This window comes from Alloscardovia macacae (genome assembly GCF_002259705.1).
In the GTDB taxonomy this organism is placed as follows: Bacteria; Actinomycetota; Actinomycetes; order Actinomycetales; family Bifidobacteriaceae; genus Alloscardovia; species Alloscardovia macacae.
Genome location: NZ_MWWT01000001.1, coordinates 173,015 through 230,685 on the forward strand (window position 1 = coordinate 173,015; position 57,671 = coordinate 230,685).

The window sequence follows — 57,671 nt, forward strand, 5'->3', positions numbered from 1 at the left end:
CCCTATGGCCGCGGATATATGCCGTGCGGGCGAGCCGCAGATGGAAGAGATAGGGGAGCTGGGCGTGGGCTCCGAGACCGCACAGGCGCATCGCGTCGCGTGCTATCGCGCGGGCGAAATCCTCGCCCAGCACATGACCTTCCGCGACGTCTATGGCATGGAAGAATCCATCCCATCCATCTTCGCGGATGTGCCGCGCGAGCAGCGTCAGATGGTGCTGAACGTGGAACACCTCACCAAGACCTTCAGCGTCAGTGGCGGCGGATTCCTGCGCAGGCGCGTGGGTACGGTGTATGCCGTAAATGACGTGAGCCTGGATATCCGTGAAGGCGAGACTGTGGCCCTCGTGGGCGAGTCGGGCTCGGGTAAGTCCACCACGCTGCTGCAGGTTATGAATCTGGCCGCACCGGAGCAGGGGAGCATCGAGCTTTTCGGCACAGACGTGGCGGCGAAAATGAGTCGTAAAGAGCGCCAGATGCTCCACGAGAAGGTGCAGTATGTCTTCCAAGACCCTATGAGCTCGCTGGATCCACGCTTGCCTATCTATGACATTCTCGCCGAACCGCTGAAAGTGCTCGGCATGAGCAAGCAGGAGATTAACACGCGCATCGGCGAGCTCATGGAGCTCGTGGGGCTCAAGCCGGACCAGGTGGACCGCTTCCCGAACCAGTTCTCGGGCGGGCAGCGCCAGCGCATAGCCATAGCGCGTGCGCTCGCAGTAAACCCGCGTCTCATCCTGCTCGATGAGCCAGTATCCGCACTGGATGTGTCCATTCAGGCCGGTGTGCTGAATCTGCTGGAAGATTTGCAGAATAAACTCGGCGTGGCGTACCTCTTCGTCGCGCATAACCTGTCCGTAGTGCGGCATCTCGCCTCGCGTGTGGCCGTCATGTATCTGGGGCACATCGTCGAAGCGGGAGATGTGGATGAGGTCTTCGATCATCCGCAGCACCCGTACACGAAGGCACTGCTCAGCGCAGTACCGGTGCCAGACCCGGAGTATGAGCGCCAGCGTGAGCGCATCATCCTCGACGGGGACTTGCCGAGCCCTACGGAAAAGATAGAAGGCTGTGCGTTCGCCTCTCGCTGCCCGCTGTATAAGCAGCTGAGCGAGGAGCAAAAGCGTGTGTGTGATACGCAGCGTCCATCCCTCGTGGGTGGCGCTGCAGGGTCTGAGGGCGCTGTGTCTGCAGGATTTGCAGATTCTCTGTCCACAGAGCGAAACACCGACCGCATAGTAGCGTGCCACTGGACTAACGTGGCATAAGAGAGAAGATTTCTCATAATAGAACAAAGATTCTTCACTCGGATGCGAGAACTGCCCGAGTGGGTGACTGCGAGCTTACGCACGTACGAGCTTACGCGACCACGAGTCGCTATAGCTCTCTGCATCCGTGAGCGCACACGAGAGTGAGTCTTGCTGACGAAGCAGAGGAAGAATCACGAGAAAAGGAGAGATATGAGAGAGTTAGGATGGAAGAAACTCATCTCATCCACCGCAGCTGTAACCGCGCTCGCACTGGCGCTGGCTGGATGCGGTGCAGGATCAAACGGAGCGAACCAGGCAGAGGGTGCTGAAGAGCCAGCATCCGGCTTCGAGGCGGATTATAAGGGCGCATACCCTATGCCGTCGAAGACGAAGGCCTACGATAATACGCAGGACCGCGATAACGTGAAGGACGGCGGCACGCTGAACATAGCCACCACCTACACGCCGAACTGGAACTCCATGTCTGTGGAAGGTAATACCGGCTACATGTCCATGCTGTGGAGCTGGTACATGCCACAGGTAGCCACGCTCGACTTGAAGGGTAACCTCACGTGGAATAAGGATTACATCACGAAGGTGGAGAAGACCAGTGAGAATCCTCTGACCATTAAGTTCACCCTGAACGACCAGGCGAAGTGGAATGACGGCACAGACTTCGACTGGACTGCTTTCGAGTCCACGTGGAAGGTCATGAACGGCCAGGATGCGAACTACTCGCCAGCGTCTACGGAAGGTTTCGAAGATATCGAGTCCGTCACTCAGGGCGCTACTGCGAAGGAAGCAGTGGTCACCTTTAAGCAGCCATTCTACCCATGGGAGAGCCTGTTTACGAGCCTGTATCCTCCACAGGCGCTGGATGCGAACACGTACACGAATGGCTGGATAGATAACCCACACCCTGAGTGGGGCGCTGGCCCATTCACCGTGCAGTCTGCGGATAAGGATTCTGTCACTTTCGTGCGGAACGAAAAGTGGTGGGGTAACAAGCCAAAGCTGGATAAGGTGGTCGTGAAGTACATGGAGGCCACCGCAGAAGTAAACGCCTTTAAGAACGGCGAGCTCGACGCTACCGACTTCTCGAATAATAACACCCTCCAGACCGTGAAGTCCCGCAAGGACATTCAGATCCGCCTCGGCTACGATAACGCTGTGGCCGTCTATATGCTGAATGGTAAGAGCGAGCACCTGAAGGATGACGCTGTGCGTAAGGCCGTGGTCCAGGCCTTCGACCGCGAGACCATGAATAAGGTTCGTTTCCAGGGCCTGAACTGGACGCCAGAAGAGCCAGGCTCGGAAGTCTTCCCAGTCTACGAAGAAGGCTATGAGAATAATCTTCCAGAAGAGGCGAAGAAGGTAGATACGAAGGGCGCGAAGGCTACCCTCGAATCAGACGGATATAAGATGGGTTCGGACGGCTACTACGCGAAGGGCGGAAAGACTCTCGACATCCGCTACACCTACTTCAGCGACTCCGCCGTTCAGACGAATATGGCGAAGGCTTTCGCTCAGATGATGAAGGCTGCGGGCATTAAGGTAACGCTCGAAAACCGCGACGGTTCGAAGTTCTCGGATACCGTGAATAATGGCGACTACGAAGTACTTCCTATGGCCTGGCAGTCGAACTCGCCATGGGGCCAGGTGAACATTACGCAGCTGTACGGCTCGAAGTCCGAGAGCAACTACTCCTTCATCGGCAGTGATGAGGTGGATAAGCTGGCTCAGGTTCCAGGAACCATTCCAGATCAGCTCGAGGCTGTGAAGGCTGCAAATAAGGCGGAAAAGGCTGCTTTGAAGCTGTTCGGCTCCATTCCTATCAGCATCTCGCCGAAGTTTACGGCTGTGACGAAGGGTCTGGCGAACTGGGGTCCGTCCGGCTTTAAGACCACGCTGCCGGAGAACGTGGGCTGGCAGAAGTAAGGCTGGGTTTTCTGGCTTTTTGCTTTGGTTTGGGGAGCGCGCGCGGGTCGTCCGTGTACGCTCTCCTTTTTTGTGCGTTCGTGGGCGGGGTGCGCGGGTGTGGCGCGTGGGGCAATTTTCGCTCTGGCGGGGCGGGGGGATGAGCCCTAAAGTGACTGAAAGCAGTCGAGCACCGCGCGTTGTGTGTAAATCATCTCACTTCTGCCCCCACTTTTTAGGATTTTTCCGGTCTCGAGCGTCGCGCGTGAGACGATTTACACACAACGCATCCCCTTCCCTCAGCCAGAGCATCCTGAGCGGGCCGCACGCGCACTTTCGGGCCTATTCCGACGGTCGCTTTTCTGGCTTCGTGCACTTTAGGGCTAATCCCGACGCGCGCCCCCGGTCGGCTGGGGTCGGAATCTGCAGATTGGCTTAAATGCTGGGTTTTCGTGGTGGGGGTCTGCGTGGGTGGCGAGGTCGGGCGTCGGGATTAGCCCTAAAGTGCCGAGCTACCTCGGAGAAGACGTCGGGATTAGCCCAAAAGTGACTGAAAGCAGTCGAGCACCGCGCGTTGTGTGTAAATCATCTCACTTCTGCACCCACTTTTTAGGATTTTTCCGGTCTCGAGCGTCGCGCGTGAGACGATTTACACACAACGCATCCTGCCTCGCCTCCCGACGCCCACCTCCCCCCCCCACACACACAAAGCAAAAAGCCGGGCGTCGCGCACATGCACGACACCCGGCCTCGGCCTCGGTCCCCGGCCTTTCCCACCAGACCTACACTACAGACCTACACTACTCGAGCTCGAACGCTCCCGTGTACAGCTGGTAGTACTGACCTTTCTGGGCTATGAGCTGCTCATGGTTTCCACGCTCTATGATGCGTCCGTGATCCATAACCATAATCACATCGGAGTTGCGTACTGTAGACAGGCGGTGCGCGATGACGAAGACCGTGCGGCCTTCCATAAGCGCATCCATACCAGCCTGAACTATTTCCTCGGTACGTGTATCGATGGAGGAGGTAGCTTCGTCGAGGATCATCACTGGAGGATCTGCCACTGCAGCGCGGGCGATGGAGATAAGCTGACGCTGTCCCTGGGACAGGCCGCTGCCGTCTCCGGAGAGCACGGTGTCGTATCCCTGTGGAAGCATGCGGATGAAGCCGTCTGCGTTTGCCAGTTTCGCCGCGTCGATGCACTCGTCGTCTGTAGCGTCGAGCTTACCGTAGCGGATGTTATCCATGACGGTACCCGTGAAAAGGTTTACGTCCTGCAGCACTACGCCCAGGCTTCGGCGCAGGTCGGTCTTATTAATGTCCGCGATGTCGATGCCATCGTAGAGGATCTCGCCGGAGCGGATGTCGTAGAAGCGGTTCACGAGGTTCGTGATGGTGGTCTTACCGGCACCCGTCGCGCCCACGAGAGCCACCTTCTGGCCCGGCTCTGCGTACAGCGTGATGTCGTGGAGGATTTCACGCTCTGGGTTATAGCTGAAGTCCACATTCGTGAAGCGGATGTCTCCGCGTACGAGCGAGTAGCGGTAGGCAGAGGAGCGAGAGTCGCGCGCATCCTGAGACGCGCGTGCATCCGCGCCCTGCATGGCATTACGCGACTGTGTGCTTTCGGCTGAGATGCTGCCCACGAGTTCAGTCAGAGCTGTAGAGTGCGCGGCGTCCACTGGTCGGCTGGATACGGCTGAGCGCGAGCCGTGCGAGGCCTCGTAGACTTTCGCTACGTCTTCGCGCAGATGGACGTCTTCTGGGACCTTCCATGCCCACGTATTCGTCTGCTTGGAGGCTTCTGTGATGGTGCCGTCTGCCTTCATCGTCGCGTTCACGAGAGTGACCGTTCCGTGATCTGATTCAATTGGCTCATCCAGAAGCGTGAAGATACGCGACGCGCCGGCCAGAGCGAGCATAATCATCGTAAACTCGTTCGATATCTGGCCTATCGGGTTAATGAAGCTACGCGACAGAGTCAGGAAGGACACGAGCGTACCGATGGTCAGCGCGGACGAGCCGTTCAGACCGAAGTTCGGGAAGGCGTTCAGGCTCGCATACGCGCCCACGAGGGCGATGATGACGTACAGCAGGTAGCCGAGGTTACCCACGACCGGCATAGTCACGTTACCGTACGAATTCGCCACGAGAGCTGAGTGGAAGAGCTTATCGTTCTCCTCGTCGAACTGCTTCTGCGTCGCTTCTTCATGCGTAAAGACCTTAATGACCTTCTGGCCGTTAATCGCCTCTTCGATGAAACCGTTTACTTCGCCGAGCGCCTTCTGCTGCTTGACGAAGAAGCGGCCGGAAGTGGACGTAATGAAACGGATAACGAGCACGATAAGAGCCGTATATACGAGCGTTCCCAGCGCGAACGGCACACTCAGGTAGAACATGGCTACCAGGGCGGCGAGCATGGACACGAGCGAGGAGAAGACGGCTGGCAGAGACTGCGAGATGGCCTGGCGCAGCACGTCCGTATCATTCGTGTAGAAGCTCATGATGTCACCATGCTGGTGCGTGTCGAAGAAGCGGACAGGCAGTTTCTGCATGTGCTCGAACATGGTGTCGCGGATCTTCTTCAGCGTACCCTGCTCTATCTTCACGAGGATGCGTGCATAGATGAGGTTCGAAATGACGCCCGCTGCGAAGACGAGTGCCATCATGCTGAGCATCTGTGCCAGTGGCACGAAGTCAGGGTTCACCTGGCCGATGAGCGGCATGATGTAGTTATCGATGAGCGTCTGCACGAACAGAGCCATGCTCGCGTTCGCTATAGCGGTGATGATGATGCACACGAGGACGGCGGACAGGGCCAGTCCGTTCCCCTCAGCGAGAATCTTCAGCAGGCGCTTGAGCGTGCCTGGAGCGGCGCCTTCGCGTCCTTTATGTTCGTCACGTCCTTCGCGACCATCACGTCCTGCGAGACCTTCGCGCTTTGTACTGGTCTTACTCGTCTTACTCATCGATGGCACCTCCCTTTGCCTGAGACTGGGCGATGGAGCGGTACTCCTCGCAGGTTTCCATAAGCTGCTCGTGCGTGCCATGATCCAGAATGTGGCCATTATCCATGACGATGATCTGGTCGGCATGCTCTACCGAGCTAATGCGCTGGGCTATGATGATCTTCGTAGTATCGGGGATCTCCTGCGCGAAAGCGGTACGGATGCTGGCATCCGTCTTCGTGTCCACTGCAGACGTGGAGTCATCCAGAATGAGCACCTTCGGCTTCTTCAGCAGTGCGCGCGCTATGCACAGACGCTGCTTCTGACCGCCGGAGAAGTTCGAACCGCCCTGCTCCACGCGCGACTCATATCCGTCTGGGAACTGGTCGATGAACTCGTCTGCGCAGGCGAGCTTCGCTGCGTGGCGGATTTCCTCGTCCGTGGCAGTAGGGTTACCCCAGCGCAGGTTCTCCGCGATGGTTCCGCTAAAGAGGATATTCTTCTGCAGCACCATGCCCACTTCGTTACGCAGAACGTCGAGGTCATAGTTACGCACGTCGCGGCCGCCCACACGCACGGAGCCTTCCGTGGCATCATACAGGCGTGGGATGAGCTGGACGAGCGAGGACTTCGCCGAACCCGTTCCGCCCACGATGCCCACGGTAGAGCCCGATGGGATGTCGAGGTCGATGTGCGAGAGCACATCCTTTTCCGAGCCTTCCGAGTAGCGGAAGGAGACATCCTTAAAGCGGATGGAGACATCTGCCACTTCAGTGAGGGCGTTTTCTGGCGTGGTCACCGTGGACTCTTCGGTCAGCACTGCGGCGATACGGCTCGCCGATGCGCGAGAGATGATGATCATGATGAACACGAAGGAGACCATCATGAGCGCCATCATAATCTGCAGCGTGTAGGTGATCAGGGACGTGAAGTCACCCGTGGTCAGGCCGAGAGCCGCGTTATTCCCCGAGGCGACGATCTGCTGAGAAGCCATCCAGCTGAGCACGAGCATGGCCACGTAAATGGCGCCCGTGAGCACTGGGTTAAAGAAGGTCAGGCGCATTTCAGCCTTCACGAAGAAGTTATAAATGGCCTGGGAGATGTACGTAAACTTCGTATTCTCATGCTCTTCGCGGGTGAAGGACTTCACCACGCGCACGCCGTGGAGGTTCTCTTCCACATTCGAGTTCAAGCGGTCATAGATGCGGAAGACACGCACGAAGATAGGGTGCACGCTCGCGGCGATGGCTATGAGAGTGCCGCCCACCACAGGAATAAGGATGAGGTAGACCAGCGAGATGCTCGGGCTCGTGCGGAAGGTGAAGAACCAGGCGAAGATGACCATCAGTGGGGCGCGGAAAGCCACGCGGATGAGCATCTGGAAGGAGTTCTGCACGTTCGTAATGTCTGTGGTCAGACGCGTGACGAGCGATCCGGACGAGAAACGGTCGATGTTCGTAAAGGAGAAGTTCTGCACCTTCTCGAACATGTCATGCCTGAGGTTTCGCGACAGACCTGTAGCTGCGCGCGCTGCCGTGCGTCCGGCGATGATGCCGAAAGCGAGCGAGGCGAGCGATACTGCGAGCAGAATGCCGCCCCACTTCCAGACTGCAGAGATGTCCTGCTTCGTCAGACCGTCGTCGATGAGGAAGGCCATCATGGTAGGGATGAGCACTTCGAAGACGGCTTCGAGTCCCACGAAGATAGGCGTGGCGATGGCCGCCGCCTTATACTCGCGTAGGCTTTTAAACAGAACCAGGTAGTCGCGCGTAGAGCCGTCGCCGTCCCCGTACCCGTTATTTTCCTCGAGATGCCGCATGGCGAGCTCGGCCTGGTCGAGCGCCGCGCGTTCGCGTGCATCGAGATTTTCGCGGCTGTCCGCTGGTGTGTGAGTGTTCGAATGCGCCATTTCTCTCCTCTCTGTCTCGTTTCTGAAGGCCAATTTTCCCACTACCACAGGCGTCGCTAAAGGGAGAATTGGTCATAATAAAAGATATGCCCAGTCTAGCACCGCTCAGTGGACGAACGGCGGTCTTTTCGCTGTCCAATTTTCGCGTTCTGGATATATTCGCTCCGAGAGAACGCACGGCTCTTTTATAATGGAAACGACTTGATACAGAAAAGAGGATAATCGTATGAAAGCGACATTCATGTACGGTCCAGGCGATGTACGCGTGGAAGAAGCCGAGAAGCCACGCGTCGTGGACTCGACGGACGCTGTCCTGAAGGTCATCTCCACCTGCGTGTGTGGTTCGGATCTGTGGCCATACCGCGGTCTGGAAGGCGAGCAGAACGGCCCACGCACCATGGGCCACGAGTATGTGGGCATCGTGGAAGAAGTGGGCGCATCCGTCGAAAATGTGAAGGTGGGTGACTACGTCATCGGTAGCTTCTGCCTTTCGGATAATACCTGCCCAGTGTGTGAAGCGGGCTACCCGAGCCGCTGCATGCACGGCGGTTTCGTGGGCGCTGCACAGGCAGAATATGTGCGCATTCCGCAGGCAGACGGTACTCTCGTGGTCATGCCTGGCGAGCCTACGGAAGAGCAGCTCGCAGACCTCACTGCAGCCTCGGATGTGCTGGGAACTGGCTGGTTCGCAGCGGACGAAGCTCAGGCTGGTCCTGGAAAGACCATCGTGGTCGTGGGTGACGGTGCTGTAGGTCTGAGCGCTGTGCTGGCTGCGAAGCAGCTGGGTGCAGAGCGCATCATCGCCATGAGCCGTCACGCTGACCGTCAGGCTCTGGCGAAGGAATTCGGCGCTACGGACATCGTAGAAGAACGCGGTGAAGCTGGCGTAGCGAAGATTAAGGAGATGACCGGCGGAGTAGGCGCAGATGGTGTCATCGAAGCCGTGGGCACGCAGGAATCCATGATGCAGGCCATCAGCGCATGCCGCCCTGGCGGATATGTGGGATACGTGGGCGTGGCTCACGGCGTTCAGCTCGACGGTGGACAGCTCTTCTTCAGCGAAGTTCACCTCATGGGTGGCCCGGCTCCAGTGCGCAAGTACCTGCCAGAGTTTGTGGACCTCATTTATAAGGGTGAGATTCATCCAGGTAAGGTCTTCACGAAGACCGTGGACCTCGAGGACATTGCCGAGGGATACAAGGCTATGGATGAGCGTAAGGCCATTAAGGTGCGCGTGCGCATGAAGTAAGTGCTGTGTGCGCATAAACGCATAACAGATCATTCTTCATCCAGCAGCCACCCGGACTGAAAACCTCCATAATACGAAAATTGGCCGCGCGTCCCGAAAAAACGGAAAACGCGCGGCCGAACGATAAAAGCGAAAAGCTACGAAGCCTTACTCGGCGATCTTAGCGAGGAAAGCAGTAATCTGCGCTTCGATAGCCTCGTGTGCAGCCTCATCCAGAGCCAGCTCACCGGTCATCCACTCGCCGGTCAGGCCGTGGCCGAACAGAGGAGCGTCGAGCACGTCCATGCCTATCTGGTTCGCGAGCTTCACGACATCAGCGAACATCTCGGTGTAAGCGCCAGGAGCAGAAGCAGAGGAGAAGGTCACCTTCACGCCGTTCGACACAGCGGTCTCACGCACGTTCACCTCGAGTGGGCGGGAGAGCCAGTCGAGCAGGTTCAGAGTCAGAGGGGACGTGGTGTGGTTATACACAGGGGTGACGAACCATACGCCATCAGCAGCCTTGAATGCCTCACGAGCAGCTTCTACGGACGCTGGGGCTGGGAACTCGATGTCCTGGTTCATGAATGGAACGTCCTTGTAATCAAGGAAGGACACTTCAGCGCGGTCGCCGATCTGCTTTTCGATCTCCTTCGCGAGCTGCTCCTGGAAACCATTCTTATGCAGGGAACCGAGAACCATGAGAATCTTAGCCATGATGAAACTCCTTTATCTAGTCAGTATCGTGTACTGGGTGTGTGTCTGTGTGTATCTCGACAGGCGTAGTGCGCTGTCCTAATCTTTAGTCTTCCATGCCCTCTGCCCTAATTTCGCGGGGAATACAGTATTATCGTTCGTGGCGAAAATAAAAATTTGTCGAGAAATAAGGGAATAAAAATGGCTAATTCTGAGTTACAGGGCGGTCTGGCGGACGGCAGGGCGAACGCGGACGGGAACGCGGACGGCACGGTGAAGCAGTCGGACCGCCTGCCTGCCGCCGTCCTGTGGGACATGGACGGAACTCTCATTAACTCCGAGCCGTACTGGGGTGAAAGCGAGGCGCAGCTTCTCGCGCGCGCGGGAAAGGTCTGGGATCCTGAGGTCGCGGGGACGCTGCAGGGGAGCTCTTTGGCTTTCGTGGCGGACTTCATGCTGAAGCAGGCGGGCGTTCCGGGCATGAGTGCGCAGGACGTTATCGATTTTATGGTCGCGTACGTGTACCGGAAGGAAGTGGAGGCGCTTCCGTGGACGAATGGCGTGTATAGTGTTCTTGAGATGCTGCGTGACGCGGGCGTTCCGCAGTACCTCGTGACGAGTTCGCCGAAGCCTATGGCGCGGAACCTCGTCGAGCAGGCGCCGGCGGGAGCTTTCGCTGGGTACGTCTGTAACGAGACGCCCGTGGAGCATAAGCCGAGCCCGCAGCCGTATCTGTACGCGGCTTCTCAGCTGGGTGTGGACATCGCGGACTGCCTTATTTTCGAAGATTCCGTGCCGGGGCTGACCGCGGCGGGTGCGTCTGGCGCGTCCTGGGTGTCCGTGACTGGGTATTCGAGCATCGATGCGCGTGAGCTCGGCCTCGCTTCCCAATTCATCCGCGACTACACTGGCCTCACCCTCGAGGACATAGCCGGATTCCTCGGGAAGTAGAGGGGATCTTCATGACGTCTGCATCCGAAATAACGAGTCTCGTCGTCCCGTCCCGACCTGATGAGCTGCTCGACTTTCTCGTCCTCGCTTCTACGCATGTGCGCACGGAGCGGGATGCTGCACTGCGGCAGGCCTGGGCAGAGAAATATGCCGAAGCAGATAAACTCTCCGACATCGTCTTCGCGCATAATGTCATGGATACAGATACGCTGCGGCACGTGAATAAGGTCTACGCGCAGTGCCAGGCACGCATGCGCTACCGTGCTGATGCGCGCACATTCTGGTCTCTGACGGTTCTGGGGTGGGTGCTCCTCGCGCTCGCAGTGCTCATGCCATTGCTCGTCACTGGGGCTGGAATCGCTGCCAGCGCGGACCTCGTCGTCAGTGCCTGGGTGCTCAGGCCGCGCCAATCCGCGTGGTACCACTATGGAGTGGTCGCGCTCGGAGCTGCTGCGCTGTACATAGGACTGCTGTTTGCAGGATCCCTCGTGGGGTTGCTCGCTGCTGTGGTCATACTCGTGGTACTGCTATGGCAGGGCGTGAGGTCTGTGCGCGGGAAATAATGACGTGATGTGGGGCGTTATGTGTAAGTCATCTCAGTTTGAGTGAGATTTTGCTCCGTTGAGCTACGAAAATGAGATGACTTACACATAACGCTCTGAATACAACTGCCGTTCTGAAAAAGTAAAAGAGGTCCGCCCGGTGGAATGAATGGGCGAACCTCAAGTGGAGCTAGGGGGAGTCGAACCCCCGACCTTTTCGATGCGAACGAAACGCGCTACCAACTGCGCTATAGCCCCGAATGCGTTACGCGAGTTATATTATATACACGCGTAACGCCATCTATGCAAGTCGTGTCTTAATTTTTCTTCTTACGGTTCAGTAGTCCGCGTACGGCAGCTACCAGTGTAGGGGCGAGCGAGACGAGCAGGATGGCCACGATGACCAGCTCGAAGTGCGTCTGTACGAATGGAATCCCACCGAAGAAGTAGCCGAGCAGCGTGAACAGGGAGCTCCACACGAGTCCGCCGAAGATGCTGAACGGAGTGAAGCGCTTCCAGCTCATGCCGGAAAGTCCAGAAATAAATGGCATGAAAGTACGGATGAACGGGAAGAAGCGCCCGAGGAATACTGCCAGAGGTCCCCACTTTTCTATCATGGCTTCGGTCTTCGCGATGCGCTCAGGAGTCATAGCTTTCACTTTTCCAGACTCCACGATGCGGCGTCCGAAGAAGTGACCGATGAAGTAATTACACTGATCGCCCAGAATAGGCGCTATCCATACGATAGGCAGCAGAATAAACAGGGACATGCCGCCGCCCACGTTATGGTCCGCCGCAAAGTAACCAGCTGCGAAGAGCAGAGAGTCTCCTGGAAGGAACGGCATAAAGACTACGCCCGTTTCCACGAAGATGATAAGGAAGATGAACGCGTATGTAGGCGCCAGTCCCATGGCTATCCATCCGGCTATGGCCGCGCGTGGATTCTTCAAAAGCTCGATAAAGAAATTAATGATTCCCATGATTCTCCTAGGTCCTGTATGAGGGGGCCTGTAGATGAAATGTACTTTCAGTGTAAAGCACGCGGGCGAACGAGGGTAAGGAAAAGAAGAGAATGTGAACATTTTCCCCATAAACGAGCGTGCGGCTAGTAGTACGCGTGGTAGTACGCTAGACATATGACTAGTGAAGATGTGACTGCTTTTTCTGGCCGGGTCGTTCTGGCTGCCACGCCTATAGGGAATACTGAGGATGCGTCAGCGCGTCTCGTGCGTCTGCTTGAGGAGGCAGACATCGTGGCGGCGGAGGACACTCGCCGCCTCTATGACCTCGCGCGCAGGCTGGACGTGCACGTTTCCGGGCGCGTGGTAGCGTACCACGACCATAATGAGCGTGGTAAGGCGGACCCTCTGCTCGACGAGGTCGAGTCGGGAGCTACGGTGCTGGTCGTCTCGGATGCGGGTATGCCTACTATTAATGATCCAGGCTTAGCCATAGTCCGCCGCGCCATAGAGCGTGGACTTCCTGTGACATGTGCGCCTGGCCCGTCTGCTGTGCTGGACGCGCTCGCCCTGTCTGGCCTGCCTACGGACCGCTTCTGTTATGAAGGCTTCGTGCCACGTAAGCATGCGGACCGTGTGAAGAAGCTACGTATGCTCTCGGGCGAGATGAGGACTATCGTCCTCTATGAGACGCCACATCGCATCGAAGAGACGATGCGCGACCTCGCGGAGGTTTTCGGAGAAAATCGCCTTATGGCTCTGGCTCGTGAGCTGACGAAAGACTTCGAAGAAGTACGCCGCGGAAGCATAGGGGATATCCTCGAAGGCGTGGTGAATGATCCTCCTCGTGGCGAGATAGTCCTCGTCATCGCGGGAGCATCCGAACAGGAGGCGGTTCAAGCTGCGGGAGGGGCCGTTTTGAGTGTGGAAGAATTGGCAGAAAAAGCTCTCTCCATAGCTCGAAAAGAAGGCATGCGCATAAAGGACGCCATCACACAGGTGGTATCCGAGCATCCGCTGCCCGACGGCTCACTCGTCTCGCGCAAAGACGTCTACGCGTGCGTGCTGAGCATGAAGGAGTAAGCGGTCTAGCCTTCTAGAGCGCTAAACAGAACATGGAATGCCTCCTTTACGCGTGGGCCACCGGCCTGGGATATATACTCGAGCAGCGCCGGACTCGCGCTTTCGTTCGCCACGAGCCAGAAGCGTAGTTCGGGGATGTGGCGCGCTATAAACCACAGGACTTTCTCGCTCGTCGCAGGATCAGTAGCCACGCGAGGCGTGAGTATAAGCGGGGGACGAGGCGGCGGACTGCCGGGGTAAAACCTAGGCAAGCGTGAGGCTGTCATGACTAAACTCCTTCGCTTCTGCTGTCGCCTCATCGAGCGCAGACTGGGACGCGGTGGACTCCGCTCGCGTGGCGTGAGCGAGCGTCTCTCGCTGGATAGCAGCGAAAACGCGCAGAATAAGATTCATACCTCGCGTATACCGTGGCTGACGCGTATTACTGCGCAGAAGCTCGAGACACTCATGCTCAGTAATGCGAAACTCCATAATGAGCTGGGATATGACTGCGCTGATGTGAGCGGGTGACGCGCGCGTATCCTCGCTACACGCGAGATCACAGACTGTGCGCAGAGGAGTCGTGGTGAGGAAGTGCGAAAAATCCACGAGGAATGAACTGTGGATTTGCCGCGTGGTCACGCGTACATCGCGTCCGAAGAGGATAGAGCGGTAGTGGTTATCCCGTGCTATGTCTATATGGTCCGGGAATGCTCCTCCGAGCCATATCCAGGCAGCGAGCATGCCGGATGCTATGGATCCGAAGGGGATAATCTCACGCACGACGCGTGCTCTCAGCTCTATCGTGTCATTAAAACGTGAGAGGTAGTAGGTGCCTTCTCCTAGCGGTGTGAGAATGTGTGCGAGAGCCAGATGCGTCAGACACATGGGGCCGGGGAAATCACACGCACGCACGAGTGGACTGCGCTGTACGGGAGGCTCGAGGATATTCAGTACGTCGTCGCTCGTTACCTGATTCTGAGCGAAAGAGGCGGGTGTGGTGCTCGACTCGTCGAATTCCACGATGCTCGTCGCATCACGTAGCCGTGCATCTTCCCTAGCCGTACGGATGTGCTGGCTTTCACTGAGGCGTGAGAGCTCGCCGAGCTGGCGGTACGTGTGCGCGCTCAGTGTGGTATTCGCAGCATGGTCTGGCTTTGGCTCTGTCTTTAGGCGGCTGGCATGTGCGTTTTCGCTTTCGAGTTCGAGAGCTGCTTGAGGCATGGCTTCGCCCTGAGGAAGCATCAGTGATTCAGTCATGCGGATACCTTATCCCACTTCGACGGAGAGGGAAAATCGAGTGAAAGAGAGCTGTGGATAACCGTGTCATTGTGGATAAGATGAGCACGTATCCACATCTGCTCACAAAGGGCTGATGTGGACGGATGTGCAAGGATGTGAAAAAACGCCGAGGCTCGTGGATAACTTCCATATAAAGCCCTTAATGTCGGCTCGCTTAGGGATAATCGAGAGCATGAGTCATGTATTAGTAGCAGTAGCTTGGCCTTATGCCAACGGTCCACGCCACATCGGTCATGTGGCGGGTTTCGGTGTTCCTTCGGACGTGTATGCGCGCTATGAGCGCATGGCGGGGAACGATGTTCTCATGGTGTCCGGAACCGATGAACACGGCACCCCTATCCTCGTGCAGGCGGATGCCGAGGGTGTGACGGCGCAGGAGCTGTCGAACCGCTATAACCGTGTCATCTCGAAGGATCTGTGTGATCTGGGCCTGAGCTATGACCTCTTTACGCGTACCACCACGAAGAACCATGAGCACGTGGTGCAGGATATGTTTACGCAGTGCCTGAAGAATGGATACATTTATAAGGGCACGCAGATGGTGGCCATCTCCCCGTCCACAGGCCGTACACTTCCAGACCGCTACATCGAAGGCACCTGCCCTATCTGCGGATATGACGGTGCTCGCGGTGACCAGTGCGATAACTGCGGTAACGAGCTGGATCCTATAGACCTGAAGAATCCAGTCTCGAAGATTAACGGTGAGACCCCACGCTTCGAAGAGACCGAGCACTTCTTCCTCGACCTTCCAGCTCTCGCTGAGGCGAACCTCGCGTGGCTGAAGAGCCGTGAGGGATGGCGCACGAACGTCATTAACTTCTCTATAGGCCTCTTTAACGAGGTGAAGCCACGCGCCATTACGCGTGACATCGACTGGGGTATCCCTGTGCCTGTGGATGGCTGGATAGATAATCCGAATAAGAAGCTCTATGTCTGGTTCGACGCTGTCATAGGATACTTGAGCGCATCCATCGAGTGGGCTCGCCGCAGTGGGGATGATGATGCGTGGCGCAAGTGGTGGAATGACCCTGAAGCTCTCAGCTACTACTTCATGGGTAAGGATAACATTACTTTCCACTCTCAGATCTGGCCTTCGGAGATGCTCGGATATAACGGTGCTGGGGATAAGTCCGGCCAGCCGGGAGACCTCGGCGCGCTGAACCTGCCTACGGAGGTCGTTTCCTCGGAGTTCCTGTCCATGGAAGGCCGCAAGTTCAGCTCGTCGCGTGGCATCGTCATCTATGTGAAGGACATCCTCGCGCGCTACCAGGTGGACGCCGTGCGCTACTACATTTCTGTGGCCGGCCCGGAGACCTCGGATTCGGACTTCACCTGGGAGCAGTTCGTGCGTCATAATAACGACGAGCTGGTGTCCGGCTGGGGGAACCTCGTGAACCGCGTGGCCTCGCTTCTGCATAAGAACTTCGGCGAGATTCCTGCTGTTTCGGAAGGTCAATTCACCGATCGCGAGCGTGACCTCCTCGCCACGACTCAGGCGGGCTTCGAGACTGTGGGCACGCTTATTCATAACCACCGTCAGAAGGCTGGCCTGAATGAGGCTATGCGTCTGGCAGGTGAAGTGAATAAGTACATTTCGGATATGGAGCCATGGAAGATTAAGGATGACCCAGAGCGTCTCGGCGTCGTTCTCTACACGGCTGCTCAGGCAGTGATGGATATAAACGTCCTGCTGGCACCATACCTGCCACACTCTGCACAGAAGGTCTGGGAGACTCTCGGAGGCACGGGTACGTTCTCTCCACTTCCTCACATCGAAGAAGTGACGGATCTGGATGACCCAGACTTCTCGTACCCTATCATCACGGGCACGTATACGCTCGGTGAGAATGTGCACCCATGGCAGCGCGAGCCACTCGTGGCAGGTACTGCCATAGCGAAGCCGACCCCTATCTTTGCGAAGATTCCAGTGGAGGCTGTTCAGGAAGAGCTCGAGCGCTTCCAGGCAGAGCTGGATGCGCGTAAGGCGAAGGAAAAAGCACGCTTTGAGGCAGAGAAGGCGAAGCTAGAAGAGAAGTAAAACGAGCGAAAGAGACGGGGCTTCACAAAACCTTTACAAAATCATCAGGTAATCCTCAGGTGTTTCGCATGGTTAGCCCAGTAAGGTGCGGTTATATAGTAACCATCAGCTTTTACAGAGCTGGCAGGTAACACTGATAATTGAACCCCTCTTCTCTTTCTCTCTTGAAGCCCGAGTTTCCCCTCGGGCTTTCTCTTTTTTATGCGCCAAACGAAGGAGAGGATGAATTGGCTAAAAAACATAGAAGCAGAGCGTGGGCAGAAGCTCCAGAACGGCTTGCCGCGCCCATCATAGATAACCATACGCACATCGCATCTGTAGTGCAGTACGCCATGTCCATGAGCGCTCAGGCAGCCCAGCGCCACATGCCTGACGTACCCGTGTACGGGGTAGAAGGCCTCATTCAGCGCGCGCAGGCCGTAGGTGTGGCGCATATGGTGGATGTGGGCTGCGAGCTGCCGAATCTCGAGCGCGCAGTGAATCTCGCGAAGCAGTATCCGGACGTTATGAAAGCAGCTATAGCCATCCATCCGAACGAAAGCGTGCTCCACGGTCACCGAGGCGCCAGCGGTCCAGACGGACTCGACGTGCGCTATAAACCGTGGCATGACGTCAGTTTCGAGGATGCACTCGCACGCGTGCACGCGCTCGCTTCTCAGAGTCCAGACGACGTGGTGGCCATAGGAGAGACGGGGCTGGATTACTTCCGTACGGGAGAGGAAGCTCGCGCAGCGCAGCGGGAGGCTTTCCGTGCGCATATCTCGCTTGCGAAAGAACTCGGCCTGGCTCTGCAGATTCATGACAGGGATGCGCACGAGGATGTCATCGATATTCTCCTCAAAGACGGTGCTCCCGAACGTACCGTTTTTCATTCCTTCTCTGCAGATGCGGCTGTGGCTGAGATAGCGAATGAGCACGGCTGGTACCTGAGCTTCTCTGGCACGCTCACCTATAAGGCGAATGAACGCCTGCGTGAAGCACTGCGCATCCTCGACAGGCGCCACATCCTCATAGAGACGGACGCGCCTTACCTCACTCCAGAGCCATACCGCGGGCGTACGAATGCCTCGTATCTGACTCCGTACACGCTCCGCGTGATGGCTGACGTGCTCGGTCTGAGCGAGGAGGAGACTGCACGCCTCACCTTCACGAATACGGTGGATGCATATGGCCTGCCGTATGTGCTGCCCCTCCACGGGCAGATGTGCGTGTAAAATAGAAACTTATGATTACCGGCACGTGGCACCCCACGCGCTGACGACAGCTTTCGGTGAGCTAGAGGGAAAGAAATCCTGGTACCAGGTGGAGATCATATATGGTGTCTGAATTAGGCGCAGATAATACTCAAGACTCTGGTCTTGCGGACTTAGCAAAGGGTGTGGCTGAGCAGCAGTCGAACGACGCGGCTGAGAGCCATCAGACCCCGCAGGACGCGACGCAGTCCTCGCAGGGCGAGTCCGCAGCGGCTGCGGGAGAATTGGCAGAAGCAGAAAAAGCCGAAAAAGTAAGCCAAACTGCGGAAATCCGCGTCACGACCACGGCTGATCAGATAGCGCTCGACCTCGCCCAGACCGGCGCCATTCTGCCGCCAGAAGGCATCACGAAAGCGCCGAAGATAGATAAGCATGCCGTCTCCGAGGAGGAGATAGAAGCCAAGCGCCTGGCGGAGGAAGAAGCGCGCCGCACAGCCGAGCTGCAGAGTAAGAAGGCATACACGCCGCTCGGACGGTGGTGGAGGAAGCTGCAGACGTCCCAAGATAAAATCTCGCTGGGCATGATGATCGTGGCGCTCGGCGTGGTGTACGGGGACATCGGAACCTCGCCACTCTACCTCGCGCAGTCCTTCGTGAGCGGCCAGGGCGGCATCCAGAATGCAGACCGTCCGGCGGTGCTCGGCATGCTCAGCCTCTTGTTCTGGTCGGTCACGCTCATCACCACGGTGAAGTACGTGTTCATCGCCATGCGCATCGATAATAAGGGCGAAGGCGGCATCTTCGCGCTCTTCTCCCTCGTGAAGCGCTATGCGAAGTGGCTGTGGATTCCGGCCATGGTGGGCGGCGCGGCATTCCTCGCGGACTCTGTGCTTACGCCAGCCGTGTCCATCTCCTCGGCAGTCGAAGGTCTGAAGACGCTGGCGCCACTGGAGGGACTCTTCGAGGAGAACCAGTCGCTGACTCTCGTCATTACCACCATCATCATCGTCATCCTCTTCCTTATTCAGTCACGCGGTACGGAAAGCATCGGTAAAGTCTTCGGGCTCGTGGTGCTCGTGTGGTTTACCTTCCTGGCGGTGACGGGCGTCATGGCCATCGGTGGCGACTGGACCATCTTCGAGGCTCTGAACCCGCTCTATGGCATCGAGTACCTCGTAGACCCGCATAACCACGCGCATCTGGCCATTATGGGCACAGTGTTCCTGGCCACCACGGGTGCCGAGGCGCTGTACTCGGACATGGGACACGTGGGCCGGGGGAACATTTATGCCACGTGGCCGTACATTAAGATTTGCCTCATGCTGAACTACTTCGGCCAGGGCCAGTGGATCATCCAGAACCAGACGAATGTATCCGTGCAGACCATCGAAAACCTGAACCCATTCTTCCAGATGATGCCAGAAACCGTGCGCTACGTGGCTGTGGTTCTGTCTGTGGTGGCGGGCATCATCGCCTCGCAGGCGCTCATCACGGGCGCGTACACCATGGTGTCCGAGGCGACCGGTTTGAACTGGATGCCGCATCTGCAGGTACGCTACCCGAGCCGTACGCGCGGCCAGCTGTACATTCCTGTGGTGAACTGGGTGCTTATGTTCGCCACGCTCTCCGTGCTCTTCATCTTCCAGGATTCCGAGCGTATGACGGCCGCGTATGGACTGGCGCTGACGGTGACTATGATCACCACCACGGTGCTCCTCGCGGCATACATCTGGTGGGGAAAGAAGCAGCGCGTCGCTGCCATCATCTTCACCATCATCTTCCTGGCCATCCAGATCCTCTTCTTCATCTCCTCTATGTCGAAGTTTATGACGGGCGGCTGGTTTACCACGCTCGTGACCATAGCCATCTTCGGCATTATGTACACGTGGGATACGGGGACGAAGGTGGAGCGCAGCCAGCGCCGCCACATGTCTCCGGAGGACTTCCTGCCGGCTTTGAACGTGCTACATAACGATGAGAAGATTCCGCTGTATGCGGATAACATCGTCTACCTCACTTCGGATACGGAGCTGCGCCGCCTGGATACGGACATCTTCTACTCCATTTTCGCGGACCATCAGAAGCGTGCGCGCGCTTGGTGGGCGGTGTCCGTCTTCGTGACGGATGACCCGTATACGCGCGAGTATTCCGTAGAAAACTTCGGCACGGACTTCCTCTTCCGCGTGCGCATCCGTCTGGGCTTTAAGGTCAGCCAGAATGTGGCCACGTATCTGCATCAGATCATGCATGAGCTCATCGACGACGGCACACTGCAGCCGCAGACGAGCATTTATCCGACGGTGGACGAGGATCCGGAGATAGGCTCCATACGGTACGTTCTCATCCATAAAGAGCTCATGCCGGAGTCGAAGATTACGACGTCTGGCGCGCTCGCGCTACGTATGAAGTACGCTATCCGTAAGGCGGCCGGTTCGCCTATTAAGTGGTTCGGCCTGTCCACATATAACCCGCTCGTGGAGGTGCAGCCGCTGTTCGTGTCTACCTCTCCTGTGGCGCCGCTCAGGAGGGTCAATCTTCGCAAGACTAAAAAACCTATCACCCTCGAAGCGGTTCTCGCGAAGAAGGCGGCGAAAGCGGGCATCCCGGTCGATGTGGCTGCCGCGGAAGCACTCGAAAACAGTACAGATGCTGAAAATACGCAGGGTTAGTGGCGGTTATAAGTTTTCGCGATAACGGGGCAGGCGTGTTCATGCGTCTGCCCCGTTAGGGTTATACACATGTGCAGATTACTCGGATATCTTTCAGCAGACTCAGACATCACGCTGCGTGATGCCATAGGCTCTGACCAGCTCGATGCGTTTAAGGAAGTCTCGCGCATCCATAACGACGGCTGGGGAGTGGATGGGATAAACACCACGCACCGCGCTGCACACGTAAAAGATGGCGGCGCCGAAAGTCCTGAAGTCTTCGAGAGTATCTACCGCACCACGGAGCCAGCATTCCTCGACCATAACTTCGAATCTCTGGCCTCCACTCCTGCGCGCAGTGCCATCTTCCACTTGCGTCTGGCATCCTCGAACCTTCCTCTCATCCCAGAAAACCAGCAGCCTTTTACGGCAGACGGTATCAGTTTCGCCCATAACGGAGATATTTCGTCCGAAGACGGCGTGAATCTGGTTCATAATGCGGACGTACTCGTTACGCCATATGAGATAGCGCAGACGGGTGGAAAGTCTGACTCCGCCATCTACTTCGCGCACATTCTGCACTTTACCCAGCTCGGCCATGCTCTCGACGTGGCTGTGGAAGAAGCCATCGCTGCTCTGCGCGAGCAGTATAAGGATTCCTCGTATAACTGCCTCGTGCAGACGAAGACCACGCTCGTGTGCGCGAATGCCGCCGGGCATGACTACCTCGCTGACCGCGTGGCAGAAGTCTACGACGCGTATGGTCAGCGCGAGAAGGCGAAAGACTACCGCGTCATCCGCTATAAGGCGATTCCCAGTGGTGTGGTGGTAGCGTCCTCTGGCTTCGACCAGAAGGAAGAAGACGGCTGGAAGGAACTTCCGAAGAACCATATCCTCGTGGCGGATAGCGCTACTGGTACATTCGAGATACGGCCACTGGCCGCATAACGCAGAGCCTCTCATCTAAGGTATTCTCATGCATAATGATTTTCCGTATTACCACCTCGACCGCGCGGTAAACCCACGTCATGTCCAGTCTCTCGTGGAGTTCTACGAAGCAGGCTGTAAGCCACGAGACCAGTATGGTACGGGCGTAGAGATAGAACACCTTCCAGTACGCGAAGGAACGGATGAAGCGGTGACCTATGCTGAGCCGCATGGCATCCGTGAGGTACTCGAGGAGCTGGCTGAGCTCTACGATGCGAGTAAAGAGTACCGCGATGGAGATGCGCTACTGGGACTGGGCCGAGGAAAGATAGCGGTCTCTCTCGAGCCAGGTGGGCAGATAGAGTGCTCGCTGGGCGTGCTCGAGCAGCCGGATGAGCTGAATGACCTCTATGCACAGTTCCGTGCAGACATCGACCCTATCCTCGCGCGCCATGGCATTCGCCTCGTGACCTACGGATACACTCCCGTGACTTCTGCGCGGGACATCACCATCATCCCGAAGACGCGGTATGCAGCCATGAATGAGTACCTCGGGCGTGTGGGAAGCTACGGCTGGAATATGATGCGCTGCTCAGCATCCACGCAGGTGAGCTTCGACTTTTCGAGTGAAGCGGATGCCATAGAAAAAATGCGTATGGCTGTGGCTGTAGGGCCGCTGCTCGGCTACTTCTTTAGAAATACCCCGTACTTCGAGGGGCGGGAGAATGAGCTTCCTCTCCTGCGTCAGCACATGTGGGAAGGCATAGGAAGTGGACGTGCGGGGACGAACCCGGGGCTCTTCGATGCCCACTATGGCTTCGAGCAGGCGGCCATAGACGCGCTGGCCACGCCGCTCATGGTGGCGGATACCACGCACAGTCCGGACGCTGCACGCCAGGGCGTGTGGACGGCTCCGTTCGAGAATGCGGCAGACGTCTACCCAGACCGCGCGCTTAACGAGTATGAGATAACGCACATTATCTCCACGCACTTTACGGATGTGCGTCTGAAAAACTTCATCGAGATGCGTCACTGGGACTCGCTACCTCTCGACCGCGCGAGGATTCTGACGGACCTCGTGGTGAAGCTGTTCACGAATGAGGAAGAATTGGCCAGAATAAGCGGATACTTCGAGGGCGTACGCGCGCTCGACGTGAACGCCGCAAAGCTCGACCTGCAGGCGCACGGCGAGGACGCGCGGCCGTACGGGCAGAGTCTCGACTTCTGGCGCGAGTTCCTCCACGCGGAAAGCACGGGCGCGGATATCCCGGGTGACGCCGCGCATCCGGACGTCTTCCAGAAGTAACGGCGATACTCGGACAGCGAAAAATCCGCACGCGCTTTCTACCGCCCCCAGTACACTAGGAGGCAGAAGAGTTTTCTCATCATCAGCAGATTTATCCGCAGAAGAAAGCGTGGAAAAATGGCAGAAGCACAAGCAAACATCGGTGTCGTGGGCCTGGCCGTCATGGGCTCAAACCTCGCACGTAACCTCGCACGTCATGGGAACACCGTGGCCGTGTATAACCGTTCGTACGGCCGCACCGAGACGCTTATCCAGGAGCACGGCAGCGAAGGCACCTTCGTCCCAGCGAAGACCATCGAAGAGTTCGTGGGCAGCCTCGCGAAGCCTCGCACTGCCATCATCATGGTGAAGGCTGGCGAGCCTACGGACGCTATGATTAACGCGCTCGCAGACGCTATGGAGCCAGGCGACATCATCGTAGACGGTGGTAACGCATACTTCCCAGATACCATCCGCCGTGAAAAGGCCATCCGTGAGCGTGGACTGCACTTCGTGGGCTGCGGTATCTCCGGTGGCGAAGAGGGCGCTCTGAACGGCCCATCCATGATGCCTGGTGGCACGGATGAGTCCTGGAAGACCCTCGGACCTATCCTCGAGTCCATCGCTGCAGTGGCTGAAGGCGAGCCATGCGTGACGCACATCGGCCACGATGGTGCCGGCCACTTCGTAAAGATGGTGCATAACGGCATCGAGTATGCAGACATGCAGCTCATCGGCGAGTCCTACGACCTGCTGCGTCGCGGCCTGGGCATGAGCGCAGAGGAGATCGCCTCCACGTTCGACGAGTGGAATAAGGGCGAGCTGGACTCCTACCTCGTCGAGATCACGGCAGAAGTGCTCCACCACGTGGATGCGAAGACGGGTAAGCCATTCGTGGACGTGGTCGTGGACCACGCTGGCATGAAGGGCACGGGTACGTGGACTGTCCAGACTGCACTGTCTCTGGCCACCCCAGTAACCGGCATCGCCGAAGCAGTGTTCGCACGTGGCCTGTCCTCCATGGTGGCGCAGCGTGAAGAAGTAAAGAATAAGCCACTGGCAGGTCCTGACGGAAAGATAGCGTACGCTTCTGAAGAAGAAAAGGCTGCCTTCGTGGAGGCAGTGCGTCAGGCGCTCTATGCGTCGAAGATAGTGGCATACGCGCAGGGCTTCGATGAGATCCGCGCTGGTGCTGCAGAGCATGACTGGAGCATCGACCTCGGCGCAGTGGCACGCATCTGGCGTGGCGGCTGCATCATCCGTGCGAAGTTCCTGAACCGCATCTCGGATGCATTCGACTCCGGCGAAAAGTTCGAGTCCCTGCTGCAGGATGCATACTTTAAGGCTGCAGTGGAGAACGCACAGGACGCATGGCGTAACGTGGTGGCCACCGCTGCTCGCGTGGGCATCCCAGTGCCAGCATTCTCCAGCTCCCTGTCCTACTATGACGGTCTGCGTTCGGACCGCCTGCCAGCAGCCCTCATCCAGGGCCAGCGTGACTTCTTCGGTGCACACACCTACGGTCGCGTGGACATGCCTGGCACTTTCCACACTCTGTGGAGCGGAGACCGCAGCGAAGTCGAGGCGTAAGGTTTCTGAGAGGCGGCTTTGCGCTCTCGTTCGCTCTCGCTCGCTCCTGCTCGGAGCCCTGCTAGTGGATTGAGCTGACCGAGTGGTTCTCTGGGAATATACGATACGCTCAGCTGCCTGCCATCATTACTATTATGAGAGGGGTGAGACTCGCACGATATGCGAGTCTCACCCCTCTCATAATAATAGAGTGTCGTGTGCTTAAGAGGTCTTCGCTAAATTCGGATGAAGACGATGTGGATTAATCAGGATGACGACTTCTATACCAGTAGATGTAGGGTACGGTACATGCCATACCGACAGGATAAATCCATTCTGACCAGGAGAGCCATGACGAATAATGGAAAAAGGCTTTGTATGTCCAGATGTCCGAAAGTATGCGCGCCAGCACGAGCGTAATAAGAGAATCTCGAACTATGTCGAAGATTAGGCGTGATTTTGCGTTCCGGTCATGATTCTTTCCATTATCCAGATGGAGTGATTTTTCTTCTTCGGAATCTATCATAGTGAACCTCGGCAGTTCCATGCTGCAGATGCGAGAGCGATACCTATTCCTACAGGTCCGCCTAGTGATTTCACGAGAGATGCTCCTAAGATACGAGCTACTGTGCGGGCGGTGAGTCCCCAATTCCATGCTTTTATGCCTGTTTTAATAGCATTAATGAGTCCGGAGGATATCTTTCCGCGAGGTAGGCCTATGCCATCCATGGCTACACAGAGTGCAAACTCGCCGATGCCCATTGGCTTGATATGGCGCTGATGGGAAGTAATCAGAGAAGGTGTGGATGTATCATGCGGCAACCTATTTAGCGTATCTGCAAGGCGATGTAAGTCTGTACTGCTCTGGTCGAAGCCGTCAGCACGAAGGTGGGTATCATTTACTATGAAGATGTCTTCTTCTGTGAGCTCGATGTATCGGGTGAAGAGTATCTCTACGTCTTTTTCTAGAGCGCTCTCCTCGCTATATGTGAGCGATGAAGAAGAAGGTTCAGCTCCCGTTGGGAGGGTGCTTGCATGGGACAGCACCATGGTGGAGAAGCATATAGCTAAAGCTGTGAGAGCTCCTATGAGTGCGTAATAGAATCGTTTCGTAGTAACCACTGTGTTTCTTCTTTCTCATAATCGACGGTGACGGTGAGGAATGATTTTCCTCTGTAGTGGCGTGTGTTCGCCGCTAGGATTCATACTATATTATTTAGAGAAAAGTCAATTAGTAATCTTTGCAAATATATACTCTCAAGTTAGTTAATCCGCTTTACTTAAGGGAAGTCAAACGTTTTACTTGTGTGGAAAATATAAAAAGTGGTATATCGACATTGTATATATTCTACAAAGAAGTTAATGTATGTACAGGTTCGCATAAGGAGAAAAATATTCTGTAAGAGTGTGAGTCGTCGGCGTGTCGTTCCCCCCCCGATAGAGATGAAAGGACTACGATGAGAGTAGCTTTCGGGTGTGGGGGGCATGATGCGTAGAGTGTGCGTCATGCAGAGGTACGGCTGCTGGAAAGACTGAGGTAGCGCCGAAAGTGTATGACGAGGTGGTAGAGATGCTTTCAGTAAAAACGGCGAGAGAGCTCATGCGAACGCGATTTATCGATCGCTTCCCCTATAACTTCCGCCAGCTCATTTACGGAAAAAGCTTCCTGAACGTCGCGGACAGCTTTTACGCGGTGGCTGTATCCGTAGGCCTCGTGGCGGTGTATCACATCGACGCGGGCACGCTGTCCTCGTTTACGCTCGTATCCATGCTGCCGGCCATGTTCGGCTTCCTCTTCGGTCATATCATCGACCGTATCCGCGCGAAGAAGGCCTGGCTGGTGGTCTGCCAGAGCGTGTACGTTCTGCTCGTGGCGCTCATCGCCGCCTGTTTATACTTCCGGCTTCCTGTTTTCGCGCTTTTTGCTGTCAATTTTCTCTTTTCCTGCGTTTCGACCCTCATCGGAGCCATAGACACGAGCATCGTGCCGCAGGCGCTCGATGATGATGAAAAACTCATCGAACGCTCTGTAGATGTGCAGTACCTCACAGGAAACATCCTGAACATCGCCTCAAACTTCGTCGCCTCGCTCCTGCTCGGCGTAGTTACGTACGCCGTGGTGCTAAATGCGAGTATCCCGTTCTTCGTGGCAGGAGTATTCTTCTTCTGGAGGATGAAGATATCAGTGCGCGCCTCAAGCGAGAGCACTGAGGCAGAGCCTGTGAAGCCTGTGAAGCGGGAGAGCTTCACTCATGGTGTCGCAGACTCCGTCCGCTACTTCGCTCGCCAGCGCGTGCCCTCGTTCATCATCCTGTGTGAAGCATTCCTGAGCGGCGCTCTCGATGTACTACTCGCCCTCATTCCGCTCTACCTCATCAGCATTCACGTGGATGTGGCATGGCTGGGGCTCGTTCTGGCCATTCAGCAGGGTGCGGATCTGGTGGGCTCGCTCATCGCGCCATTCATTACCATAGAGTCCACGTGCTTCTTCTGCTGGGATTATATGACCTCAGGAACGGCTCTACTACTCGTCTTCCTCGTGCCGTGGATACCAGCGAAAGTGGCACTCTTCGCGCTCGCTTTCGTTATTATAGGTATCTCGGGAAATTACTTCAGTAAGATGCTGTTCAGCTCCTATGACCACACGCGTCTCGGGAGCGTAGATACCATCATCCGCGCACTCTATGCCATCTTCGGCATCGCCTTCCTGCTCGTACCGAACTTCTACAGTAATATTACGGTGCTGGGCATCGTCTTGAATGCGCTGACCGTGGCGTTCGGCATCGCGCTGGCTGCGAGGATCTACCTGCGCGCTGCCTAAGCTCGTATGCTTCGCCGTACGCTCGCCGCTATAGCTGCTGCAAAGAGCGGAACCATCGTCGCTGTGAACCAGGCGAAGAGCATGGGAGGATTGCCCTCGTGGAGGACACTCGAGACGGTAAACGGAAGAAGAAAGCCGAAACCAGCCTCAGCGAGTGCGCACCAGAAGGTGACGCGCAGATACGCGTCGAGAGAGCGCTTTTCAGGCCGCGCGAGCGAAAACTGCCAGACGGTGTACAGCACCCACGCGCCCGCCGGCACGAAAAGCAGGAAATACAGGATCATAATGGGCATGTACATCCACATATAGCGCGGTTCCTGGGCGAACTCGTCGGCGATGTAGAGGTATCCCACGAGCGCTACGGCTGCGCCGGCGAGGAGAGTGCACGGGCCGAGGAAGGCAGTGAGGGCTCGGGTAAGTGCGGATGGTGGACGTGTAGATGACGTGAAGCGGTCCATGGCGCGAACTCCTTCTGAAGAAAGTATCGACGGTGACACTTCTCAGTCTAGAGACCGCCAGAAGGAGGATATGTGAATTCACCGCACTTTCACGCTTTTTCACCGTGCGCTACACATCTGCCTCCGCCCGAGCATTCCAGTCGATAACGCCCTCCTCATACACGTCGTCGCGCAGTAGATCAGAAATCTTCAGCGTATCGAGGCGTGCGTAGAAATCGTTCAGCCCGCCTTCGAGAGTCTCGCGCACGCGCTGCTCCACGAGGGCCACGTGCGCGGCGTCATCATAGATCTGATGCGCCATATGCTTAAACTCCACTACGTCCGCATGCAGCTCGAGGGCGAAAAAGACGTCCTTGAGGCTGATGTCTTCCACGCTTTTTGCGAGCTGATATCCGCCCGTTTTGCTCGCGCTGGAGGCCACGAGTCCGGCCTTCGAGAGCTTCATGAGGATTTTTTTCAGGTACGAGTCCGAGACGTCGAGCACGCTGCTGAGCACCTGGCTTTTGACCGGCGTGTGACCTTCCTGCAGTGCGAGCATGGTCAGGACGTATGTGGCCTGCTCGAAGCTTTTGTTTAGTTTCATTTCTTATTCCAATTCTTTCTTACCCTGCCGCAGGATACTTCTATAGAGTAGTCTCGCCATCGTACCAGCTGCTTGACTCAGCGCGGTCTGCTTCCATGGGGTGGGAACGTCCACTTCTATGGTCCACGTCACGCGCGTGATGTCCTCGCAGATGCTTTCGAAAAGTACCTCGGTAAAGTCCTGGCGCACACTGGGGAAAGACTTCGTGACGCGGTAGTGGATGGTGTGGCCGGGGTCTACCGCGGTGATTTCTTCGTGGTACCAGCCTGCCACCATGAGGATGTCGCGCTCGGAGCCAGCCTCATGCTGGGTGTCTGTGGCCCAGGTGGAGCGGAAAACGAGGGGAGCGTGGGCGAAGTTCTCCGAGTGGTAGAACCACGTGAAGACCTCCTCGCGCGGGGTGCAGATGTCGTCTTGGATGGCCACGGTGACGGCAGTCATTTAGCGTACCAGCTTCGAGACGAGCTCATGAGCCACGTCGCTGACGAGGACTGGCTTCATATTCGCTGTGAACATGCCGAAGAACTTGAAGACAGGAACCATCTTCGCCAGAGCATCGCTGCGGCCGCCACCGTAGACCACAGTAGGCTCCACTACTTCCGTGCGGATGCCGCTGGCCTTGAGGGTCTCTGCTATGCGCTTCTTTCCTTCGAGGAAGGACTTCGGGCCGAGCTTTCCGCCGATGAAGCCCATGGCTTTCACCTGCTTTTCGCGAGCGAGAGTGAGCATGACGTCTGCTGGCTTATCGTTCACGAGGGCGAAGGTGGATGCATCACTTTCTGGACGTCCCACGAAGTCCACGATGTAGTCCACCTGCTCAGGAAGCAGAGCGCGGACTGACTCGACGGAGGTCACATCTGCAGTGAGAGTATGAATGCGTGGGCCAGTGAGCGTGCTCTGGCCGGAGCGGGAGATGACATAAAACTGTGCTGTAGGATCCACGCGCATCCATTCTTCTGTGGTCGCGCGACCGATGTATCCATTACCGCCGAGGAGGACGATGTTTGTCATGAGAATCTTCTTTCTAGGAGAATTAATATCGTAAGATAAGTGTATAACCTAGGATAAAAATTGTCAAAAGAAGAAAAATGAAGCACAGAACGCAACAGGCCGTACGCCCGGAAAATCACGGGGGATACGGCCTGCTATCAGCGACGACTCGCGCGTGTCGCGGCGAGGTTCAGCGCGGTGCGGTGTTTACAGGTTCGCGCCGAAGAACTCCTTCACCTTCGCGTTCACAGCCTTCTTGAAGGCGGCGTCGCTCATGTAACGTGTGTCCGCGTGCTCGCCGGCTATCATGAGCAGAGGCTGATCGATGAGATTCATGTGATTCTCATCGTCGAAAGCCATGAGGTGAGCGAGGTTTTCGGTGGTGTAGCGCATGTGTGGCAGTCCAGATGAGCGCCCACATACTTCACTTCACCAGTCTGTACGTATGCCGTACGAGCCTCAGCGGCACCATAGAGTACCAGAGTAACCTGCAGTAAGCGAGTGAGGAGACTGCGAGGGGCCTGTGAGGGGCCTGTGAGGGCGGGGAAGCCCCTCACGCTTACTTCGTGTGGTGGTCTATGGCCTTCGCACTCGCATCTCCCACGCTCTGCACCACTTGGACGAGGATGATGCACAGAATGACTGCCACAGTCATGACGTCATACTGGTAGCGCTGGTATCCGTAGCGGATAGCGATGTCACCCAGACCTCCCGCGCCTACGGTGCCAGCCATGGCAGAGAAGCCGAAAAGGGTGACGAAGGTGAGTGCTGCTCCTCGGATAAGCGATGGCAAGCTTTCGGTAAGAAGCACTTTAAAGATGATCTGCAGTGAGCTCGCTCCGAAGCTCTGCGCGGCTTCTATGAGACTTCCATCTACCTCAGCCAGAGACTGCTCCACTACGCGGGCTACGAAAGGAGCGGCTGTGATGACGAGCGGAACCACAGCTCCGGGAACGCCGAGGGATGTGCCCACGATGAGACGGGTGAAAGGAATAAGCGCGACGAGCAGGATGATGAATGGCACAGAGCGCACGAGATTTACTATGCCACTGAGTACTGCATGCACAGCAGCATTCGGGCGAATGCCTGTCTTCGCTGAAGTGATAAGCAGTACTCCTGCAGGAAGACCCAGAACATAGGCGAGGAGGGTAGACGCAGCGGTCATCACCATGGTATCGATGACGCCCTGTGTGAGCAGTTCACCGTATTCAGAGAGGAATGCGGATGCGAAAGAAAGGAAACTCATGGGTTACTTCACCGCCTGTTCTGCTGTGAGCGTGGACGCTGCTGCTGAGGGCGCTGCTGCCGAAGCTCCAGTACCGTGCGCATGATGGTTCGCATTCGCGATGAGTGTGCGCAGAATGTCGCTCTGAGGATTTTCGAAAAGCTCTTCTGTCTCGCCGAGCTCTACGATGCGACCACCATCTATCATGGCCACGCGGTCGCAGATGTTCCGCGCTACGGACAGGGAGTGGGTGATGAGCACGAGAGTGACGCCCAGCTCTTTATTAATCTTATGAAGAAGCTCGAGGATCTGTACAGTGGTGGTCGTATCCAGCGCGCTGGTCGCTTCGTCGCACAGCATGATGGATGGTTTATTCGCCAGAGCGCGCGCTATGGCCACACGCTGCTGCTGTCCGCCAGAGAGCTGACTCGGGTAGCGCTTTTCGAAGCCGGCCAGTCCCACGAGGTCGAGCAGATAGCGCGCTCGCTCCTCGCGCTCTGCGCGGCTCAGACGCTCGGAACGGGGGACTATCTCGAGAGGAAAGGTGACGTTCTGCAGGATGGTGCGCTGCTGGAACAGGCTAAAATTCTGGAAGATCATGCCTATTCCCGTGCGCAGCTGCGCCAGCTCGCGTCCGCGCACATGCGTCACATCGCGTCCATCGATAAGCAGACGTCCCGAGGACAGTGGCTCGAGAAGATTGATACAGCGCACGAGCGTGGATTTTCCCGCTCCGGAAGAGCCGAGAATGCCGAAGACCTCGCCGGACTCGATGGTCAGCGAGATGTTATGGAGTACCTCGCGCGAGGCGGAGCCATCCGCCCCCGGATAGCTCTTATGGAGATGTTCTATCTGAATCATGAAAAAGTTCTTTCGTCTGTAGAGAGTTTCGCCCGAAAGTGGGGCGCTTCCTCTCGCCTTCGAAGAGAAGAGAGGAAACGCCCCACAGTACACTCGTCATCGTCGGCTCAGAGCCTTAGAACACTGGCACCACAGCGCCCTTATAGGTGGAGTTAATGTAGTCGCGTACAGCGTCCGACTTCAGTGCCTTCGCGAGCTCCTTTGTCTTTGCGGAGTTCTGGTTACCATCCTTTACCACGAGGATGTTCTCGTAGGTTTTCGCAGCGAGGTCGCCTGCCTTCTCGGTGGCCAGAGTATCCTTCGTCGGGTCGAAGCCAGCCTGAATAGCATAGTTACCGTTCAGCGCGGCGATGTCCACATCCTTAATCACCGTCGGCACCACGGCCGCTTCGAGTTCCTTAAACTGCAGGTTCTTCGGATTCGAGGTGATGTCCTTCGGCGTTGCATTAATGTCCTGCGGATCCTTCAGCTTGATGAGGCCTGCAGACTGCAGAAGCAGCAGTGCGCGCGCTTCGTTCGTGGCATCGTTTGGTACGGCCACGGTCGCACCATCTGGCAGAGCGTCGAGCGAGGCCGTCTTTCCTGGGTACAGGCCGAATGGCTCGAAGTGGACGCCCTCGACGGAGACGAGGTGTGTGCCCTTTTCCTTATTAAAATTATCCAGATATGGCTTGTGCTGGTAGTAGTTCGCGTCCACTTCGCCGTCCTCGGTCGCGGTGTTCGGCTGGACATAGTCCGTGAATTCCTTAACGACGAGCTTATAGCCGTCCTTCTCCACGATGGACTTCACGGCCTTGTTCAGGATTTCGGCGTGTGGCGTCGGGCTGGCAGCCACGGTGATGGTCTTGTCATCCGTCTTCGATGCGGCACCCGCGTTCGTGCAGGCGGCCAGGCCGAAGGAGACGAGTGCGGTGGCGGCTACGAGCGCGCCGAGTGCCTTGATGCGTGTGGTCTTCATATCTATCTCTTTTCTCGCTATGTTTCACGTGAAACGTGTATGCGCTCCACTATAGACCGCTTTTTCGCGCTGAGAGAGCGGTTTATTATAGGTGTTCTTTATAGTGGGTAGAAGACCCGCGTTTTTGCGCGGATAAAGGGAGTTTTTTCGTTATGTCAATTTTTCATTTCGCTCCGCGTGCTCACCATGCGAAGCGCGCTCTGACCGTCGTGGCAGTGGTGGCGTGGTTCGGCGTCATCCTTACGAACCTCGGGAACGTCTTTGACATCTACCCACGAGAATCGGGCAACTGGCCTGGCTTATATGGCCATTCAGCACACGGCTGGCCAGGAGCTGCGCAGCGCTTCATCGAAGGCATCAGCTACTTCACCATGATTTCGAATATCCTCGTAGCGGTGGTCTTTACGCTGCTCGCCATATCGTTTAAGCGCACTTTCTGGCGTGTGGTCTTCGTGGATACTGCTCTGCTTATGATTACCGTCACATCGCTCGTTTTTCTCACAGCTATCCTTCCATTCCTGAACCTCAACGGGCTGGCCCTTCTCACTTCGCCGTGGCAGCACGTCATCGTCCCGGTCAGTGTCTGGGTGGTCTGGCTACTCTGGGGGCCGCGCGGTTTTAGTGAAGGGTACTCACGCTGGCGCGTGATGCTCAGCACGCTCATCATTCCAGCACTCTGGTCCGTGTGGATGCTCACCTATGGAGCTCTGACGAGTTACTATCCCTATGGCTTTGTGAATGTAAACCAGCTGGGCTACGGGGGAGTGGTAATCTCGCTGCTCGTCGTCATGGCTCTGGGACTCGTTCTCGAGGGGATTTTTATCTGGCTCGACCGGATCCTCATGCGCCGCTAAAACTTGTATACTGATACTGGATATTCGTCGCTCTAAGGGAGGAGACGTGGATATAGCACAGTTCCTCGCATATGCGCAGGAGATGTATGGCATCGAAGCTGAGCCGAAGCTGGTAGGTGCGCAGCATCAGTGGGTGCTGTGTCATCCCGATACAGGAGCATGGCTTGCTCTCCTTCTGCAGCAGTGGGATGAGACGACTGGCGAGTACCGCGAGTGTATGGACGTCAAGTGCGGAACTCTTACTCCTCTCCTGGCTGCGAAGCCGTATATGACGTCAGCCATACGTATGCGGAGCTCACAGTGGGTGGGAGTCTTCTTCGGTGATGATGCTCCTGCATACGAAGTCTCGCGGCTCCTCGATATGGCTATGGAGCTGGAAGACCGTAAGACTGCCACATTCATCCTCGATGAGAAGCCTCACACGCCACAGTACGAGGATAGTGCTCTGCCTTTCGCGCGGCTGAATGCGCCGAACTCGGGGCATGTGTGGGGGTCGCGTCACCAGCTGCAGATGCCTGAAAAGATTCGTGACATGATGCAGCTCTATGATTTTGCGGATACCTCTCCAGCAGCGAAAGCGAAAAACTTCGTACGGCAGGGGCGTTTCATGGCTGCATATGAGGATCGCACCTCCTGGGATTTTGATGTCTCGAAGCGCTATACGACATATCATGACCTGAATTTGCGCGAACTGCGAGGATACTTTTCCTGGCGTACAGCATTACGCCGCGGTTCCGTGTCTCCCGTCTCGCGCTCGCTGGCATATATGTACGTCTCTGAGCTGCTGTGTGGCATAGGTGCGAACTCTCCGAAAGATGTTCTGCACCAGCTCGGACGCTTCGAGAAAAACTATGCGACCATGTGGGGTGGGTCTGCCATGCTGAACTTCATCCGCACGTGTCAGAAGGACTATGCTATCCTTCATGGCTTCGGTGCGGAGGTGGCGAAAAAGTACCTCACAGATAAGCAGACATACTATGACGGGGTACTGAGCGTGCTGAAAAATGCTGCGTCCCATACGGATAAAGATGTTTTCCAAGCATTGTGCGCTTTTGAGGAGGAACGTCTGTGGAGCACTCCCGTGTTTAAAGAAGACCATCAGCGTGGAGAATATCTTTTCGCACAGCTATGGAGAAGGCTTCTTGCACAGGAATCAGAAGAATCAGAGAGCTTCTTCGAAAAGTGCTTCGGCCACCAGGAGACCCGTGTGTGGTATCCTTTGCGCGAGGCTGTGTACTGGGAAGAGCTCGAGGCTACAGATACAGATGTGGTTCTTCACCCTTTGCGGTCCTACCACTTACGCTCAGGGCACTGGAGTGCGAGAGAATATGATCCGGAAGAATTCCATAGGGATGTCATCGAGCAGATGGTCCACGGTGCAGACAGAATCTGGCGCAAGCAGCTCAAAGTACGCGGACGCCTGCAGGCGCGCTCGTATGAAGCCTGGGTGGAGCCACATGCTCAGGCTGTCCTGGATGAGTACGTGGCTCAGCAGCGGCGTGCCGAAGAAGAAGCGCGCCGAGAAAGTGTTAAGATAGACTTCACTGAATTAGATACGATTCGTCACGATGCACACGTGACGCAGGAGAGCTTACTGACGCAGGAGGAGCGCGAGAGCGCTGAGTATTCAGAACCTCGAGAAAGTTCAGTAAGCACAGAGAGTATACAGAGCGATCGTGCACAGGGTGCCCGCGCTGAAGAGACTGAAGAGATACAGAATACGCCAGATACGTATGGCTTAGATGCCCAGACACTACATATCCTCGACGCTCTTCTCGCCGGGGACGATGTACGCGGACAGCTTGAGCAGATGCATGCCATGGCGTCGCTGGTCGCAGAGCAGATTAATGAAGCATTCTTTGAGGAGATAGGGGATATGGTCGTGGACAGTGACGGCCAGACCATCACCCTCGTCGAGGATTACAGAGACGATGTGAGAGAACGTAGAGGAGAAAAAATTGGCAGAAACGACTAAAAAAGTCCCGCGCCGTATCGCGCAGACGGTGCTGAACTCGCTGAAGGGCGGTGTGGTGCCGCGCATAGGCCTGCCGTACATCGCGGTGGGGCGGAAAAACGAGGTGGAAGCGCTGCTGCACGACGTGGATATTATCTCGGAGGGCGGCGCGTCCTTCCGCTTTATCGTGGGGCGGTACGGGTCTGGAAAAAGCTTCCTCATCCAGACCATCCGGAACTATGTTATGGATAAAGGGTTTATCGTGGCAGACGCGGATCTCTCGCCAGAGCGCCGGCTGCAGGGCTCGCGCGGGCAGGGTCTGGCCACATACCGCGAGCTCATCTCGAATTTGTCTACGAAGTATAAGCCGGAGGGGAACGCGCTCACCCTTATCCTGGACAGGTGGATAAGTACTGTGCAGTCGGAAGCGCTGCAGGAGACGGGCGCTGCCCTGGGCGACCCTGTGCTCACGCAGGCGGTGGATCAGAAGATTTACGCGGTGACTTCGTCGGTCAGCGAGCTCGTGCATGGATTTGAGTTCGCTACGCTGCTTTCGCGCTACTACCACGCGTATGTGGAGGGCGACGATGAGACGAAGATGAAGGTGGTGCGCTGGTTCAGAGGCGAGTATGCGCTCAAACGGGAGGCGAAGTCCGAGCTGGGTGTGAACATCATCATTTCGGATGATGATTGGTACGACTACATCAAGCTTTTCGCCATCTTCTTCCGTAAGGCGGGATATGCCGGGATGATGATTATGATCGACGAGCTGGTGAACATCTATAAGATTCCGCATTCCGTGACGCGGCAGTATAACTACGAGAAGATGCTCACCATGTATAACGACACACTGCAGGGGAAGGCGCAGTACCTCGGCATTATCATGGGCTCGACGCCGCAGGCCATCGAGGATAAGCGGCGCGGCGTGTACAGTTACGAGGCGCTGCGCTCCAGGCTTGCCGAAGGGAAATTCTCCCGCCCCGGAGCACGCGATCTTCTCGCTCCCGTCATTCGCCTCGACCCCCTGAATCCGGAAGAGATGCTGGTTCTGTGCGAAAAGCTGGCGGATATGCACGCGGGGCTGTACGGCTACGAGCGGCACATCAGCGAGCAGGAGCTCGGCGGCTTCATTCAGCTCGAGTACTCGCGCATCGGAGCCGACCAGAACATCACGCCGCGCGAAGTGATACGAGACTTCATCGAGCTGCTGGACATCGTGTACCAGAATCCGTCTGTGAAGATAAACGAGCTGCTGAGCTCGGGGGAGTTCCAGTATGCGCAGTCGCAGGCTATCCCTGGGGATAGCGCGGGGGTCGCGGGAGCTGAGCCGGGCGCAGCGGGATCGGTAGATGCGCAGTTCGCGGAGTTCACGCTGTGAGTGAGGCAGGATTCAGCGCCTTCGAACGCTACGCGCCCTTCATCCAGGATTACATCTACGAGTCGGGATGGCAGATGCTACGTGGCGTGCAGAACGCCGCAGCAGATGCCATCTTTACCACTGAGGAGAACGTGCTGCTCACCGCCTCCACAGCCTCGGGAAAGACGGAAGCGGCCTTCTTTCCCATTCTCACTCTGCTGGATGAAGAGCCGCCGTCGAGCGTGGGTGCGCTGTACATCGCACCCCTGAAAGCGCTTATTAATGACCAGTTCGAGCGGCTAAATGACTTGTGCGAGCAGGCGCATATTCCTGTGACGAAATGGCATGGAGATGCCTCCCAGGCTCAGAAGCGTAAGCTCCTGCGCACTCCTGCAGGAATCCTCCAGATTACCCCGGAGTCTCTCGAATCACTGCTGCTGAACAAGCATATGGAGATCCCGTCGCTCTTCCATGACCTGCGCTTCATCGTCATCGACGAAGTGCATTCGCTCCTGCGCGGTGACCGCGGCCTGCAGACGTTCAGTCTCATCGAGCGCCTGTGCGCGCTCGCCGGATGCCAGCCGAGGCGCGTGGGCTTGTCTGCCACCATAGGAGACCCTGAGGCTGCTGGCCGCTTTATCTCTGCGGGAAGTGGGAGCGGATGCATTATTCCGAGCGTCGAAGGCGGTAAGGATGTGTGGCGTCTGTCCATGGAGCATTTTTATACGAGTGGGCCTCAGGCAGGGGAGGGTGAATTGGCCTCGGGAACGGACGTCCAGCAGCGCACGCGGGACGTCGCGCTGCTCGACGAGCCGACGGACAGCGCGCCGGCTGCCGCGGATCCGGGCGCGGGCTACATCTTCGAGCATACGCGCGGGAAAAAATGCCTCATCTTCACGAACTCGCGCGAAGAATGTGAGGCCGTCTGCCAGCAGCTACGCCAGTACTGTGAGGCGCGCGGCGAGGCGGACCGTTTCCTCATCCATCACGGAAATCTGTCCGCGTCGTACCGCGAAAGTGCGGAAGAGGAGATGAAAGACGACTCCTCGCTGCAGTCCATCTGCGCCACGGCCACGCTCGAACTGGGCATAGACGTGGGTCGGCTCGAGCGCGCCTTCCAGCTGGACGCACCGTTTACCGTCTCTGGATTCCTGCAGCGCATGGGCCGCACCGGCCGGCGCGGTGACCCGTCCGAGATGTGGTTCGTCATGCGTGAAGACCATCAGCTGTCGCGCGCCATGCTGCCCGAGCTCATCCCGTGGTATCTGCTCCAGGGCATCGCTCTCGTGCAGCTCTACGTGGAGGAGCGTTTCGTGGAGCCGCCGCGCCTCGACCGCCTGCCGTACAGTCTGCTCTACCATCAGACCATGAGCACGCTGGCCTCGTCGGGTGAGATGACGCCGGCGCAGCTCGCCTCGCGGGTGCTCACGCTGTCGTGCTTTGCGCGCATTACGCAGGATGATTTCCGCGTGTTGCTGCGCCATTTGGTGGAGATAGACCACATTATGGTCACTGAGAATGGTGGGCTCATCGTGGGTCTGGCCGGAGAGCGCGTGGTGAATAATTATAAGTTTTACGCGGTGTTCCAGGAGAATGTGGAGTATTCTGTGCGCTCGGGGTCCGAAGAGCTCGGCACCATCGTGAAGCCGCCTCCTGTGGGAGATAAGATAGCCATCGCTGGACGCGTGTGGGCTGTGGATGAGCTGGACCATGAGCGGCACATCGTGTACTGCACGCTCGTAAAAGGCCGCGTTCCGGCATACTTCGGTGATACGCCGGGGGACATCCATACGCGCATTCTCGAGAAGATGTACGAGGTTTTACGCGAGGACAGCAGCTACCCGTACCTCATGCGTCATGCGGGGTACCGTCTGGCTGAGGCGCGCACCACGTTCGACATGTCCGGTATGGAGCGCTCCCCGCTCATAAACCTCGGCGGGAAGATGTGGGTGCTCTTCCCGTGGCTCGGCAGCTACGCGTTCCTCGCTTTAGAGCGTTTTCTGAAGGTGAAGTGCGGGGAGCGGCTGGGCTTGCGCGGCCTGACTGCCTCGCGCCCGTATTATATCCAATTCACCATGGAAGCTTCCCGCGATGAGTTCTTCCGCGTCGTAACTGAGGAGGCCGCGAAGACGTTCGATCCGCTCGACCTCGTGGACGAGAAGGAGAATCCGGTCTTCGAGAAGTACGACCCGTATGTGCCTGCTGAGCTCGTGCGCAAGGGCTTTGCGTACGGTGTACTGGACGTGGATGGCATGCGTGCGCGCGTGGCTGGCTGGGCTGAGGGCCATTCTTCCGCAGTCGTCGCTAGTAACGACTGGACAGAGGCACTCTCGTAAACTTACGCTAAAGATGTAGCCATTTTTCACCTTCCTCTACGCTAAAAATGGCTACATCTTTAGCGTAAGTTTTTCATTACATCACAGCCGCGCGCACGCCGGCGAAGATGAGCAGCATGATGGGGTAGAAAACGTAGAAGAACCACTTCTGCCACGCGTGGGTCATACCGCGCGAGCCGTTACGGTAGTGCAGGAGTGCCACGCCCATGCTCGGAAGAATAAAGAAGCAGGCGCTGAGGATGGCGGCGCTCATCATCATCGTATTCTCGTGACGAGCCAGGGTATGGAAGATGATGGTGAGCAGCAGGAGCAGGATGCCAGCCTGCATGACCTGCTGGCGCACGCCTGCATGCAGGAGGAAAATCCACAGAGCTCCGGCAGCCATCAGACCCAGTATGCGCGCCCAGCGCCAGGCTGCGCCTTCGGGGGCATAGACGTCCACGAGAGCCAGTGTGGCCAGGCAGATGACGAGGGCGAAGAGTGGATTCTGCGAGGTCCAGTCCATCACACGCCCTGAGGTGACGAGGTCATAGGGGACTTCGGAGACGAGAGCCAGACCGAGGAGGCGCAGGCCATACGCCCAGCGGCTGCGCGTATGCGTGTAGCCCTCCACTAGTAGCCATGCGTACAGGGGGATGGCCATCCAGGAGAGTGCTTCGCACAGGACTGCTATGGTGAGATTCGCAAAGTCGGGATCTGTAGGAGAGACGAGGGACCCGAGTAAGGAGAGAACGATAAGGACACTGCCCACTACTTTCAGAGTGCGTGAGCTGAGCCCGCGCTGCTTGCGAGAATCTGGCATGAAGGCTCCTTCCCGAGAATGACCGAGGGTAACTGAGAGTGAATACTCATGAGGGGATATGTCTGAGTATACATATCCCCTCATGAAGATGAAATGCGAAGGTGAAGGAAGAATTGGCCTTAGCCCTTCACCGCGCCGGACATGGACTCCTGGTAGAAGCGCTGCATAATGATGAACAGCACAGCTATAGGAATGGAGATGATCACAGCAGCAGCAGCGAAACGCGAGAACCAATCATTCAGATACTCGCGCGACAGCATCTGGTATAAGCCCAGCGCCACCGTGTAGTTATCCTGCGTACGGCTGATAGCGCGCGCCATAACGAAGTCCAGCCACGGTCCGAGGAAGGACGTGAGCGCCTGGAAGACGAGCATAGGCTTACAAATAGGCAGAATAATCTTCGTAAAGACCTGCCAGCGCGTGCAGCCATCGAGGTACGCAGCCTCGTCGAGGGACAGCGGAATCGTATCCATGTATCCCTTCATGACGTAGAAGCCCGCGCCCGCACCCGCCGAGTAGACGAGGATCAGCGCGATGGTCACGCCGATGCCCTGCGTCAAGCCCAGAGACTTCAGAATGAAGTAGATAACGACCACAGACATGATGCCTGGGAACATGCCCAGCACGAGCACGATGTTCATGAACGCCTTACGGAAGCGGAAGCGCAGACGGCTCATGCAGAAAGCCACGCTCAGCACGAAGAACGTGCTGATAGAGCACACGATGATGGAGATGACCAGCGTGCGCAGGAACATGCTCGGGAAGTTCAGGATGTGCGTATCCGTGAAGAGCTTCACATAGTTATCGAAGGTGTAGCTCGTCGGGAAGAAGGTCTCGTTATACGGGCCAGGATTCGTGTTAAAGCTCTCGAGAACCACCCAGACTATAGGCAGAATCCAGATGATAGTGAGAACGCTGAGCAGGACGTAGCTCAGGACGTCGCCGAGGATGCGGCGGGCGCGCTGGTTCTTCCAGAACGGCAGGCGTGTGCTGGCGGACTCGGCCTGCGCCGAGCGTGCGCTTTTTTCCATGACGGACTGTGACTGTACAGAACTCATCTGAAGCCTCCTTCATCCTTATAGGATGCGCTGTTACGGTACGTGATGAGGGATACGACCGCCAGAGTGATGAACGTAAAGATACCGATGACTGCACCGAGGTTATAGTCCCCACGGTCCACGGTGAGCTTATAGAGCCACGTGATGAGCAGGTCAGTCTGGCCGGCTGTGTCGCCCACTGGAGTAGGGCTGCCACCGGAGAGCAAGTAGATGACGTTAAAGTTATTCACATTACCCGTGAAGGTGGTGATGAGGTATGGCGTCAGCACGAAGATGAGGTACGGCATGGTGATCTTCGTGAAGGTCTGCCACCAGTTCGCACCGTCGAGGCGTGCGGCCTCGTACTGCTCGGCTGGCAGATTCTGCAGAATACCAGTAATCTGCATGATGGTGAATGGAATACCCACCCACAGGTTCACGAGGATGACAGTGACGCGCGCCCACGTAGCATCCGTGAAGAATGGCAGCGGTCCGCTGATCCAGCCCCAGGACTCGAGCAGACGGTTCACCGCGCCTTCTGGCTGAAGCATCTGGTTAATGACGAGAAGTGAGACGAACTGCGGCACGGCGATGGACAGCGAGAATGCTGCACGCCAGAAGTTCTTCAGGCGTGTGGTGCGGCGGTTTATGACCATGGCCAGGAACATGCCGAAGAAGAAGTTCAGGAAGGTGGCGAAGAATGCCCAGACCAGCGTCCAGATGAGCACGCTGACGAACTGGTTCGCGGTGACGGCGCCCGTGGCTGCGAAGAGCTGTCCGAAGTTCTGGAAGCCCACCCAGTCGAAGAGCAGCACGTGGTCGGAATCATAATTCGTGAAGGCGATGACCATCATGATGACCGTAGGCAGCACGGTGAAGGTGAGAATGCCCACCACCGGCAGACTCATGAGAGCCACCTGCGCGTTATCGTTCGTGATCATGCGGATGTCGTCCGCGAAGGTAGGAACTGTCCCGTCGCCCGCGAGACCGCGTCCGCGCTCGCTTCCGCCGTTCGCCGTGCTCGCAGCTGCCAGCACCTGCACCTTATACGCACTGCGGACAGCATATGTCCAGAAGAGGATAAAGAGCACGGTGAGGAAGAGCGCGCTGATGCCTGCGACGAGCAGGAGCACCGAGTTATCGCCCGGATTATAGTGCCAGTATCCGTCTATCTTCTGTTTGCTTTGCGTGCGCCATCCGAGCGAGACGAGCATGGCGAGTGCCTGGCCGCCGCTGAGGATCATGTACGCGATGTATGCGACTTCTACCGCGAGGAAGAGCAGGCCTTTCGTGATCTGCTTGTGTGCGAGGTTCCCCGCGCCGAGCACGAGAAAGCTCAGGCGCGTGAAGACGTCGCCCCGCGCTGCTGCCGCGCGTACTGTATACGCGGATGGCGGGATGTAGTCCGCGCTGTGGCGGTTTTTCCGTATGTTTTTCATCTTTTTTCTTCCCAATTTTCCCATATCTGATTTTTCGCGCTCTTTACACGCCGTCTCACTACATGAGACTCTTATACGACTGCATCCACTTTTCGGTCAGCTCTGCAGCGTTCGTATGGGTGACTTCCTTGTTATAGAGGGACTTTCCGAAGTTCTCACATGGTGACCAGAAGTTATTCATTTCTGGGATGGATGGCTGAACTACGGAGGTCTGTGCGATGGTCTCCATCTGAGCTGCAGCCACGGGATCTTTCGCTACCTGTGCGTCACTGCTCAGCTCGGTGTCCGACGGAATGACCGAACGCATGGTGTAGTGCGCCTTCTGAGAGTACGTGCTGCTGAGGAATGCAGCGAACTGATCGGCTGCCACAGGGTGCTTCGTATATGGATTCCAGCCGTAGACCGTGGAGCCAGCGAAGGACTTCATCTGCACCTGCTTACCGTTCAGGGTGAAGCTCGGTAGCTTCGCCACACCCCAGTCATCTCCGAGGTTTTCGCGCACGGTGGCTGCATCCCAGTTACCCGTGAAGACCACGTCCGTCTTTCCAGACTTCAGTCCTGCCAGGCCCGAGCCATCCGTATCGTTCACGAAGTTCGGGTTCGCGCGCAGGTCCACGAGGTAGTTCGTCACTGCAGCACCGGTCTCGCCGCCGAACTGCACGCCAGACTTCGCATCTGTGCCATTCGGTCCGAAGAGCGTACCGCCAGCGCCGAGGTAGAAGGAGGCGAGGTACCACGAGTTCGTCAGAGGGAAGGAGACTTTACCTTTCGCGAGCATCGCGTCGAGGGAGGTGAGATCCTGCTCGGTGAACTTACTCTTGCGGTAGTACATGAACCACGTATTACCGGCCAGCGGCATGCCGTACACGTTCCCGTCCGAAGCGGTGACGGTATCCACCATGGTAGGGTTTCCGGCGGTCTGTTTTTTCAGCTGTGCCATGGCGTCATCACTCATCTGTCCCACGGCGCCTGCCTGCACGAGCGTGCCGAGCTGGTCGCTGGCGAAAGTGTACACGTCTGCGGCCACGGTAGGGTCCTGCTTTGCGATGGTGGCGGCATCTGCCGAGGCGACTACCTGGTTCTGCCATGTGATGGCATATTCTGGGTGGCGCTTCTGGAACTCGGCTTCCATGGTCTGCAGCCACGAGTTCTGGTCTGCCTGGTCTTCCTGTGAGGCCCAGACAGTGAGCGTCATTTTTTCGCTACTGGAGCTGCTCGGTCTGCATGCTGCCAGTCCGGCGAGAGCTAGGAGTCCCGCGCAGGCTGCTGCTGTGGCTTTCCTCCACTGAGCAATCATCCTTGATTCCTTTCTATCCTCCTCGTGTAGGGAGGTGAGATGCTGTGGTGCTTCTGCTTTCCCTTCTTCCCTACTTCTGTACGTTAGCGTAGCACGTTCTGCAAACGTATGCAAGAGGACGTTTTGTGTGTTTTATGTCAATTTCTGTCTTGTCTACGTGCTGTTCTGTGCATACGTATGCAGTGGTGAGTGAAAATTTTTTCGTGCCGACCGTCCGAATTCGTGCTGTCAGGTGGCTTATAGCGTAGCGAGGTGACGAACCGAGGGAAAGGCCCTCGAACCGCGCTGCAGAAAGAAGGTCATCATGACTGACGTGATGGTACAGGAAACGCAAAAGTGGCTGAATGCTACGTACCGTGGAAAGCAGGGATATTCTGTGATTCGCGAGGACGGACAGACGGGATGGACTACCATCTATGCTCTGCTTCATGCTCTTCAGATAGAGCTCGGTATTACTGCTACTGCGGATGCTTTCGGTCCAGGTACGCAGTCCCGCTTTATGCAGCGCTGGCCTGGTGGCATCGTGGAGCAGAATCAGGGAGCTGCTACCACGAATAACGTCTATGGAATTATCCAGGGTGCTCTGTGGTGTAAGGGATACTCGACAGGGGCATCTACTATCACTCGGCACTTCTATGGTGGTACCGGTGATGCCATCCGCGCACTGAAGAATGATATGGGTATAGGTGGTGACTCAAAGGTCACTCTGGATGTCATGAAGGCTCTGCTGAGTATGGACCAGTACACACTCCTCATTCGTAATGGCGGTAAGGCTTCTATTCGTTCCATCCAGCAGCAGATAAATAAGCAGTATCATGCGTATACGGGCATTATTCCTGCTGATGGTCGTTATGGGCGTGAGATGAATACGGCTCTCATCCAGGTACTTCAGTCTCTCGAAGGGTACACGCCAGAAGATGCTACCGGTAACTTCGGTGATGGAACTACAGCGAATCTTCGTGTTATTACTCCGAATAATGCTGGAGCGTATCCTCAGTGGCTCTGGCTTATAACCGCGGCTCTGACCTGCAATGGGTATGACGTGAAGTCTCAGGGTGTATGGACGTGTGTGAAGGCTTTCCAGCGTGACTACGCTCTCCCGGTGACCGGCATCGTGGATAAGAGCACGTGGATGAGTCTTCTGATATCCTGCGGTGATCCAAATCGTTCTGCTAAGGCATGTGACTGTGCTACTGTGCTGAATGCACAGCAGGCGAATGATTTGCGCAGGGCAGGATTTACGCATGTGGGTCGCTACCTTACGGGGACTGTGGGCGTAGGCGCAAACCGTAAGTCTAAAGCACTGACTCGTGAAGAGGTAGCGAACATACGCCAGGCGAATCTTTCGGTATTCCCTATCTATCAGGATGGTGGATACTATCCAGAGTATTTCAGCTCTGCGCGGCAGGGAGCTGTCGATGCCTATACGGCTATGGCAGCAGCACAGAAGATGGGATTCCCTAAGGGAACTATCATTTACTTCGCTGTGGACTTCGATGCATATGGATATCAGATCGATGATTTGATTATCCCATACTTCGAGCAAGTGAGCATGGCTTTTAAGAATTCTGCGAATAAGCAGTCTTATAGGGTAGGTGTGTATGCGCCACGCCTTGTGTGTGAAAAGCTTGATCAGCTGAAATATGCTCAGAGTTCTTTCGTAGCGGATATGTCTCGTGGATTCGCGGGTAATCTCGGATACTCTATTCCGAAGAACTGGGCTTTCGACCAGTTCCATGAGTATACGTTTGGGTCTTCCCCTAGCTTCGCTATAGATAAGGATGCATATTCTGGGCGTGATACTGGAACGAAAACTCTGATTCCTGTGGATGAGAAGACGGAGAAGGAGATTTCTCAGAGTTCGATGAATTCTATACGTATGGCAGCTACTGATGCTTTTGCTAGAGAAGTCATTCAGCCGCTTGGTATATTTACGTCATTGATTTCCATAGATTGGGGATATGAGAGAACGATGCAGGTGCAGCATATTACGACTCCGGATTATGATGTAGATGTGGAGCTAAAAGTGTCCTCATCTGTACAGAGTAATGCGAGTGAAGATGCACTAATCCATGTGAAAACTGATTCTTCTGGAAAATTGGATGTATCGACAGAGAACGAAATTCGTGACCTTAAGGCATCGTTTGATGTTCCTGGGGTCGGATCAGATTTTGATTTTAGGAAGCTTATCTCCTCTATTGGTACATCAGTGAAGTCTGGAAATATTTCATTCACCACGACGTTTAGCTCTCCTGCAGAATTCAGTTTTGATATAAGTGTTACATCGGAGAATCTACTTCCCGATGGTACTGACGGCGCGCTTTATGCTGAGGTAGTCGTATCGTATTCGTTTACGCTCCATCCACAGAGTCATTATCATTTCCAGCTTCCGGACATTTCTCTTCAGCCGATGGATAATACTCTTGTCAGCAGTTTAGTCGGTGCACTGATGATAATCATTGCTGCAGGATCGATAGCGGCTTTTCCACAACTGCTTCCTCTCTTTGGAGTTCTAGTGTGAGCATAATATACTAGAGTAAAGTTATAAGGTTAAAGAAGGAGGAGCTCCTGTGGAGCACATGCATGGTAAAAAGCGGGTGCGGAAACTTTTGCTTGTATGTGTGGTTACAGTGCTCCTCCTTTTTTCTCAGTTCGGTATATATCTTCCTACAGATATCCATGAAATCCCAGATTTGGGCGATATCCCAGGTGATATTCCGCTTATTACACAGCGAAATTCGTTATTAGTCGAAGTCTATGTATCGCAAGATATGCGTGATAATACTTTGTATGTGGAGATGGGAGGGGATAGGCTCTGGCAACCGCTGGATGTAAGGCGCAGATTTAAGATTCCTTTTGGACGTCGTGCTACTCGCGATGATGTGAAAGTAATATGGTATAGCAAAGAGAATGGCACAGAGGAAGTAGGAGAACCTGATAGAGTGAATGATCTATCAGCTCGTGTAATAGTCTCAGATGGAAAGAAAGAGATTTTTAATCACCTTGAATCATTTGTAGAGAAAAAATACACGATTGAGGGATGGCTGATTATGCATTGTGATGTCTTTAATGCGTGTATCCAGTATATGCCGGGCATATAGCCATAAGATTCATATAATACCTGGGCTAAAGTGCCTACTGGCTCTAGTTATTCTTAGAGTAATGCTTGGGAGATGAAGTATATATCCATCTTCCCAAGCATAGTTTTATATGTTTTCATTGCGGATGAGAAGCGGAGAAATTGCTTTCTATATTCACTAAGAATCCGTGGTGTCCATGACCAGTTATCTCTTTATCAAAATAGATAAAATTAGCCTTCTCTCGGAGTTGCGAGATATCTGGCATGAATTTAGTATTATCAGCTATAATGATTTGCCCCTCATTCTGGTGAGAGATGAGGAATGCATAAACTGCTTCAGGAATGACATCTATAGGCTTCATACTTTCTGGGTCGCTCTGTGAATTATCCAGCCCCAGAAGTGGTGTGTCGATGAGCGTGACACTAGGCGAGGAATAGGCTTCTTTTGAAGCGAGATAACTCCTAAAAGTAAGCATAACCGCAGTATTAATGAGGGATCGGTAGCCCTGTCCCTCGCCGTCTTTACTTTGTCCATTCACGATGGCATCGAATTTCTCTTTATTCATGTGCGCATCAGATAAATGAGGAAACTTGAGCTCAGTGAGGACATCGAGTAAACGGGCACTCATCTCATCCCAGAAGTTCTCGGGGAAGTAGCTTTCCATAGAGGGTGAAGAAGCTACAAAAGTGAGTGTTTTTCTTCTCGATATCTCTTCCATGGACTTGTCGTATGAGGCTTGTAGCTCGTCCCTGTGAGAGATGATACGTGAGATGGACGTATATTCGTGTATCAGCGATTCGAGATTATCGAGCTGCGGGGCGAAATCCTGAGAAAGGGAATCAGATATTTTCTGAGTGCGGCTAAGGAGCGAAGCCTCGTTCTCAGCTAATTGATGGCGTTCACTTTGAATAGACTCTATGGTGTGCTCTAAGTCTTCGAGACGTGAGTATGCTTCTGCTCGTTCTTCGGATATTGATACCGTCCGTTCATTTTCGAGTGAGGCAGGAACAGGCTGATCGCATACGGGGCAGAGTAAAGCATTTGGATATGTATCGATAAGAGACTGTCCTTCAGAGATGAACTCGAAACGTTCTATCTTCGCACGGTAGATAGAAGCGAGCTCAGAGTAACGAGCCAAGGTGACATCATCGTTCGTGAGCTGTTCTCTTACATGTGCGAGATTACTCGCTAGTTCTGCACCTTCTGACGAAAGGAGTTCCATGGTTTCCCGGATATGGTGAGAGCGCGTGACGAGTTCTGATATCGTCGTGTCGAGAACCGAAGAGTCGTACTCGTCTACGAGAGCATTTGCTTCTGTGAGAGCAGCCTCATACTGCTGAGCGTTTTCTTCGAGATAACTGAGTATGGCAGCGTTTTTAGCTTTCTGAACTTTCTGGCTCTCGTGGTTCTTATACTCCGAGAAATCCTTTCCCGTAATCAAAGTAGAAAGTGCTGCCTTTGAACTCGTCTGGGCTGTAGTTGTATCTGGCAAGAGTATAGAAGCGCTTTTACTTATGGCATTCTCTTCCGCGTAGAATGCATGCCAGAAAGACCTCCATGTAAACGTCTGAAGGCCATAGTCTTTATTCTTGAGTATGCGAAGGGAATCGGAGTCTGGAAAGCCTATGAGTCGGAGCCAGAAAGAAGAGAGAGAAGGGCGTTTCGAAGAATTTACGGAATAATTTCCGGAAGAAATATCTGGGTGAAAGCTACGAATAGTTACAGTGCTGTCTCCTTTCCCTATAGAACGTTCTAGCGTAATGTCTTGAGACTCAAAGGAGATAGTCATACGCACGAATGCGTATCCGACAGATTCGTTTACTCGGAGGCTGCTGGATGATGCACCGAACATATAATCGATGCAGTTAAGTACCCAGGACTTTCCGGTGTTAGAAGGACCATAGATGACATTAAGCCCTTCTTTAAAATCGATGTATGAGTCCGGGCTGGTAGGATGTCCGTAGACTCCTATGCGTTTAATCCAGAAGTGAGGCTTCATCACTCTTCTCCTTTCGTCGAAGTGGATAAAATGTAGGAGATGATTTCTGCTTCAGAGCGTCCTGATATCGTGTGAAGTACGTCTTGTATGGATTCGTACAAGCGCTTCGCATAAGCAGTGTGGAATTCGTTTGCAGCATTGCGCCCTAAGCGTGTGAGTGTATAGCATGAAACGTGCTTAGGCACTGTAATGGTGACGAGGTCTTTAAGAACGAGCTGGCGTATCCCACGACTAATAAGCCGTGTACGAGTGGGAAGCTCAGTGGAGGCGAATCTATGAGTTCCATTCATATCGTAGCGGCCGACGTTCAGAGTAGCTGCGTTCACTGATAAGGTATCTATCGCCGCCAGGTAGTCGATGGACACAGGAGTACCGATAGCTTTCATCAGAAGCAGAATACGTAGCATAGCTTCGTATTCTGTATCGAGGATTCTGGCTTTATGCATTATGCTGACCATGACAGTCTTCCTTCGTTAACAAGTTCGTGGCATGCACCCTTTTCGCATCGTGGAGAGATAAGACTGCGAATCTGAGAGAGCTTGACGTTATCGAGTACTACGTGCGTAGCCTGACCGAGAGTGCTCAGCAAACGTTCTTGTTCTGAGTCATAGGGGAGCAGATTAATGTCTATAACCCCTTGCTCTATGGCCTCGAGAAACATCTCGAAAAGAGGCGCTTCAGTATCATTATCGAGAGAACTCCATGATGTTTCTTTGACCCATTCAGCATCATAGAATGCTTGGCGCTGCTGTTCAAAATGAGACCTCATACGCTGAGGTATATCGGCTACCGTAGGATTCTTTACCGTAGGAAGATTTTCACAGTAGGCATGAAGCAACGCATGAACGTAGACAGCTTCAGTATCTTTAATATCTTCTGGTACTGGAATCTTCGCTGGTATATCGATGACATCATCTGCTAAGTGAAGCTTATGAGTTTCGGGGTCTATGAAAGGTGTCCTAGACCGAGTAGGCTGCGTAGCAGGAGGAATAATCTTTGTTTGTGAGTGGGCCGTAGCAGCTTCTCTAAAAATCTCTAAGAAGAGTACTCCTACTTCTTCTGCTACATTTCCTTTGTTAATAGAAGGGTACTGATAGTGGAGATCGCGTGCGAGGAAGTTCAGCGCATCTTCTTCCACATTGGACATGAAATTTGTTCTGAAGGCGTCGATGTCCCATCTGTTGCAGAGCTCTTTTGCGAGCTTTGTACTGATATGATCTGACCCGTTCGCATAGTTCTTCCAAGTACGTAGTGCACGAAGCTCCTGAGCGCTCTCGCCAGAGCCGGTAAGTCCACATTCTATGAGGTTTGCTAAGAATTCTCCCTTATTATGTGACTGCTGAGCATAGGGAGCAAGGATGTCGATGAGAGCTTTGAGGGCTGTATCTTTTTTACGAAGTCGTTTTCCCATCGTTTTCCATCCTTTCCCATCTTTTCTCGGTCACTTCTCCAGACCCGGTGAGGCATTCTAGAAGAAGCAGAACGTACCAGTAGTTCCTTCCTTCTAAGGATACGCCGAATAGCGCGAAAAAGACCGTATGTTCTGCACTGTAAACACGCAAAATGATGGCCGTAAGGAGATGGAGAAAGATGTAAAACGATGGGTCGATGAATGATCGTGACTCATCCTGCCGGTGAGGGTGAGTTATGAAGTAAGTACAGATGACTGCGCAGTCTTCATAATCTGGAATCTCGTGATGTGCACATGGAGTGGCTTTACGTATACGTAAAGCCACTCCATAACGTTCCTTCATGACAGATTCCTGCTAAAAGCACACGGTGAGATTCCTCGCATAATGAGGAAGACTCCACGATGGATGAATTAGACATAGAACAGTCACTTGCACAGTTTGATAGGGAATGGGAGAAAAACGACCGGGCAAATACGAGAGGTGACCGACATACTCAGCTTTCACTGTTTACATGGGAAGATAGCCATTTTGCTACTTCGGGAGACATAGAAGCAGAAACTATGGAGAGGCAGCTGATGGATGTAGTTTTTTCATCGTTATCACCGCGGCAGAGAAAATTACTCTGGCAGGTGGCGGTAGAGGGGTATACCTTTACCGAGATAGCACGTGTAGAAGAGAAGAGCGAATCTGCTATCAGAAAAGCATATAATCGCGCTGTGGTAACCGCTCGAAAAGTGTGTGAGCGGATAGATAGATAAAATCCATGCAGTAGGTCACGTGTAGGGGAGAAAACGGGAACCTTCTCTACACGTGGCATATCCGCGCCCACTCGGTTATCAGCTGGGTTCATCCTGTAAGACGTAGCTTTATTCTGCTGGGCGACGAGCGTAGTCTTCTCTTCTAGAGAAGCGAAAGTGAATGAGTATGCGCAGTAGAAAGTATGTGTCTGTATCGGCTGATTATCTCACCACGAATCTCGCGTATAGTGCGCTATTATCTGTACTTCCTCTTATCATCACGCAGCAGATAGGATCGGCGAGTATCATCTCAGGAATCATGCTGGGAGTATTATCTGCAGCTGCGCGGGGCAGTACCCTTTTCCTCGGTCGCGTTATCGAAAGGGTATCCACATTCTATCTCATGCAGTGCGGTTTAGGCATGACCGTCCTCGGATTACTCGTTTTTTCGTGGATGGTAGAAGCGCTTCCTATCGCTTCTGTGGTCGGGCTCATTCTGCTGGGTGTGGGAGTATCCGTAGTGAATTTTACTCTTCGCGGGCATATCATAGCCACCACTGCTGATGCGAAAGAACAGACGTCGTTTTTCTCCCTCGTGTCCTTGTGTGCGAGTGGAGGTGCAGCCATCGGTCCCATCGTCGCATCCTTTATGCAGAAGGAATTCGGTCTTCTGCCTTTCGTTCTCCTTCTTACGGGTATTTATGTAGTCGCATTCCTGTGCACGGGAGTTTTCTTCGACCGTCGAGTGTATATCCGTACTGCAGAGGAGGCATCTGAGAAAAGCAGGTCTTCTGTCCTCGTCACTCTTCGAGGACTGCTCAGTAGTCGCACCACGATGCCCGTCGTAGTCATCGTGGTCATCGGCAGCGTCATGAATGGTCAGCTTTTTTCTGGTATGGCGTTCGAATTTCAGGAGTTTTCATCCAGTCTGCTGCCAGCGGGAGTATTTTTCACCGTAGATGCTGTGGCAGTCATCTGTCTTCAGCTTCCTGTGAATATGCTCATCCTGCGCATTATGAGTTCGGGGAAAACATCGTCATACTGCATGGGCGTAAGTCTAGCGTGGTATAGTACGGCTTTTCTCCTCTTTGCTGCAGGCACCTTGAGTCATACTGTAGGGATTATATGTGCTGCGCTTATCCTGTTCTCGGCTGGCGAGTGTATGTATGCACCGCTGACGAATGTGGCTATGGTGGAATCAGGGGAGAGCATGCCTCTCGTCGATGTGCTGAACTGTCGGCTTCTCTTAACGGCTGTAGGAGAGTCGCTTGGTTCTTTCTGCGGAGGATTCCTCGTTCCGCTTTTTATAGCTCAATTCCATACTGCAGCGCCGTACTGGGCAGCTCTCGCCCTTATCGCAGCATGTACGCTGGGGAGTCTTCTCTATCCCACGTCTTCATCTCGAAGATATAACCTACGATAAGCAGTAGCACAGGTATGAGAAAACGGGTGAAGACAGCATTCGTATAAAAACCGAGCATGAGCGCTGTGGTAGCGAGCACGGGGATAACTGCTTCTACGAGGGTGCGTAGGCTTCTCCGGCCATACAGGTGTATGTTCGTGGTGAGCATAGTCACGTATACATAACAGGTGATGCCCACATAGAGGAGGATAACTGCTGGATGTGGAGCGCCCCACGCTCCCGAGAGATAGTCAGGTATGCTCACCAGCCATGCGGTAAAGAGGAACATACTCATAGCAGGCACCTCCGTGAAGTGGATAAATTGCCCTCTATTCTACCCCCCCCGAAAGCAGAAAAGCAAAACGCGCCGGCATGTGCCGAAAAGGTACACGTGCCGGCGCATCTGAAGAAAAGGAAGCGGAACGTCTACGCGAGATTCGCCGCAGCAGCGCGGTCTATCATCCACAGGCTCTCTTCCTTACCGCGCGCATACGAGCTCGGTACATTCGCGTGGTCGGCCTCGTAGAGTGCACGACCCACGGCATCGCTCTTCCGCTCGCCCGAGGCGAAGACCCATACGAAGTCGGTGCTTTGGATGAACGGAACCGTGAGAGTCACGCGCAGTGGAGGCATCTTCGGGGAGTGCGCCACGCCCAGGCTCTTCACAGCCGGGTCGCTGGACAGCACTTCGTCATGGCCTGGGAAGAGGGATGCGAAGTGACCGTCGGGGCCCACGCCGAAGAGGGCGATGTCCAGCGTGCCTTCAGGACCGAGCTCGCGTTCGAGCTCAGCCTGGTACTCGCGTGCAGCAGCCAGGAGGACAGCGTCATTCTCGGCGTCACTCGCGCTCGCGGCAGCCTCAGCAGTGCGCGTCTCAGCAGGCATCTCATGAATATTCTCCTCAGGAAGCTCGCCCGAGGCTACGAGCGCATCCAGCCAGGCTTCGCGCGCCTGCAGAGCGTTACGGTCTGCATGGTCAGCAGGAACGAAGCGCTCGTCTCCCCACCAGAAGTGGACGCGGGAGAAGTCCACGGCCGCGCACAGCGGACTCTGAGCAGCCGCTGCGAGCACGGCTATGCCATCCGTGCCGCCGGTGAGCGCCACATCCACGCGCTCCTGCGCGGTCAGCAGGTCCGAGATGCGTAGCAGCAGACGCGCTGCCACTGTCTGGATGAGAGTCTCTTCAGTGTCATAAACGAGAACGTTACGCTGTACAGAATCCATGTGTGCTCCTTGCTTACGTCGTCGGTGCTCAGTTAGCGCTGTGTGGTCCAGTGGTCGTGACTAATCATATCCCACCCCTCGGTAAGAACGGCGTTATAGATCTCGTCAGGATCGAGGCGGCGCAGCTCTTCGGTCATGCAGTCGCCCAGGGTGCGGTGTGGCACGGAGATAGTCTGCTTCATCTGGCCAGGCTTCGTGATGAAAAGGTCTGAGGAAGCGTCGCTCGGGCGCTCGATGACGGAGTCTCCATCCGTGCGGTGGAAGACCACGCCACGCACAGCCGAGACGTGCTCGTCCACTTCGAAGGAGACAGGAACCTTCAGAGCCCAGGCGAGCCAGGCACCGAGCAGGTCTACGGACAGCGAGTGGCTGTTCCCGCGTACAGTCACCGACTGGATCTCGGTGTGTGGTGGCTCGTCCACGAGAGCGGCCAGTAGGCCACGCCAGACGGTCAGACGCGTCCACGCGAGATCGGTTTCTTCCACAGTGTGGTGCTCTCGCAGCGTGAGGAATGTGGCCATAGGGTCAGCAGTCATCTGCGCATCGGTGATGCGGCTGCGCGTCATGCTGCCGAGCAGAGAGGTGGATGGGGATGCTGGCGTGCTGCTGCTCCACCAGGCCACCACAGGAGCGTCAGGAACGAGCAGTGGCAGGACGAGAGTATCGAGGTGGCGCAGCAGGCTTTCTGCTGGGCGCAGCACGATGACTTCGCCAGCGCCGCCGTCTGACCCGAGGCGGATTTCCGCATCCAGTGGAGCCACGGTACCTACGGCTACTGCAGGAAGCGTGGTCATGTCTGGAGCCTCAGTGCGGTCGGTCACGATGGCTATGACGCGGCTCGGATGCTCCTGGCTCGCCTGAATGGCAGTGGCTAGAACGTTTTCGAGTTCGCGTTCGCTCGTGGACACGAGCAGGGTGAGCACACGGCCCTGCGAGGCTTCGCCGCGCTCAGCGTGAGCCTGGGCGAGCTTCGAGGATATCTGTGAAGTGGTGCTCGAAGGAAGGATTTCTATCATGAGAGTGTTCTTTCGTCAGGTGGAGGGAAAATGGACCATTCGCGCGTAAAAAACGAGCATACGCTTACGGCACACGCTTACGGCAGACGCCATGAGCGGCCGTCACGAGCCAGCATCTCGTCAGCCTCCTGCGGTCCCCACGTACCCGAGCGGTACGCCTGCGGCTGTGGCTGCGTGGCCCAGAACTTCTCTATAGGGTCGAGGATCTCCCAGCTGAGCTCCACCTCACGCGTGGTCGGGAAGAGAGGAGGCTCGCCGAGCAGCACGTCGAGGATGAGACGCTCGTAGGCTTCCGGAGACTGCTCGGTAAAAGCGTTTCCGTAGTTAAAGTCCATGTTCACGTCGCGCACTTCCATAGCGGTCCCCGGCACCTTCGAGCCGAAACGCATGGTGATGCCCTCGTCTGGCTGCACGCGGATGACGATGGCGTTATTCCCCAGTTCGGAGGTAGCAGTGTCCTGGAATGGCAGGTGTGGAGCGTGCTTAAAGACCACAGCTATCTCCGTGACGCGCTTACCCAGGCGCTTGCCCGAGCGCAGGTAGAACGGCACGCCAGCCCAGCGGCGGGTGTCGATGTCCAGGCGGATGGCCGCGTAGGTCTCCGTGGTGTCATCCTTTTCGATGCCCTGCTCGTCGAGGAAGCCGTTCACCTTTTCAGCACCCTGCCAGCCTTCGGCGTACTGGCCTCGGGCGGTGTGTGCGCCGAGGTCTTCCGGCAGGCGCACTGCGGAGAGCACCTTAATCTTTTCTGCCACGAGGTCCTTCGCGGAGAAGCTCACCGGCTCTTCCATGGCGGTGAGAGCCATGAGCTGCAGGAGGTGGTTCTGGATGACGTCGCGCGCGATGCCGATGCCGGAGAAGTATCCCGCACGCGTACCGATGCCGATGTCTTCTGCCATGGTGATCTGCACGTGATCCACGTAATTCGAATTCCACACCGGCTCGAACATCATGTTCGCGAAGCGCAGAGCGAGCAGATTCTGCACGGTCTCCTTACCGAGGTAGTGGTCGATGCGGAAGACCGACTGCGGGTCGAAGACTTCCGAGACCACGCGGTCGAGCTCGCGTGCGCTTTCGAGGTCATGGCCGAATGGCTTTTCGATGATGACGCGACGCCACGCGCCCTCGTCCGACTTCGCCAGGCCCGAGTCTGCCAGCTGGCGTGAGACGGTAGGGAAGTCGCGTGGAGGAATGGACATGTAGAAGGCGTGGTTCCCCTGAGTGCCGCGCACCTCGTCCAGCTCGGAGACGGTGTCCGAGAGGCGCTTAAAGGAGTCTGCGTCGTCGAAGGTCCCCTGCACGAAGCGGATGCCGCCCTTCAAGTACTCCCACGTAGACTCGTTAAATGGCGTGCGTGCGTGAGCGAGGATGTTCTCCTTAATGAAGTCCGCGAAATCCTCGTGACTCCATCCGCGGCGTCCGAAGCCCACGAGTCCGAAACCGGCTGGTAAGAGACCGCGGTTTGCGAGGTCGTACACGGCTGGGATGAGCTTCTTCTTACTGAGGTCTCCCGTGACGCCGAAGATGACGAGCGAGCATGGTCCGGCTATGCGTGGAAGGCGCATATCGCGCGGATCGCGTAGCGGATTCGTCCAGTTTTCATCGCGCTCGAGCGGGTTCTGCGCGGATGCTGATGTAGTCATACTAACTCCTCTAATAAAACTACTTTTAGTGTACTGAGGACGCGTTACGTTTCGCCCGGCTTTCGGCATCTGTACGCGAGGCGCGAAACTTTTCTTTATTTTATTTTTTCGGGGAGCGCAGGGGTGGGAACGCGATGTTTCGCGCGCTAGGCGCGCGAAGTCGGGTCCTGCGGTGTGGGGCTGGTCTGCGCGTGCTGGGCGACGCTTACAAGCGCGAGACGCTTATAGACGTGAGACGCTTACAGGCGCGAGACGCGGATGTAGTCTGCGCTCGACTGGCTGACCGCGAAAGGCTCGCTGAGCGCAGCGCCATCACTGGACACAGCCTGCAGGGTGATGGTGCTGTCCTCTTCCTGAAAGGACACCACGCGGATGATGCTATCCACGTGCACGCCATGCTGGTCGAGAGTGCGGAGCAAATCCTCTTCGTCATCGTTCACGCGGGAGAGGACTGCGCTCGCACCCACAGGAACGAGGTTTACATTCATCGTGGTGAAGATGGGAAGAATACCTGCGCGGTCGGGGATAGGGTCACCATGAGGGTCGCGGTCGGGGAAACCGAGCCTCTCTTCCATGCGTTCTATCATCATGTCACTGGCCGCATGCTCGAGGCGTTCTGCTTCTTCGTGAACCTGATCCCACGTGTAACTGAGCTCCCGTACGAGATACGTCTCGATGATGCGATGACGCCTGAGCATGTGAATGGCGAGGTCTCGGCCTTTTTCCGTCAGCTGGATGCCGCCATAAGGAGCGTGCATGACATATCCCTGATCTGTCATGCGAGCCAGAGCGCCCGAGACTGTGGAGGCGCGCATGCCTGTCTCCTGCGCGAGGTCGCGAGGGGAGATGACGCACTGAGGGAGTGCGGTGGAGGTCGCTGAGGCGGTGAGTGCGGTGGAGGTCGCTGAGGCGGTGGGCGCGGTGGAGTCCGCTCCGTCCTTATCTTCGAGGGCGGAGTGCCATTCGTGCAGCTTCCAAATGGCCTTCACATAGTCTTGAGTGCTCGCAGATGTGGTCATAATGCTTCTATTCTACTGGGGTAATGTACCTGTATTTTGCGTAGCGCCCGCGGGATACGGCTTCGAGCTTTCCATCGTCTACGAGTGAGCGGATAAGGCGATATGCTTTAGGACCATCCACATGGAGGAGTTCTATGACATCAGCTCGAGATATATACGTGCTCTGTTGCGCGAGATGAAGAATGAGCGCAGCGTAACGAGTATCATCTATGTTTTTCTGGAGCACATAGCCTATGCGCTTATCGTGTGTTCCATAAACACGAGATGAAAGCATGTACTCCTTATGCGGATTTCTGCCATATGCTTCGACGAGGCCACGGTCTACACAGAATTCCACGGTGTTCTTCACTGCAACGAGGGGAAGATGCGTCGCTTCTGCAAGGAACTGTGCGGAGGAACGTGGAGCGTCACGGAGGGCATTCAGTAGGAAGAGCGTGTGGAGAGGCAGTGGCCGTCCGAGTGCATTCTGCTCGTCTGCTACGAGCTTTGTCATTTGTGGATCTGGGGTACTTCTCGGTATAAAGAGGGATACGTGGGCACTTGTGGACTTGGTATAGTCTGGCAGGGAGCTTCCATAGATGAGAGAGCTCTCGAATATACGGTCTATGCCACGCCCCGTACGCTCAGCGAGGCCTATGCGTTTGAGCACGTCAGACAGGAGAGGATTTCGCCCGTGAGGCTCTGCATCTAAGAGATTATCGAGCTGTATTCCTTCGATGAAGCCTCCTGGGTTTGCTATGG

Annotated in this window: 48 protein-coding genes, 1 tRNA gene and 1 pseudogene (2 of these 50 running past the window's edge); 21 read left to right on the plus strand and 29 right to left on the minus strand. The window is 55.7% G+C overall.

The genetic code is table 11. The annotated features are described in order from the left end of the window. Together ALMA_RS00705 and ALMA_RS00710 are read left to right on the plus strand one after the other, a co-directional pair. Positions 1 to 1,267: the 3' portion of an ABC transporter ATP-binding protein gene (locus ALMA_RS00705; RefSeq protein ID WP_094725953.1), read on the plus strand. 896 nt of this gene lie to the left of the window's left edge; 1,267 of the gene's 2,163 nt are visible here — the last part of the coding sequence; its start codon lies beyond the left edge, outside the window; it ends in the stop codon at positions 1,265 to 1,267. Positions 1,268 to 1,459: 192 nt separating this feature from the next. Further along, complete coding sequence (locus tag ALMA_RS00710) at positions 1,460 to 3,187, plus strand: ABC transporter family substrate-binding protein (protein ID WP_094725954.1); 1,728 nt, start codon at positions 1,460 to 1,462, stop codon at positions 3,185 to 3,187. Positions 3,188 to 3,966: 779 nt separating this feature from the next. On the opposite strand, the gene ALMA_RS00715 is transcribed toward ALMA_RS00710, so the two are convergent. Both ALMA_RS00715 and ALMA_RS00720 read right to left on the minus strand, forming a co-directional pair. After that, on the minus strand, positions 3,967 to 6,138 hold the full coding sequence (locus ALMA_RS00715) for an ABC transporter ATP-binding protein (RefSeq protein WP_094725955.1): 2,172 nt from the start codon (positions 6,136 to 6,138) through the stop codon (positions 3,967 to 3,969). Beyond that, on the minus strand, positions 6,131 to 8,026 hold the full coding sequence (locus tag ALMA_RS00720; RefSeq protein WP_094725956.1) for an ABC transporter ATP-binding protein: 1,896 nt from the start codon (positions 8,024 to 8,026) through the stop codon (positions 6,131 to 6,133). Before ALMA_RS00720 ends, ALMA_RS00715 begins: the two co-directional genes overlap by 8 nt. Before the next feature lie 226 nt (positions 8,027 to 8,252). Between ALMA_RS00720 and ALMA_RS00725 the strand changes: the two genes are divergently transcribed. Beyond that, entirely contained in the window at positions 8,253 to 9,275 is a 1,023-nt protein-coding gene (locus ALMA_RS00725) for a zinc-dependent alcohol dehydrogenase family protein (RefSeq protein ID WP_094725957.1), read from the plus strand. Between the two features lie 147 nt (positions 9,276 to 9,422). Here the strand turns inward: ALMA_RS00725 and ALMA_RS00730 are convergent, their stop codons facing one another. Next, positions 9,423 to 9,971 carry an NADPH-dependent FMN reductase gene (locus ALMA_RS00730; RefSeq protein ID WP_094725958.1) on the minus strand — a complete coding sequence of 183 codons (549 nt, stop codon included), beginning with the start codon at positions 9,969 to 9,971 and terminating at the stop codon, positions 9,423 to 9,425. A gap of 180 nt (positions 9,972 to 10,151) precedes the next feature. On the opposite strand from ALMA_RS00730, the gene ALMA_RS00735 reads away from it, so the two are divergent. Next, positions 10,152 to 10,901, plus strand: coding sequence for an HAD family hydrolase (locus tag ALMA_RS00735; protein WP_094725959.1), 750 nt, complete (start codon positions 10,152 to 10,154; stop codon positions 10,899 to 10,901). An 11-nt stretch (positions 10,902 to 10,912) separates the two neighbouring features. Then, positions 10,913 to 11,464, plus strand: coding sequence for a hypothetical protein (locus ALMA_RS00740; RefSeq protein ID WP_094725960.1), 552 nt, complete (start codon positions 10,913 to 10,915; stop codon positions 11,462 to 11,464). Positions 11,465 to 11,628: 164 nt separating this feature from the next. On the opposite strand, the gene ALMA_RS00745 is transcribed toward ALMA_RS00740, so the two are convergent. Both ALMA_RS00745 and ALMA_RS00750 read right to left on the minus strand, forming a co-directional pair. Beyond that, positions 11,629 to 11,701, minus strand: a tRNA-Ala gene (locus tag ALMA_RS00745). Positions 11,702 to 11,760: 59 nt separating this feature from the next. After that, positions 11,761 to 12,423, minus strand: coding sequence for a DedA family protein (locus tag ALMA_RS00750; RefSeq protein WP_094725961.1), 663 nt, complete (start codon positions 12,421 to 12,423; stop codon positions 11,761 to 11,763). Positions 12,424 to 12,594: 171 nt separating this feature from the next. On the opposite strand from ALMA_RS00750, the pseudogene rsmI reads away from it, so the two are divergent. Continuing rightward, positions 12,595 to 13,485 (plus strand): annotated as a pseudogene (gene rsmI / locus ALMA_RS00755) (16S rRNA (cytidine(1402)-2'-O)-methyltransferase); the annotation flags it as partial. A 5-nt stretch (positions 13,486 to 13,490) separates the two neighbouring features. On the opposite strand, the gene ALMA_RS00760 reads toward rsmI, so the two are convergent. Continuing rightward, positions 13,491 to 13,751: a variant leucine-rich repeat-containing protein gene (locus ALMA_RS00760; RefSeq protein ID WP_094725963.1), complete on the minus strand. Its 261-nt coding sequence runs from the start codon at positions 13,749 to 13,751 to the stop codon at positions 13,491 to 13,493. Continuing rightward, a complete protein-coding gene (locus ALMA_RS00765) occupies positions 13,729 to 14,724 on the minus strand; it encodes a hypothetical protein (protein WP_094725964.1) in 996 nt (331 codons plus the stop codon). The genes ALMA_RS00760 and ALMA_RS00765 overlap by 23 nt, the downstream gene beginning before the upstream one ends. 214 nt (positions 14,725 to 14,938) lie before the next feature. Here ALMA_RS00765 and metG point away from each other — a divergent pair, with 214 nt between their 5' ends. From metG to gndA, 6 genes are all read left to right on the plus strand, one after another. After that, positions 14,939 to 16,804 (plus strand): methionine--tRNA ligase, encoded by a 1,866-nt coding sequence (gene metG, locus ALMA_RS00770; protein WP_094726175.1) that lies wholly within the window; start codon positions 14,939 to 14,941, stop codon positions 16,802 to 16,804. Positions 16,805 to 17,031: 227 nt separating this feature from the next. Next, a complete protein-coding gene (locus tag ALMA_RS00775) occupies positions 17,032 to 18,018 on the plus strand; it encodes a TatD family hydrolase (protein ID WP_094725965.1) in 987 nt (328 codons plus the stop codon). 101 nt (positions 18,019 to 18,119) lie between these two features. Next, a complete protein-coding gene (locus ALMA_RS00780; RefSeq protein WP_094725966.1) occupies positions 18,120 to 20,666 on the plus strand; it encodes a KUP/HAK/KT family potassium transporter in 2,547 nt (848 codons plus the stop codon). Positions 20,667 to 20,735: 69 nt separating this feature from the next. Further along, positions 20,736 to 21,593, plus strand: a complete 858-nt coding sequence (locus tag ALMA_RS00785) for a class II glutamine amidotransferase (protein WP_094725967.1) — start codon at positions 20,736 to 20,738, stop codon at positions 21,591 to 21,593. Between the two features lie 28 nt (positions 21,594 to 21,621). Beyond that, complete coding sequence (locus ALMA_RS00790) at positions 21,622 to 22,878, plus strand: glutamate-cysteine ligase family protein (RefSeq protein WP_094725968.1); 1,257 nt, start codon at positions 21,622 to 21,624, stop codon at positions 22,876 to 22,878. A gap of 117 nt (positions 22,879 to 22,995) precedes the next feature. After that, positions 22,996 to 24,447 carry an NADP-dependent phosphogluconate dehydrogenase gene (gene gndA, locus ALMA_RS00795; RefSeq protein ID WP_094725969.1) on the plus strand — a complete coding sequence of 484 codons (1,452 nt, stop codon included), beginning with the start codon at positions 22,996 to 22,998 and terminating at the stop codon, positions 24,445 to 24,447. A gap of 501 nt (positions 24,448 to 24,948) precedes the next feature. Here gndA and ALMA_RS00800 read toward each other — a convergent pair. Next, on the minus strand, positions 24,949 to 25,548 hold the full coding sequence (locus ALMA_RS00800; protein WP_211278313.1) for a hypothetical protein: 600 nt from the start codon (positions 25,546 to 25,548) through the stop codon (positions 24,949 to 24,951). Between the two features lie 448 nt (positions 25,549 to 25,996). On the opposite strand from ALMA_RS00800, the gene ALMA_RS08235 reads away from it, so the two are divergent. Continuing rightward, complete coding sequence (locus ALMA_RS08235) at positions 25,997 to 27,247, plus strand: MFS transporter (protein WP_244568811.1); 1,251 nt, start codon at positions 25,997 to 25,999, stop codon at positions 27,245 to 27,247. On the opposite strand, the gene ALMA_RS00815 is transcribed toward ALMA_RS08235, so the two are convergent. From ALMA_RS00815 to ALMA_RS00850, 8 genes are all read right to left on the minus strand, one after another. Further along, positions 27,244 to 27,705, minus strand: a complete 462-nt coding sequence (locus ALMA_RS00815) for a hypothetical protein (protein ID WP_094725970.1) — start codon at positions 27,703 to 27,705, stop codon at positions 27,244 to 27,246. The genes ALMA_RS08235 and ALMA_RS00815 overlap by 4 nt on opposite strands. 109 nt (positions 27,706 to 27,814) lie before the next feature. Then, a complete protein-coding gene (locus ALMA_RS00820) occupies positions 27,815 to 28,288 on the minus strand; it encodes an RrF2 family transcriptional regulator (RefSeq protein ID WP_094725971.1) in 474 nt (157 codons plus the stop codon). 3 nt (positions 28,289 to 28,291) lie between these two features. Next, positions 28,292 to 28,729, minus strand: coding sequence for an SRPBCC family protein (locus ALMA_RS00825; protein ID WP_094725972.1), 438 nt, complete (start codon positions 28,727 to 28,729; stop codon positions 28,292 to 28,294). Next, positions 28,730 to 29,299: an NAD-dependent epimerase/dehydratase family protein gene (locus ALMA_RS00830; protein ID WP_094725973.1), complete on the minus strand. Its 570-nt coding sequence runs from the start codon at positions 29,297 to 29,299 to the stop codon at positions 28,730 to 28,732. It lies immediately after the preceding gene. Positions 29,300 to 29,485: 186 nt separating this feature from the next. Further along, positions 29,486 to 29,671, minus strand: a complete 186-nt coding sequence (locus tag ALMA_RS00835) for a hypothetical protein (protein WP_211278314.1) — start codon at positions 29,669 to 29,671, stop codon at positions 29,486 to 29,488. Positions 29,672 to 29,837: 166 nt separating this feature from the next. Beyond that, entirely contained in the window at positions 29,838 to 30,524 is a 687-nt protein-coding gene (locus ALMA_RS00840; protein ID WP_094725974.1) for a methionine ABC transporter permease, read from the minus strand. A gap of 3 nt (positions 30,525 to 30,527) precedes the next feature. Next, positions 30,528 to 31,364, minus strand: coding sequence for a methionine ABC transporter ATP-binding protein (locus ALMA_RS00845; RefSeq protein ID WP_094725975.1), 837 nt, complete (start codon positions 31,362 to 31,364; stop codon positions 30,528 to 30,530). 115 nt (positions 31,365 to 31,479) lie between these two features. Continuing rightward, on the minus strand, positions 31,480 to 32,322 hold the full coding sequence (locus ALMA_RS00850) for a MetQ/NlpA family ABC transporter substrate-binding protein (protein WP_094725976.1): 843 nt from the start codon (positions 32,320 to 32,322) through the stop codon (positions 31,480 to 31,482). Positions 32,323 to 32,474: 152 nt separating this feature from the next. Here ALMA_RS00850 and ALMA_RS00855 point away from each other — a divergent pair, with 152 nt between their 5' ends. The 4 genes from ALMA_RS00855 to ALMA_RS00870 are packed head-to-tail and all read left to right on the plus strand — an operon-like array spanning position 32,475 to position 38,823. Continuing rightward, the gene (locus ALMA_RS00855; protein ID WP_094725977.1) at positions 32,475 to 33,176 is read left to right on the plus strand and encodes a Pr6Pr family membrane protein; all 702 of its coding nucleotides are present in this window, start codon (positions 32,475 to 32,477) and stop codon (positions 33,174 to 33,176) included. A 46-nt stretch (positions 33,177 to 33,222) separates the two neighbouring features. Next, entirely contained in the window at positions 33,223 to 35,151 is a 1,929-nt protein-coding gene (locus ALMA_RS00860) for a TerB N-terminal domain-containing protein (RefSeq protein ID WP_094725978.1), read from the plus strand. Beyond that, positions 35,135 to 36,508: an ATP-binding protein gene (locus ALMA_RS00865; protein WP_094725979.1), complete on the plus strand. Its 1,374-nt coding sequence runs from the start codon at positions 35,135 to 35,137 to the stop codon at positions 36,506 to 36,508. The genes ALMA_RS00860 and ALMA_RS00865 overlap by 17 nt, the downstream gene beginning before the upstream one ends. After that, complete coding sequence (locus ALMA_RS00870; RefSeq protein ID WP_244568812.1) at positions 36,505 to 38,823, plus strand: DEAD/DEAH box helicase; 2,319 nt, start codon at positions 36,505 to 36,507, stop codon at positions 38,821 to 38,823. Before ALMA_RS00865 ends, ALMA_RS00870 begins: the two co-directional genes overlap by 4 nt. A gap of 76 nt (positions 38,824 to 38,899) precedes the next feature. Here ALMA_RS00870 and ALMA_RS00875 read toward each other — a convergent pair whose 3' ends face one another. From ALMA_RS00875 to ALMA_RS00890, 4 genes are all read right to left on the minus strand, one after another. Continuing rightward, positions 38,900 to 39,625: a TraX family protein gene (locus tag ALMA_RS00875; protein WP_158520623.1), complete on the minus strand. Its 726-nt coding sequence runs from the start codon at positions 39,623 to 39,625 to the stop codon at positions 38,900 to 38,902. Positions 39,626 to 39,744: 119 nt separating this feature from the next. Next, positions 39,745 to 40,656: a sugar ABC transporter permease gene (locus ALMA_RS00880; protein WP_244568826.1), complete on the minus strand. Its 912-nt coding sequence runs from the start codon at positions 40,654 to 40,656 to the stop codon at positions 39,745 to 39,747. Between the two features lie 23 nt (positions 40,657 to 40,679). Continuing rightward, positions 40,680 to 42,101 carry a carbohydrate ABC transporter permease gene (locus tag ALMA_RS00885; protein WP_094725982.1) on the minus strand — a complete coding sequence of 474 codons (1,422 nt, stop codon included), beginning with the start codon at positions 42,099 to 42,101 and terminating at the stop codon, positions 40,680 to 40,682. Between the two features lie 58 nt (positions 42,102 to 42,159). Beyond that, a complete protein-coding gene (locus ALMA_RS00890) occupies positions 42,160 to 43,398 on the minus strand; it encodes an extracellular solute-binding protein (protein ID WP_094725983.1) in 1,239 nt (412 codons plus the stop codon). 304 nt (positions 43,399 to 43,702) lie between these two features. On the opposite strand from ALMA_RS00890, the gene ALMA_RS00895 reads away from it, so the two are divergent. Continuing rightward, positions 43,703 to 45,919, plus strand: coding sequence for a glycoside hydrolase domain-containing protein (locus ALMA_RS00895; RefSeq protein WP_094725984.1), 2,217 nt, complete (start codon positions 43,703 to 43,705; stop codon positions 45,917 to 45,919). 49 nt (positions 45,920 to 45,968) lie between these two features. Continuing rightward, positions 45,969 to 46,499, plus strand: coding sequence for a hypothetical protein (locus ALMA_RS00900; protein ID WP_094725985.1), 531 nt, complete (start codon positions 45,969 to 45,971; stop codon positions 46,497 to 46,499). A gap of 115 nt (positions 46,500 to 46,614) precedes the next feature. Here the strand turns inward: ALMA_RS00900 and ALMA_RS00905 are convergent, their stop codons facing one another. The 3 genes from ALMA_RS00905 to ALMA_RS00915 are packed head-to-tail and all read right to left on the minus strand — an operon-like array spanning position 46,615 to position 49,888. Beyond that, a complete protein-coding gene (locus ALMA_RS00905; protein WP_094725986.1) occupies positions 46,615 to 48,477 on the minus strand; it encodes an ATP-binding protein in 1,863 nt (620 codons plus the stop codon). Further along, a complete protein-coding gene (locus tag ALMA_RS00910) occupies positions 48,477 to 48,935 on the minus strand; it encodes an ABC-three component system middle component 2 (protein WP_094725987.1) in 459 nt (152 codons plus the stop codon). Before ALMA_RS00910 ends, ALMA_RS00905 begins: the two co-directional genes overlap by 1 nt. Then, positions 48,923 to 49,888: an ABC-three component system protein gene (locus ALMA_RS00915; protein WP_094725988.1), complete on the minus strand. Its 966-nt coding sequence runs from the start codon at positions 49,886 to 49,888 to the stop codon at positions 48,923 to 48,925. The genes ALMA_RS00910 and ALMA_RS00915 overlap by 13 nt, the downstream gene beginning before the upstream one ends. Positions 49,889 to 50,290: 402 nt before the next feature. Here ALMA_RS00915 and ALMA_RS00925 point away from each other — a divergent pair, with 402 nt between their 5' ends. Together ALMA_RS00925 and ALMA_RS00930 are read left to right on the plus strand one after the other, a co-directional pair. Next, complete coding sequence (locus tag ALMA_RS00925) at positions 50,291 to 50,647, plus strand: RNA polymerase sigma factor (RefSeq protein WP_094725990.1); 357 nt, start codon at positions 50,291 to 50,293, stop codon at positions 50,645 to 50,647. Between the two features lie 166 nt (positions 50,648 to 50,813). Beyond that, positions 50,814 to 52,049 carry an MFS transporter gene (locus tag ALMA_RS00930; protein ID WP_158520624.1) on the plus strand — a complete coding sequence of 412 codons (1,236 nt, stop codon included), beginning with the start codon at positions 50,814 to 50,816 and terminating at the stop codon, positions 52,047 to 52,049. Here ALMA_RS00930 and ALMA_RS08015 read toward each other — a convergent pair. From ALMA_RS08015 to ALMA_RS00955, 6 genes are all read right to left on the minus strand, one after another. Then, a complete protein-coding gene (locus tag ALMA_RS08015; protein ID WP_148140228.1) occupies positions 51,979 to 52,323 on the minus strand; it encodes a hypothetical protein in 345 nt (114 codons plus the stop codon). The two genes, ALMA_RS00930 and ALMA_RS08015, sit on opposite strands and share 71 nt — an antisense overlap. Positions 52,324 to 52,454: 131 nt before the next feature. Continuing rightward, positions 52,455 to 53,252, minus strand: coding sequence for a 6-phosphogluconolactonase (gene pgl / locus ALMA_RS00935; RefSeq protein WP_094725992.1), 798 nt, complete (start codon positions 53,250 to 53,252; stop codon positions 52,455 to 52,457). A gap of 32 nt (positions 53,253 to 53,284) precedes the next feature. Further along, positions 53,285 to 54,268, minus strand: coding sequence for a glucose-6-phosphate dehydrogenase assembly protein OpcA (locus ALMA_RS00940; protein WP_086106325.1), 984 nt, complete (start codon positions 54,266 to 54,268; stop codon positions 53,285 to 53,287). Between the two features lie 77 nt (positions 54,269 to 54,345). Further along, positions 54,346 to 55,911, minus strand: a complete 1,566-nt coding sequence (gene zwf / locus ALMA_RS00945) for a glucose-6-phosphate dehydrogenase (RefSeq protein WP_094725993.1) — start codon at positions 55,909 to 55,911, stop codon at positions 54,346 to 54,348. A 239-nt stretch (positions 55,912 to 56,150) separates the two neighbouring features. Beyond that, the gene (locus ALMA_RS00950; protein WP_094725994.1) at positions 56,151 to 56,930 is read right to left on the minus strand and encodes a metal-dependent transcriptional regulator; all 780 of its coding nucleotides are present in this window, start codon (positions 56,928 to 56,930) and stop codon (positions 56,151 to 56,153) included. A 7-nt stretch (positions 56,931 to 56,937) separates the two neighbouring features. Continuing rightward, positions 56,938 to 57,671: the end of an ATP-binding protein gene (locus ALMA_RS00955; RefSeq protein WP_094725995.1), read on the minus strand. Its footprint extends 919 nt past the window's final position; 734 of the gene's 1,653 nt are visible here — the last part of the coding sequence; the start codon falls outside the window, past its right edge — the gene reads right to left on this strand; it ends in the stop codon at positions 56,938 to 56,940.

Bases quoted from the DNA above. Each gene is read 5' to 3' on its own strand.
- ALMA_RS00845 (WP_094725975.1), bottom strand. From the start codon at position 31,364: ATGATTCAGATAGAACATCTCCATAAGAGCTATCCGGGGGCGGATGGC.
- pgl (WP_094725992.1), bottom strand. From the start codon at position 53,252: ATGGATTCTGTACAGCGTAACGTTCTCGTTTATGACACTGAAGAGACT.
- ALMA_RS00885 (WP_094725982.1), bottom strand. From the start codon at position 42,101: ATGAAAAACATACGGAAAAACCGCCACAGCGCGGACTACATCCCGCCA.
- ALMA_RS00840 (WP_094725974.1), bottom strand. From the start codon at position 30,524: ATGAGTTTCCTTTCTTTCGCATCCGCATTCCTCTCTGAATACGGTGAA.
- metG (WP_094726175.1), top strand. From the start codon at position 14,939: ATGAGTCATGTATTAGTAGCAGTAGCTTGGCCTTATGCCAACGGTCCA.
- ALMA_RS00950 (WP_094725994.1), bottom strand. From the start codon at position 56,930: ATGACCACATCTGCGAGCACTCAAGACTATGTGAAGGCCATTTGGAAG.
- ALMA_RS00875 (WP_158520623.1), bottom strand. From the start codon at position 39,625: ATGCCAGATTCTCGCAAGCAGCGCGGGCTCAGCTCACGCACTCTGAAA.
- ALMA_RS00930 (WP_158520624.1), top strand. From the start codon at position 50,814: ATGCGCAGTAGAAAGTATGTGTCTGTATCGGCTGATTATCTCACCACG.
- ALMA_RS00890 (WP_094725983.1), bottom strand. From the start codon at position 43,398: ATGATTGCTCAGTGGAGGAAAGCCACAGCAGCAGCCTGCGCGGGACTC.
- zwf (WP_094725993.1), bottom strand. From the start codon at position 55,911: ATGACTACATCAGCATCCGCGCAGAACCCGCTCGAGCGCGATGAAAAC.
- ALMA_RS00880 (WP_244568826.1), bottom strand. From the start codon at position 40,656: ATGGAAAAAAGCGCACGCTCGGCGCAGGCCGAGTCCGCCAGCACACGC.
- ALMA_RS00720 (WP_094725956.1), bottom strand. From the start codon at position 8,026: ATGGCGCATTCGAACACTCACACACCAGCGGACAGCCGCGAAAATCTC.
- ALMA_RS00825 (WP_094725972.1), bottom strand. From the start codon at position 28,729: ATGACTGCCGTCACCGTGGCCATCCAAGACGACATCTGCACCCCGCGC.
- ALMA_RS00710 (WP_094725954.1), top strand. From the start codon at position 1,460: ATGAGAGAGTTAGGATGGAAGAAACTCATCTCATCCACCGCAGCTGTA.
- ALMA_RS00910 (WP_094725987.1), bottom strand. From the start codon at position 48,935: ATGGTCAGCATAATGCATAAAGCCAGAATCCTCGATACAGAATACGAA.
- ALMA_RS00835 (WP_211278314.1), bottom strand. From the start codon at position 29,671: ATGCGCTACACCACCGAAAACCTCGCTCACCTCATGGCTTTCGACGAT.
- ALMA_RS00765 (WP_094725964.1), bottom strand. From the start codon at position 14,724: ATGACTGAATCACTGATGCTTCCTCAGGGCGAAGCCATGCCTCAAGCA.
- ALMA_RS00790 (WP_094725968.1), top strand. From the start codon at position 21,622: ATGCATAATGATTTTCCGTATTACCACCTCGACCGCGCGGTAAACCCA.
- ALMA_RS00785 (WP_094725967.1), top strand. From the start codon at position 20,736: ATGTGCAGATTACTCGGATATCTTTCAGCAGACTCAGACATCACGCTG.
- ALMA_RS00855 (WP_094725977.1), top strand. From the start codon at position 32,475: ATGTCAATTTTTCATTTCGCTCCGCGTGCTCACCATGCGAAGCGCGCT.
- ALMA_RS00735 (WP_094725959.1), top strand. From the start codon at position 10,152: ATGGCTAATTCTGAGTTACAGGGCGGTCTGGCGGACGGCAGGGCGAAC.
- ALMA_RS00740 (WP_094725960.1), top strand. From the start codon at position 10,913: ATGACGTCTGCATCCGAAATAACGAGTCTCGTCGTCCCGTCCCGACCT.
- ALMA_RS00925 (WP_094725990.1), top strand. From the start codon at position 50,291: ATGGATGAATTAGACATAGAACAGTCACTTGCACAGTTTGATAGGGAA.
- ALMA_RS00850 (WP_094725976.1), bottom strand. From the start codon at position 32,322: ATGAAGACCACACGCATCAAGGCACTCGGCGCGCTCGTAGCCGCCACC.
- ALMA_RS00780 (WP_094725966.1), top strand. From the start codon at position 18,120: ATGGTGTCTGAATTAGGCGCAGATAATACTCAAGACTCTGGTCTTGCG.
- gndA (WP_094725969.1), top strand. From the start codon at position 22,996: ATGGCAGAAGCACAAGCAAACATCGGTGTCGTGGGCCTGGCCGTCATG.
- ALMA_RS00820 (WP_094725971.1), bottom strand. From the start codon at position 28,288: ATGAAACTAAACAAAAGCTTCGAGCAGGCCACATACGTCCTGACCATG.
- ALMA_RS08015 (WP_148140228.1), bottom strand. From the start codon at position 52,323: ATGAGTATGTTCCTCTTTACCGCATGGCTGGTGAGCATACCTGACTAT.
- ALMA_RS00750 (WP_094725961.1), bottom strand. From the start codon at position 12,423: ATGGGAATCATTAATTTCTTTATCGAGCTTTTGAAGAATCCACGCGCG.
- ALMA_RS00915 (WP_094725988.1), bottom strand. From the start codon at position 49,888: ATGGGAAAACGACTTCGTAAAAAAGATACAGCCCTCAAAGCTCTCATC.
- ALMA_RS00830 (WP_094725973.1), bottom strand. From the start codon at position 29,299: ATGACAAACATCGTCCTCCTCGGCGGTAATGGATACATCGGTCGCGCG.
- ALMA_RS00715 (WP_094725955.1), bottom strand. From the start codon at position 6,138: ATGAGTAAGACGAGTAAGACCAGTACAAAGCGCGAAGGTCTCGCAGGA.
- ALMA_RS00725 (WP_094725957.1), top strand. From the start codon at position 8,253: ATGAAAGCGACATTCATGTACGGTCCAGGCGATGTACGCGTGGAAGAA.
- ALMA_RS00730 (WP_094725958.1), bottom strand. From the start codon at position 9,971: ATGGCTAAGATTCTCATGGTTCTCGGTTCCCTGCATAAGAATGGTTTC.
- ALMA_RS08235 (WP_244568811.1), top strand. From the start codon at position 25,997: ATGCTTTCAGTAAAAACGGCGAGAGAGCTCATGCGAACGCGATTTATC.
- ALMA_RS00895 (WP_094725984.1), top strand. From the start codon at position 43,703: ATGACTGACGTGATGGTACAGGAAACGCAAAAGTGGCTGAATGCTACG.
- ALMA_RS00815 (WP_094725970.1), bottom strand. From the start codon at position 27,705: ATGGACCGCTTCACGTCATCTACACGTCCACCATCCGCACTTACCCGA.
- ALMA_RS00760 (WP_094725963.1), bottom strand. From the start codon at position 13,751: ATGACAGCCTCACGCTTGCCTAGGTTTTACCCCGGCAGTCCGCCGCCT.
- ALMA_RS00940 (WP_086106325.1), bottom strand. From the start codon at position 54,268: ATGATAGAAATCCTTCCTTCGAGCACCACTTCACAGATATCCTCGAAG.
- ALMA_RS00905 (WP_094725986.1), bottom strand. From the start codon at position 48,477: ATGAAGCCTCACTTCTGGATTAAACGCATAGGAGTCTACGGACATCCT.